Raw genomic sequence first — 57,671 nt, 5'->3', positions numbered from 1 at the left:
CTCATGAGTGGCTGATAAAATGCCAAGTGAAATGTATCAGGAGCATACCAGTCACACCTTAATTGCATATGGTTTGTAAATAACCATTCCAGTATGAAGGATGCTTAGGTAATATTGAATTCAAATTTGCATGAATCGGGTATCCAGAAACTTCAGGGTCCTGCATAAAAAGTTTTTTTTCATCAATACCCCTCCTATTTTTGTTATGGTGTCTCTAAAAACTATATATTGCTTCAAAAACGAAACCATAGGATAATTTTCCAAAGACAAAATCATGTAACAGCCATGAAAAAAGATGCTAAGACACCACGAAATCAACGACCAGGACTGGATAGAAAATTTATGTTTATCTGAAAACAAGGCAGGCCCTCGAAGCCCATCCATGATGCTAGATGGAGTGCCTTGGAAAGTTAAAACAGGTGCTCCTCGAGTTATTTGTCAAAGTAACGAAAATAGGCAAAACCTACAATTTAGATTTTTTTCATGCTAATTCACTGCCTCTACAAAGTTCACTCAAATCTTTTATCGTTAACATAATTCGAAAAATCCTTTTCAGCACTACCGACATCTTATAATTCTTCTCAATATGGTACTGTTTAAACTCCCAACGCTCCAAGCTTTATCGCCTTTTATTTTCCCGGTCTTACTAACCGTAAATCAAAAAGAATTTAATGGAATGGACAAGCCTTTGCCAACCGGCTTTATGTAGCTTTCTTTTAAAATCCATAGATCATAAAAAAATGATAATCCTTGGTCGATTCACGCAACATTAAATCACGATATTCATCTTTTTGAAAAATATCTTTTAGCAATCTCAAAATCTATAGGTTTAACGTGCTCTATATCTATACCGACTGGATGCTTACTTGTTGCACAAACTACCCAGCTTTCTGCATGTGATATATCAAAGTGAAAATCAGTAACATTTTCCAAAAATGGTTTTCCATATTCATTTGTGCCGAAAACGATATCTTTGTTGAATATATTTAGATCATCGTAAATAATTCTTCGGATTAATACCTCTGCTAACAATGTACGTATAGCATCTTCATGAATTTATTTATCTCATCATTTTTTATATTTATAGCATACACATTGATCATAGCTAAACCTCCTTTGTCTTTGATGCTAGAATAATTTTTAATTAGATTCGATATAAGTGCGCTATCCTCCTTTTTCAAATAAAAGACCAAAGACCCACAAAAATAGCTTCTTTCTTCTTAATCTCTGTTCTTACGGTCTTATGTAAATTGTGTTAATTGAATCAATTGAAGAAAAACCGGAGGTCTTACCGCGGGGTGCTGTCTATAAGATTAATCGAATATTTGAATTTTATTCAGGAGTGTCAAAACACTCTTTATATCAAAGTAATATATATGTTCAGAGTTTTTAAGTAATCCCGTTGCAAATTCTTTATATCATAAAATACTTGTATAAAATTAGAATTCTTCCAGTTATGAAATGATGGATGCAACCCAAGGATAGATAATGCGAATGTTGGAAGCATTTCATTTATAGCCGGCAGTGAAAGCGGTAACATTATTAATAATGATTATCGTTTCTTCGTTATTTTAATAAAAATTTCGTCAACATATCGTCAACAAAGTCAAAAAATATCTTTAACATCAGTTTCTTTAATGAAAACAAAAAAAGCAAAAAAAACCTTGAATCATCAAGGTTTTTTTGCTTTTTTGAATGTTATGCGGTAGAGAGGACTCGAACCTCCACGGGTATACACCCACTACCCCCTCAAGATAGCGTGTCTGCCATTCCACCACTACCGCGCGGTGTGTACTTTAACTAAAGCATTGTTTGAGGCCAACACTCAATATTATAAATTGATTCTTACGAAAAGTAAAGCTACCGTGATTAAGAATTTTCTTCCGTTCCTTTTTGCTTGCGGTATTGGGTGAAGGCGATATATTCCTTAATGAAATTCTGCTCTTCAGGCAACAGTTCATTGCTTTGGCAATTCAATTGCCGAATTTGTCCAAAAAAATATTCCTCCGAACCTTCACGCACCATTTCAGGTGATTTTTTGCCTAAGATTAGCCAATCCAGGCTCACATGAAAAAAAGCCCCGATTTCGATCAGCTTATGCGTCCCGGGCGTTGACTTGCCCCTCTTCCAGTCTCCCATATTTCCTGTACTTATATTCAACTGTTCGCAGAACGATTTCTTGGTGATCCCCTTCTGCTTAATCAAGTATTCAATTCGTTCGTATATGGACTGCATATGCCAACCGCCTTCCACTATATTTAAAAAAACTTAATTGCGTAATTATTATTGTAAAATGACGTAAAAAAGTATATAATTAACTATTATTATGTCTTATCCCATTATATCATACGGCTGGATAGTCGATAAGAGGTGAGCCCCTTTTGAACAGCAAACGTCCCATAACCCCCTACGGCTGGGCAATCAAACAGCGGCTGACAGAGCTGCATCTGGACCAGAAAAAATTCTGCGAGATTTATAATATCCCACCTTATCGCCTGTCCAACCTGATCCATGGCACGCGTAGAGCCGAACGCTACCGGCGCCAGATTTCGGAGCTTTTGGGCCTGCCCCCATCTTAGCTTTTTCCTGCCGTGGGACCAGCCTGTCTCTATACAAAAAAGACCGCTCCAATCAGACGTAGTATCTGATTCAGGAGCGGTCTATTGTGACTGTATGCGGTAGAGAGGACTCGAACCTCCACGGGTATACACCCACTACCCCCTCAAGATAGCGTGTCTGCCATTCCACCACTACCGCATATGGTGACTCGTATGGGATTCGAACCCATGTTACCTCCGTGAAAGGGAGGTGTCTTAACCCCTTGACCAACGAGCCATGATTGATAACTTATGTGTTTGTCACAACAAAAATGAGTATATCAAATACTGCGGATTTTGACAAGAAGTTTTTTTGAATCAAATAGCGGGGAGCTGCATCCGTCTGAAATCTGTCCTCCCCGCTACTTTCACTTCCCGCCAAAAAGATATCGACCTGAGCCTTCGCACTTAGTTTCGACCTCCGGCAGCGGCCAGCACCTCTATGCCATTAGCGGCTTCATAGCCCAGACTTTGCGCTACGGCCAGATTGGTCACATACCCGGCAGCCACGTTAATTCCACTGGCCAAGGCAGCATTGTTCAATGCAGCAACATGAATGCCCAGATTAGCGATCTGCAAGGCATAGGGGATCGTCACATTCGTAAGCGCCAGTGTCGAGGTCCGTGCCACAGCGCCCGGCATATTAGCCACAGCATAATGGACAACTCCGTGCTTCACATAGGTCGGATTCTCATGGGTTGTGATCCGGTCAATCGTTTCAATTGAACCGCCCTGATCGACTGCAACATCCACAATGACAGAACCTTCCGCCATTTGCTGCACCATGTACTCTTTCACCAGCTTGGGTGCCCGGGCACCCGGAATGAGCACAGCCCCAATAAGCAGATCGGCTTTACGGACAGCTTGTTCAATATGATAAGAATCAGACATGAGGGTAACCAGACGCCCGCCAAAAATATCATCGAGAACCCGGAGCCGGGTCGCATTCACATCCAGCACGGTAACCCTTGCTCCCAAGCCGAGCGCAACCTTGGCTGCATTGGTACCCACAATGCCTCCACCTACAATCACCACCTCACCAGGCTGAACACCTGGAACGCCGCTAAGCAGCACACCTTTGCCGCCATGCGGCTTCTCCAGCAACCCCGCTCCAATCTGAACCGCCATCCGTCCGGCTACTTCGCTCATGGGAATGAGCAGCGGCAAGGAGCCATCCTCCAGTTGGACCGTCTCATACCCAACCGCTGTTACGCCACTCTCCACAAGGGCAGCAGTCAATCCGGCTTCCGGAGCCAGATGCAGATAGGTGAACAGGATCAACCCCTTACGGAAATAACCGTACTCTTCGGGGAGCGGTTCCTTCACTTTTATAATCATATCTGCCTTGCTCCACACTTCAGCCGCGGATTCCACAATTCTTGCGCCCTTATCCAGATACTCACTGTCTTCAAAGCCACTGCCCGATCCCGCACATTGCTCAACGAACACCTCATGGCCTGCTCTGCGGAGAGCATCAACTCCAGCCGGAGTGATAGCAACACGATTCTCGTTGTTCTTGATTTCTTTGGGTACGCCGACAATCATTTTATAGCCTCCTTAGATGTTATGAGAGTATAAGCCTACAGTGTATTAGGATGCGAAAAGAAAGGCCCACTTATGAGCCTTTCTTTTCAGCAGTCAGGTTTATTTTATCATATGCGCAAGGTCAGTTTAAGGATTAACCTTCGTTTCAAATGTTTGCTTACCGTCAACGAATTTCAGAACAACTGCTGCTTTTACCGGATCATGTGGTTCGTTCAGCGTAATGTGTGTACTGTTTTTTCTCCATAATGTCCGGGAAGCCACGCAGCGGCTTGTAGTCCAGCCGTTCAATCGTTATATCCGATGGATTGCATCAACAGGTTATTTATCGGAGGAGAGGGAAATGCCAAGAATTCTGTCAGAAGGCTAAAGACAAAAAAAAGAACCTCCGCCGGGAAGTTCTTTTGCATGAAATGTATTCAGAACGGAGAGAGAGGGATTCGAACCCTCGCACCGCTTACGCAGTCTAACCCCTTAGCAGAGGGTCCCCTTATAGCCACTTGGGTATCTCTCCAAGAAAATGGCTCCCCGAACAGGACTCGAACCTGTGACAACTCGATTAACAGTCGAGTGCTCTACCAACTGAGCTATCAGGGAACATTCACATGAACAAGGAATAATTTATCATGATTTTGTAGTCTAGTCAAGCTTATCGCACTATTTTGATATCGTTTTCAGGAGCGGGATCAACACCACTCCCCATCTCCCGGGATCTTGACTCGATCCAGCAGTCCCTCCTGCTCCAGCCGGGCTGTAAGTTGTTCACGGGTAACCAGGCAATGGTTGATGGCCTCCATATGCACAGCAATCACAGATGCTGCAGGCGAATAGTTGCATAGATCCACAATATCCTTCTCATTCATCGTAATATGACCTCCGGTCAGAAATTGCGCTCCTCCCCCATTGACGACAATCACCTCCGGTTTATGTTCATCCAGAGCCTGTTTTACTTCATCGCACCAAATCGTGTCACCGGCTACATATAAGACTGGCTCGCCTTCGGCTCGGAACACAAAACCTGATACCTTACCCATAAGCTCACCAATTTCTCCTATGCCATGCCGGCCTCCGGTCCGCATCAGCGTCACGTTCTGAAAGTTCATCCCCTCATTGTTCCCAATCACAGATACATGTTCAAAACCCTGCTCCGCGAAAGTCTCTCCATCCCCATCCTGGCACAGAACCGGAAGCTCGTGTGGCAATAGAGACACTGCGGCTCCGTCCCAATGATCCCGGTGCAGATGTGTGACCAGCACAGCATCAGGTGTAAGCCACTGCTGAACCGGCCCCGGCAAAGGCACCAAGGGATTATTGCGTGGATTTGCGGTATTCGGAATAGGCGGATTCGCCCCTTTTTCACTAAGCATAGGATCAACCAGAAAAGAAACACCACCGTATTCCAGCCATAGGGCTGCGTTGCGGATAAGCTGAATTTTCATCATAAACCCTCTTTCATCCATTCTGTCTTCTGCTACAATCTAAGTATAGACGCGACTTCGATCAGAATACATTGTGCGGCGAAAGAGATTCACCAGATCTGCTTTCACCCGGAAAGGATTCTCGTATAAATGGATAACTACTCAATAGATGATATAGACTACAGAATCCTACAGTATATAATAGAAGATTCCCGGTTAACCCAGAAGGAAATTGGGGAGAAAATTCACATGACCGGGCAGGCTGTTGGCGCCCGAATCCGCAGAATGCGGGAGCTGGAGATTATCGAGGGCTATACGGTGCGATGGAATCCGCAGAAGCTTGGACAGAACATCCACGCTTTTATAACTGTGTTCCTCAGCTCCAACAAAGTGCATCCGCCTTTTCAAAAATTCGCCCAGGAACATGTAAATGTGGCCGAGCTGCACCGGGTTAGCGGTGAAGGCTGCTACTGGATGCGAGTATACGCCAAAGATCAAGAGGAACTGTCAACTTTTCTTGACCTGCTGCTGGAGTTCGGCAACTATCGGGTTAATCTGGGAATGGGCAAGCTGAAGTAGCACATCATATAATAATTACATGGAGGCAAAGATGAAAAACAAGATTGATCCACCCCAAATTAACGACCGAGATTCCCTACAGTCACAGCAAATACATACTCTCACATCAAAGGAAGAAATCAGCCAATGCCTCATCAGCGACTGTCTGATTGAAGATCAGGAAGCGGCCAGGGTCTCGTTCGATAAAGTGATTTTCCGGAATGTAACGATTGCTGAATCTACACTGAACGCCATTGAACTGACGGATGTTATATTTGAAAATTGTGATCTGTCGAATGTGAATTTCAGTGACGCTTTTGTGCACCGGACAGAGTTTCGGAATTGTAAACTGACCGGAACCGATTTCAGCAGGGGACGGTTTCAGAATGTCCGGATGGTGGATTGTATCGGGGATTTCGCCAGCTTTCGCTTCGGTAAATTTAAGGGGACGGCTTTTGCGAACTGCCGGTTGGTCAGCAGCGATTATTACCAGGCGAACCTGAATCATGTAGAATTCTCGGAATGCGAAATCGATCAGGCCACCCTGGCGGGCTGTAAATTAAAAGAAATCGATCTTAGCGATTGCAGCTTCTCCGGTCTGAATGTCGACATTGAAGATCTTGCAGGCTGTATCATTTCCGCAGAACAGGCAGCTTCTTTTGTTGGACTTATGGGCCTGATCATCAAGACCGACCCCGAACTCTAAAATTTCCCTATTTAGCTCTCCCTTGGCCTTCTTCCAGGGCAATCAGCTTGAGCTTGCCGGCACAATTGCCGCAGCGGTAGCGCTTCGGATCAGCCTTGCGTTTGCGCGGGTATTCAGTCGAACAGGCAGTGCAGACAAGCTTATACCGGTAAGGCAGCACCTTACGCCCCTTGGCTCCAGGCAGGGTCTGGCAAAACCGGCTTCCGCCGACCATGGCGAGCAGTTTTTTGAAATCGGCGTCCCGGTGCATATATCCCCGTTTTGCCAGGTGAAGATGATAATGGCACAGCTCATGCTTGATAATGCGCTCGGTCTCTTCACGCCCGAACATTTCCAGCTGCATCGGGTTGATCTCAATATTATGGCTCTTGGTAAAATATCTTCCTCCCGTTGTGCTCAGCCGGCTGTTAAAGCTGGCCGAGTGCCGGAAAGGGACACCAAAGCTGTCCTGTGACACCTGCTCGATCCACTGCTGCAACTCTTCATTGGTCATTCTAGTCATCGTTTCTCTCACAAGTCCTCTCCACAGGAAAATTACGATCTCTACTTGAATTGTAACTTGCCCATAGGCTACACTGTCAAGAAGGAAGACAAGTTCGGAGGGAGAATGACTTATGCCGAAAATGCGGTATGTAATGTTGCAGCAGAAGCAGGAATTGCAGTTCGTGGAGATGCCGGAGGAGTATGCGTATCAGCTGAGCGCCCTCAATCTTCGCCTCAATAAAGAGATCGACAAGCTGACCGCGGTTAATGTCCCGGATCTGCCGCTTGCTATTGCGGAGTGTGATTCCCTGGAGCTGCTGCGCGAGGAGCACTCACTGGAATCCGGGCTGGCCTATATCAACCGGCTGGAGAGCGCTTTTTCATCCATTCAGGAGAGCAACTATCCGCTGATCTCGCTGTTGACCGAAATCCGCGCGCTTCAAGCCCAGCTTGAGCAGTGGTACGAAGAGGAAGAAGAAGGCGTACACTAGGGGCCGGTGAAATCCGGCATGCCGCTGCACCTTTGGGCGACTTCTCCCATATGCTATCTTACGTTAGCATGCAGAGGAGGGGTACTCTTGCCGCAGTGGCTCTGCCATCAGCTCATGAAGGCTTATTATAAAAAAGACCGGCGTCAGATTAAGCTGCTGAACGAATGCTGGTTTTTTTACCGCAATTCCGCCGAATCCCGTGACTCCATTCAGCGTGGAATATAAGGATCATTTATAGCGTAAAACATATGAGTTCTTATATTTCAAACAAAACCCATCCCGAGGAATCCAGGATGGGTTTTTGCATTTTTGACTGCTCACTGAAATCACCTAGAACATCGGGAAGACGTATACGCTCCACTTCAACACTTCTGTCCTTGGTATTCGGCTCCATCATCAATCTCTCCTTTCGAATCTCTTGTTGATAGCATCCATTACCCCGCCCCTTTCCTGCTTGAAACAAACAGCCGCACCCCCGGTTCTCTCTCCATAGCAACGGAGAGCCGGAGTTGCGGCTCATAAAAGCACCTGACAGGTTTAGTTAAAACTGCGGTTCGTAGGCCAGGAGCCCTGCAGCTTGCGGACCAGCACAATCTGACCGGTGTGATAGGAATCATGCAGAATCAGACTCATCACTTCTTCACCTGGAGCATGCCCGGAACCCCCCCAGTCATATGCGCCTTCCTCCAGCGCCTCAATTACTTCCCGCAGCGAAGCATGGATGTACTTCAGTTTGGCCACCGCTTGCTCCCAAGCTTCTTCCCCGCTGCCTGCTACACTAAAAGTAGCATCATTGCTCTCCACGTCAGGCAGCTTCGGCAATCCTTTGAGCTTGTTCAGCAGACGTTCCTTGTAATAGGTTAAATGGTTGACCGTCTCCCAGATGGAATTACCTGCTACTCCTTGCGGCTTCCAGATTGCCTGCTCGCTGGTGACACCTTCCAGTGCTGCGCTAAGCGGCGGTGCCCAATCCTCGATATCCATAACATAATCCCAGTTTTCCAGCAAAACATCACTGATCTTATTCTGCATGTTTTACCTCCTAGAGCATCCGTATAGTTTTTGTAGAACATGGCTTTCCTGAGCATCATCCGAAAATCGGTAACGACTTAAAGACATGGTTACCAAGTGGAAACGGCTACGCCGTCCTTATAAGGGCGGCATCCGTTTCAGCGAGAAAGAGAAAGATAATTTGTAACGTGAAACATATAAATTCTTATCTTTTTAGAAAATGTAGCATATTCTCCGCCACGGTTCAAGTAACTAGCAAATTTATATTTTAACTGTTACAATCATTGAAAAGGTCTGGGCCTGGAAGGAGGGATGTACGGTGCTATGGGACGATTTCTTGAACAGTTATTGGCGGGATTGGCGGACAAGCAACCGTGGCGGTGACAAGGACAAACTGATGGATCCGGAATGGCTGGCCTCTTGGCTGAAGCTTCATTCACTTCAAGCAGAGTTGCCGCTTAAGCCCGCAGAACTGGATCAATTGCAGCAGCTCCGGAGCTTGATGTGGGCAGAGGTGCAGATGCTAGTCCAGGTACATACAGTAAACCGGGCTACGCTGGAACAGCTAAACAGATATATGGATAAAGGGCCGGCCATTCGGCAGATCGTCTGGAATGACGCTGGCCTGGCGGAAATCTCCCTTTTGCCGCAGCGCGCCGATTGGACACAGGTGATGGCGGAGATTGCGTCTTCTTTTGCCGCTGCGCTTGTGGAGAAGGACACCTCCCGCTTCCGCATATGCGAGAATCCGGACTGCCTATGGGTCTATTACGATGATACCCGCAACCGCTCGAAACGTTATTGCGACGATAAAATGTGCGGCAATCTGATGAAGGTCCGGCGTTTCCGGGCGCGCAAGAAGGCGGACACCGAATGACGTATCATTTGAACTCTTAAAACTGTGCCGTCCCAGATCATTTCTCCGGGAATTGGCGTTATGTAAATACCATGGATGAACCCGGGGTCATCACTTTGTTTTTGCCCGAGTGTTTCGCCGCATAGAGCAGTGTGTCCACTTCCTCAAACAGCTTCTCCTTGGTGGTTCCTTGCATGTAGCTCTCAAGTCCGATACTTACGGTGACCACCGCCCCGTCCATCTCTTCATGCGGAGTATCAGAGAGCCGCAGGCGAATCTTCTCCGCGATCTCCGCTGCCTGTTCAAAGGACTTCTCAAAAAGAAGTATGGCAAACTCCTCTCCGCCATAACGGGAGGCAATATCCGCCGGTGAGATAAGCTCCCGGATGACTTTGGCAACTCTCGCCAGAATAATATCCCCTGTACGGTGTCCGTATTTGTCATTGACCATTTTGAAATCATCGATATCAATCAGGGCCAGATGAAAGGGTGCACCTTGATCTCCGTACTCTAGTGCCTTGTCATAGAACTCATGGAAAGAAATATGATTGTACAGATCCGTTAACGCATCCGTTGTCGACAGCTTGCGCATGATCGCATTCTCGATTAACAGATCCTGCTTCGCCGTCAACGTTGCCTCCAGATCGCTAGCCAGCTCACGTCCGTTAATAATCATGATAATAGCTACCAGGGTACCCACCATGAGAAAAATCGGGATCGCAATCAGATCAAACGAACTTAGAAAATACTTAAACCAAAAATCCCATCGATAGAGCACAAAAAAGGCAACGGCCTGAAGTGCTGATGTAAATAATGTTAAGTCAAGCCTGTAAAAAATCGCCGAAGCGAAAATAGGCAGCAGCATAAGTGCTCCAATAATACGGATATCCATGTTCAGATGGATGATGATCATGGCAATAATCGTGCCAGCCATAAAAAGAGAGTAAAACGAATACTTAGAGGCGCTGTAATCAATCAATTGGGCTATGATCACCACCGCTGCCATCAGCAGAGTCGGATACAGCAGTACCTCAAAATAAAACTCATGCGCCCCTCTCTCATACGGCAGAAACCAAAATGCCCCTAGCTGGGCCAAAAAATGCAGGGAAATCACAAGCCAATAAGTCTGCAAAAAACGTTTGATCCACTTCGCCTGCCGATAGGCCGAGGAATCGGAAGGGTTCATGAATTCTCGTAATCTCAACACGGTCACCTGCTAATTCAGATTGGACTGTTGCTGTACTAGTCATAGTATTTTACCATGATGTGCGGTATTTTTGATACTTGGCCGGTGAAAATCAAAGTTCAGTGCTATATACGATGTTTCAATCCACGCTCCTACGTAAGGAGCGACCTTGGATAATGCGAGTTTCTTGAGCTCTTTTAAATTTCAATCCACGCTCCTACGTAAGGAGCGACGAGCTGACCCCTGGCAACCCCCAGTCCTTGTGCGAATTTCAATCCACGCTCCTACGTAAGGAGCGACCGGGCTTAACACCTATGACGCTTACTCGATATCTATTTCAATCCACGCTCCTACGTAAGGAGCGACAGGAAAAGATCCGGCGCACACAGAGCCAGCTCCAATTTCAATCCAAGCTCCTACGTAAGGAGCGACCTCCAACACCTGGGGAGATATATCATGCTTGCATATTTCAATCCACGCTCCTACGTAAGGAGCGACGAGGATACGGTAAAGTATCTGGCGATATGATCAAATTTCAATCCACGCTCCTACGTAAGGAGCGACATCGAAAAGCCTGTCGATATCAGTAAAGAGGACCTATTTTAATCCACGCTCCTACGTAAGGAGCGACGTAGTAATGGTTGGCATCCTCATATCCATTTATTATTTCAATCCACGCTCCTACGTAAGGAGCGACTACTATACGGAAAACCCGCAGAATACTGCGGTGGGCATTTCAATCCACGCTCCTACGTAAGGAGCGACTTCAAGCGAGCTAAAATTAAAGCTTTGGAGGCGGAATTTCAATCCACGCTCCTACGTAAGGAGCGACACACTGACGGGTAATGCCGCCGTATCGTTTGCGGGATTTCAATCCACGCTCCTACGTAAGGAGCGACGGCCTGTATAGGTCGCATACTCCCCCACAGGCACGATTTCAATCCACGCTCCTACGTAAGGAGCGACGGGCAGAGCATGCGCCTTGTGATGACTGCAACATTTCAATCCACGCTCCTACGTAAGGAGCGACCGCACGGCGGCGGCGGAATGACGGTACCTTTCCAGTATTTCAATCCACGCTCCTACGTAAGGAGCGACTGATACAGCCGGACGTATGTCTGGGGCAGTTACAATTTCAATCCACGCTCCTACGTAAGGAGCGACGGCGAAGACCCGGCGAAAGCGATATTCGATCCGGAATTTCAATCCACGCTCCTACGTAAGGAGCGACTTTTAGGCGGATAGTAAATCTGTCCATATTGATAATTTCAATCCACGCTCCTACGTAAGGAGCGACCTCCTACTGTGCCACTGACGAGTACTTTCTTTTATTTCAATCCACGCTCCTACGTAAGGAGCGACATAAAAAACGGTAATACAGTAGATTACTATACGATTTCAATCCACGCTCCTACGTAAGGAGCGACGCTCATCAAATAAAAGTCCTCATCGTTACCCAAAAAATTTCAATCCACGCTCCTACGTAAGGAGCGACCGTTCTGGGTATGGGCAGCAACTTCGGGTCCACATTTCAATCCACGCTCCTACGTAAGGAGCGACATGCGCCGGGGGTGAAGGTTATACCTGGAGATCCATTTCAATCCACGCTCCTACGTAAGGAGCGACAACCTTGAAGTGTGGAAGCCGCCACAGCGCAAGAAAATTTCAATCCACGCTCCTACGTAAGGAGCGACATATTCTCTTGTTTTTTTACCTTTTTTAAATATATTTCAATCCACGCTCCTACGTAAGGAGCGACGTTCGCAACTTGCGACCTCAGCGGTGGCGGCTATATTTCAATCCACGCTCCTACATAAGGAGCGACCGATTTTTACGTTGCCTGTGATATCAATATGAAGATTTCAATCCACGCTCCTACGTAAGGAGCGACGTAAATATTCCAGATAGTCGCCGCCTTGATCGGAATTTCAATCCACGCTCCTACGTAAGGAGCGACATCTGTAACGGGTACGGTAACGGCTACGATTTCGGATTTCAATCCACGCTCCTACGTAAGGAGCGACATAACAAAGTGAGTGACGTAACCAGTGGCTGGTGGATTTCAATCCACGCTCCTACGTAAGGAGCGACGCCGTCTTCCTTCACAGTCTTAACGCTGTGACAGATTTCAATCCACGCTCCTACGTAAGGAGCGACAGGGACAGCCTGACTTACGATGTTGTGCCGAAGGGAATTTCAATCCACGCTCCTACGTAAGGAGCGACTTTTATCTGATTGTCAAAGGTGACAGCATGATCATTTCAATCCACGCTCCTACGTAAGGAGCGACACGCATGGACTTTCGTAAATGGTACAGCAAATCAATTTCAATCCACGCTCCTACGTAAGGAGCGACAGCGATTTCAGCCCAAATAAAGGATGAAAATACTTTTATTTCGTTAAAAACTGCTTAAATCTCAAAAAAATAAGCAATTAATTAGGATTCGGCTTATTTTTTAGAAAATAATGTAATAAAATCAGTGCGAAGGACCCGGGGATTTCATGTGCACTATACATTCGCACTACAAAATCAGTGGACCTTCCAGGTCAATGGATTTTTTTATACCCACATGTTCAACTTTATTCTTATGATTATTGCCGAGTTGGTAAAACCTTAGGCTATCTTCATCTTGATCAATGATGGCCTTTAACTTTATTTTCAACTCGGCAAATTGTGTTGCATCCACAATACATTCAAAAACAGAATTTTGGACCCGCTGCCCATAATTTTGGCATGTTTTAGATACCTTGCGCAACCGGCTCTGACCTGCACTACTTAAGGTACTAACATCGTAAGTAATCAGCACCAACACCTTATACACCTACTTCCATAAGAATGGAGGATACTCATCCAGGTCATTGCGTAAATGACGGGCCAATAGCAAAGCTTGAGCGTGTGGAACTAACCCCCATGAGATTTTCTCACCCAGATACGGATGCGTTATCATTTCTTGCTTTCTGTTCTGCCAGGCCGTCAAAAATTTCTTTCTGGCCTCATCGGTCATAATCACTGCCCCGTTTTCTTTTTTCAGAAAATCCGATTGATTTACCAGCCTTTTATTGATCAAGGATAAGACAAACTTATCTGCAAAAACACCCCGTAATTCCTCCATAACATCCAGCGCCAGAGAAACTCGCCCAGGCCGGTCCCGATGCAGAAAACCAACATACGCATCCAATCCAACAGCCTCCAAAGCGGAGGCTGTATCATGTGCCAACAACGTGTACGCAAAGGATAACATAGCATTTACATTATCTAGCGGCGGTCTGCGGGAACGAGAGCGGAAATAAAAATCCTCTTTTTGCTGCAAAATCATCTGATCAAACATTCTGTTATACGATATAGCAGCTTGCCCTTCCAGCCCTCTTAATCTATCTAATTGCTCACAAGTTCTTACCTCAAGGATTAAGGACGACAACTGTTGCGAGGTTTCTTTGAAATCCTCTACATTTACCCTGAGCGGGTAATCTCTTGTCATTCTTTCCAGCATCCATTTATGATTATAGATTTTCCCGATAATAAAATTGCGGGCTATCTTAGCTGAACAAATCTCATCTTCAGATAAGTTATATTGCTTCTTGCGAAGCACCACATTCCCCCGGCTCTGCCCGGTCACTCTTGCCAGACATTAGTTTATATCTATAACATCTCTAGCAAATTCACTCCACTTGGAACATCATCCTTATTTACAGTAATCGTATAGTGACTATAAGCTCTTGGTGGTTTAGTAGGATCTTTCAGTTCTGCATGTATCAATTCAAAAAGTTCTGCAGATGGTGCATTGCCCAATTCCGAATCATGTTTAAACACAATCAGCTTCCGTGCAGACATTTTCCCTCTAGCAGCAGAATGATCGTGCTCAAACATTTGTTTAAGCGCTTCGAAAAAAATTGAAAGATCATCCTCCGTGAATCCAGTCTTCTGCGCAAACTTCGCTGATACAAATCCCTCCAGCCGATATAAACCATAAGGAACTATATATTTGCGTCCCATAGTTCTATTCTCTGAAGCATTCTCTTTTTCCGTTGTAGAAGCCATACGAGTAATCGTTAATTCCTGAGGAAAAATCACATCTGTACTTTTAGAGAAGCACAGTTGAATCGGTCCACGCACTTGTCCGCACTTAAAATCCCCTGTATCCATAACCGCCCCAAAGGTTCGCACATCATAGAATCGGTTACACATATAGGCCTGAGCAGTTAGCTTATCGTTCTTGTTATCCTTGGTTGTAATATTAGAATCCACATAAGCTTCCTTCTGTTTGTTATTAAGGACTGCACCTTCGGTAACATATATATCAAAACGGTCATTTCCTTCATGAGCGTATTCAATATAATTTCGTACTTTACGTTTCATACATACGTCACTTACAATACCCACACCCGTTTGCGGATCAATTCGTGGCATATTGCCTGCATCAGGGTCACCATTGGGATTTCCATTCTCCACGTCAAAATAAAGAACAAATTCATAACGATTTTTCAGTAATTCACTCATTTAAATAACCTCCTCATGATTTTCATCAGAATTTTTGGATATTCCCTCATCTTGTTTTAAGTCTAATTTATCCTTCTTGGTATAAATGTCTTGTTGCTGATGATAATAACCCACCAAAAACTTACCCTGATCTTCCGTATTTAGCGTTTTCGGGTAACCATCCGAGGGAACATCCTCCATAATTTCACGGATACGCATCTTAATGTTATACTTTTTACTTTTTGAGAAATGCTTTTCTGCATTCAAAAGTAGTGATGGAAATACCTGCTGCGGACTGGCAAGTGCTGCGTTCAAGTACTTGTCCACCACTGAGGCGTTCACATTTCCCAAAGCGTCAGATTGAGCCTTCTCTAAAAGGGCAAATATTCGACCAAGTAAATAGCTGATCGATTTTTCATCTTTATTCAAAGCCACAGTCATCAACTCCTCCTTGTTATTTAGTAGTCGTGATATTCGGTTCAGGTACCCTTTGATTACACCAATTCGAGTACGGTTTATAGCAGTCTTCGCATTTGCAGCTGCTTCCGCACGAATCCTTCCTAGCATTGCCATATACAAACTGTTTGGGTACACTCCTCCGCTCAAAATACTGCGAATCAATGCCGAACGGTGTGGAGTCGGGACATTTTCACTTTTATGAAGCACTGCCGTTTCTATAAGAATTTTATTTACAGATGGATGTTCAGGCTCCCATGCCGGACCTACAATATGTATATCTTGATGATGAAGTTGCAGGTGAGTAACCAATTGATCAAAAGTATTTACGTAAAAGTAACGTATTACCACTCTTGTCTTATTCGCAGCTAGTCCAAGAAGATAAAACTTCACGTGCGGATCAAGTCCCAGTTCCCCAGGAGACTTACCTTTATAAAGTGAATCCAGAATTGAAGCTATCTCGCGATTCCTCACTTCATCCAGCATTTTATCAGGTTGCGAAGTACCTCCTTCCATAAGCCCAACAATGGCTTGTTCCTCCAACGGTGCTTCGCGTTCAGCCCAAAAAAGAAGCTTATCGCCATGCATATGAACACAATGATTCCGGTCACTTATAAGCATGTTAAGTGCTGTAACATACTTAAAGGCCGCAGTTTCAGAGACAGGCGCATTTTCACCCTTTTCTTTCCGATAAGAAACAAAGCTATCTTGATTAAAGCCTACAACGGTTGGCTTATCCTGCCCAAATCCTCCGAGGTTGCCATGAATACGTGCAATTGGCAGTACTTCTCCGGTTACTAAACATTGCCCAATCGAAGCTTCTGTAGAGCGTTGAGCTAAATAACGGTTCCAGGCAGCTTGAATTTTCGGGCGATTGTGAATGAAATCTAATTCTCCGTCCAATAAAAAAACTATGTTTCCCCCATCATCGAGGTAGCTTGTGTTTACCCCTTCATATTGATATGATCCTTGCTTCCTAACATTATAAAAAGCTAATATCGCTTGTGCTCCCTCATCATCTATATCCATCAAAATCTTCTCATGGATGTCTCTGCTTGCTGCAAACCTGTAATCTGCTCCTGCACGATCCTTATAAATCCCAAAAATAAAATTAGCATTTTCACATAAAAATGCCGGTTCAGGGCGGCTTCCAGCCCGTTTAGGCTGTTGAGGCGTAATAATTCTCCTCGGCTGCCGCTTTTTTTCCTTCTTACCTTTGATTCCCGTCACTTCAATTTCATCGATCATATCAATAACATCACAAACATTTCCTTCTTTATCGAGAACAATACAACATGCAACCGTGTTCAATTCATATCCGGGCTGGGCTACCTTACTATCGCTTGCTTCCGCAAGCCGATCATAGTATCCGCATAAAGCTTGAAGTATCATAAATCCACTTCCTTTGGAACCTCTATCACACCATGCCTCATGTACGCCCGAAAAAATTTTGGAGTGAACGAGTATTCAGTTTTTTTCTTATTCATCTCTTCTTTATATTCAATGTCCCATAACATCCATCCCAAATCGATTTCATCATCATTCCTGTAATGACTCTCAGGCACTCTATCCTCTTCAATTAGCTTAAAATGGGCGGCAAATTCACGACATCCTAAGTAGGGTGTATGAAAACATTGCCCCTGACGAGCTCTTCTTAGAAACATATTATAAAATTTTTCCGGAGTGTCTGTTTCGCCAGACTTCTCTTTATTCATCACAAAATGAGCTTCAATAATATACGCCACATCAGTAAGCAATAACGTAGCTCGCTGCTGCCTGTCTTCTGTGATATATTGATGCAAGTCTTTTCCTCCTCTCATGGCTGCTGTAACGTTATTTGGGGGTATCTTGGAACCCAATTCATTGCGCCTAATCGAATCGAAAACTATAGGATTCAGTACTGAAATCCTATCAACTACCCAGTGGATAGCTGGCTTCCACAGTATTGCCTCCAACACGCCTCTTGCAGCCGATGGTGTTATAACATCATAGCTGACCCGTTCAGACTTGAATTCTGGACGGGTATAACAGGCGTAGTCTCCTCTAACTAATAAACGAATGCCATATCCCATTTCACTACCACTCCTTATCAGGGTTAATAGATAGACCAAACCTACCATTGTACAGCCCATTCCCCTCCCCATCTTCCATTAAATAGTAAATCTTTTTATCTATAATCCCTAGCTTCCCGAGAGCTCGAATCTGCTCTAATTCCCTAGGAGTAATAGAAACACTATATCGTTGAAATTTTTGACTATAACTGCAAGGATAATGGGAGCTTTGTGCCTCCTTTACTAGTTCCCTGCACTTCTCGTCGAAAGGAATTATTATGGGTACTGTATCAGAATTTATGAACTTGAATTTCTCAGCAACCTCTCGAAATTGAAAGGAAAGTTGGTTCGCTCCAGCGTTAAGATTTTCTAGTATATTATACTCATCCAGGTTTGTATCAAGCTCATAGCACAATTGGAAGAAGTATGAAACCGCATCCGGCATTAAAGGATCGGGATAGCGATTTAGAACCATGCGAGTGAATCCTGCCATTCTTGAAAACCAGCCTCTTGGAAGTGCATAATCCGTTGATTCAAAAATAAATACTTGGCCTACATTTACCGTACCTTCCCGATTACATCGGCCAGAAGCCTGGGCTATACTGTCAATTCCAGCGATCTCACGATAAACTTGCGGAAAATCTATATCCACTCCTGCCTCTAGTAAGCTGGTCGAAATAACGACACAAGGTTGCTTATTTTTCAGTCTTATTTTTATTTCATCTATGATCTTCGTTCGATGTACAGGACACATGAGTGCGCTTAAATGATAGTTTCCATCTTGCTGTGCCAATCTTCTAAATAATGCTTGAGCATGTTTGCGAGTATTGACAATACATAGAGCTTGATGCTGGGAAGATATCATCTTATTGAGTTCAGCGTCACTTTGCGAACCAATAAACTCTACGCGTACTCTTTTCAAATCTGAGTACAGCTTCATCGGATTGTCCATAATCTCTACTGGCGTAATACCATCCAGCCAATCGGGATGTATTGCAGGCTGAGTAGCTGTACACAATACTACAGTTACTCCATAATCGGCACTGAGACACTTTAGGGCAGCTAATGAAGGGCGCAGCAATTCACTCGGGAGCATTTGAGCTTCATCCAAAATAATGATGCTTCCTGCAAGATTATGCAGTTTACGCGCACGGGAAGGCTTTGCCGCAAAAAGACTCTCAAAAAGTTCAACGTTAGTGGTAACAACCAAATTTGCTTCCCAGTTTTCGCTGGCTAATCTATTAATATCAATCTCATCATCTTGAGAGGCTGCAATATTACTATGGTGCTCTAGCACTGCTCCTTTACCAAGTGCGGAACGAAACACATTTGCATTTTGTTCAATAATAGAAGTGAATGGTAACCCATAAATAATCCGGCGCATATTGTTCTGTGTAGCGTGTGAGAGAGCAAATGCCAGTGAAGAGTAGGTTTTACCACCTCCTGTAGGTACGGTAAGTGTAAAGATTCCGGTGGGCATTTGTGCTGCTTCGAGACAACACTTTAAGACCTGATTTCTTGACTTTGCGAGTGTGCTGTTCAGGGGTTTGGCCAAAAGATCAGTGAGTGTAGTGGAGAATGTCGCGCTCATTTCATCGATCGTTGGGAACTTATTACGGAGTGATGCTTTCTCAGGAGAAAAATATTTCTCTGTATCCAAGTAATCCGCATCAACTAGTGAAGAATAAAGCATGCGAATTAATAGCGAAAAAGAAATTCCGGGGTTACTGCTCTTTATACGCTTGGGAATAGACTCTACTACTAATGGAGGAATCGTAGGATAGAAGTTATTGATAATGGAAAATTTATTGTTCTTGAGTGCTTCGTCAAGTCCAACTGAAGAGCCTCTTGAGATGTGGTCAGGCAATCCTCCGTGGTGACCATACACAGCGTAAGCAAGCAATCTTCCATATAGAGAAGGATAATGCTGAGTGACTAGTACTGCTCCTGCAGTCTTGTGATCAACATATTGATTGGAGCCTTCCAACCGCTTTAAAAATGCCGGATCCGCTTTGCCATAATCATGGGCATACCCTAGAATACGACCAAGCTCAGCACAGTTAAAGTACCCAGCGTGTTTGGCAGCTTTTTTGGCGGTCTCCTCCAGATGTTCTGTGAGAAGATGCCATTCTTCCTTAGGCAAAAGTTCTTTTGTAATCGGATCACGTTTGGAATGAGCATACAACAAGACAAAACCTCCAATCTTGTGATACCATTTAATGGTACAATTAAGAGGGCGCTGTGACTGCTCTTAATAGTAGAAATTGACGGAGAGATTACTTTTTATTTCAGAGATTTATTTATCTAAAATCCCACTCTGATAATTTCAGGATATCCCCCCAACCCATCTATTGTCAATCTATTCCACGTATTTGGAAATCTTCTTGTGTCGAACTGTTTAAAGTTCGAGGATTGAAACAGAGATTTATTAATCTAGGCAGCAAAAATCGGTACAGCAATTTAGGTTGCTGTACCGATTTTTTGCCTGCTTAAATTCTGCTCCACAGTTGTAAAGAAGTCTACTCTCAGATATCATGATTAATAAAATCCTGTAGGTATGAATGATGTGAAATAATCGCATTCCCTACAACTTCGGCCAGAATCATTTTATTCATATGGTCCTGTTTGTTGGATAGATCTTTCGGAAGACTATGATATTGTTCAAATAGCAGTTTCCCACCTGCAGTTGAGTGATCTACACTGCCTCTTTTTGGCGGAGCCTCAGGATGGTAAACGGCTTGCAATATGTAATTTCTAAATTCTTCTGTATATTTGCCCATGTCATGAAGCATACCTGCGAGTCCGGCAATATGGCTAACTCCTAGCTTTTCACCGTACCCCTCTGCTAAGACTTGTACTCCTAATAAATGCTCAGTGACGGTCTGGACTTTCCTGTCATTTTCCCGAATATGAGCAATGTAATCCATAACTCTCCTCCTTTATAATCAACTGATTCAAACGACAGCTTATTTGTTATGGGACGCATAACTTTACATTTTAGAAACTCTATTTCCCTCATCATATCATCCCCTCATGGAAAAATACGACATTTTTTGAAACACTTCTGAACATTACTTTACAAATTTCGGCAAAGCCAACAAAACGTCTAAAAGCCCACACCTTATCAGTAAGTTGTGGGCTTTTAAACGTTTTGGGGTTTTGGGGTTTACATATATACTGGTTTTATTTAATGTTCAACCCACGCTCCAACATGAGGAGCGACGATACTGGTACTGGAGATACCGTTAACTGATGTGAATCCACGCTCCTACGTGAGGAGCGACAACGATGGCTATGTGTTCATCATGTAACCACAAATTTCAATCCACGCTCCTACGTGAGGAGCGACCTTTGCGCTTACCTTTCTTAACTTTTCGGCCATATTTCAATCCACGCTCCTACGTGAGGAGCGACCCAGGTCCTCCGCTTTTCTGGCGGTGTAATTCCATTTCAATCCACGCTCCTACGTGAGGAGCGACGATCAATGGGACAAGTTCTCTTTATTCCGAATTTATTTCAATCCACGATCCTACGTGAGGAGCGACGACCTAAACGATTCTGAAACGCGTTGGAGGTTGCAATTTCAATCCACGCTCCTACGTGAGGAGCGACGATGCAATTAACAAAAGACTGCTTGATGCTTTCATTTCAATCCACGCTCCTACGTGAGGAGCGACGTTTACATCTCCTGTCACGAACACATTCCGCATCATATTTCAATCCACGCTCCTACGTGAGGAGCGACAGTAACTTTACCTACGAATCCAAACCCAAACCGATATTTCAATCCACGCTCCTACGTGAGGAGCGACGGAATACTCATTGACGCTATCCATCATTTCACCACTATTTCAATCCACGCTCCTACGTGAGGAGCGACGGAATACTCATTGACGCTATCCATCATTTCACCACTATTTCAATCCACGCTCCTACGTGAGGAGCGACCTGCACGTGGGATAATGGTCCCTTCCTTGAAAAATATTTCAATCCACGCTCCTACGTGAGGAGCGACAGCCTACGGGCTCATAAGCATCATGGTGGGTGTGATTTCAATCCACGCTCCTACGTGAGGAGCGACTATTTACTCCCCCGGCGTTGGCACCTCCACGTTAATTTCAATCCACGCTCCTACGTGAGGAGCGACAATCATCCAACGGAACATAAGCCATTTCTGGTGAATTTCAATCCACGCTCCTACGTGAGGAGCGACCCCCGGACAGTCCTGCCTCTACTATCGAATTTCCTATTTCAATCCACGCTCCTACGTGAGGAGCGACCATAAAAAAAGCTTTAGAATACCGTGCTTTGATATTTCAATCCACGCTCCTACGTGAGGAGCGACAAGTTCAAGAAACTACAGGCGCTGGCAAAGAAGAATTTCAATCCACGCTCCTACGTGAGGAGCGACAAAGCGCAATTGCAAGTAGATAAGTTGCAAAAAATTTCAATCCACGCTCCTACGTGAGGAGCGACGTCAGTCAGTCCCGTTGCTGCCATTAGGTATTTGTATTTCAATCCACGCTCCTACGTGAGGAGCGACACGACACTGACAACGTTAGGGAGTGCACCGTCCGATTTCAATCCACGCTCCTACGTGAGGAGCGACGACATTTACATGGGTCAATGCAGATATTCCAGAGATTTCAATCCACGCTCCTACGTGAGGAGCGACACCATCTGACCTGTATGTGTGGACAGACTACGGTAATTTCAATCCACGCTCCTACGTGAGGAGCGACCGTTATTCCATATGACATATTTGGAGCCAAGGGATTTCAATCCACGCTCCTACGTGAGGAGCGACCACATGCGCGGCGCATATGGGATCGGGCTACGACTATTTCAATCCACGCTCCTACGTGAGGAGCGACAGCGATTTTCGCCTAAAAAAAGGATAAAAGACCATTAATAAAGCCTAAAAATCACTTAACTCTTAAATTAATCGCTAAACTCATCCATAAATCATACAAATAATGTAATAAATCCGGTGCGAAGAACCCGGGGATTTCATGGGTACTATACATTCGCACCACAGGCTACGCATTCATTTTCAAAATTAACTATACATCGTCTATTGTACGCCATTTCTCATCGAGTACGCAGACCTTTTTGCTAATTACTACACTTTTTATCCCTTAACTCACCGTTTTTCAATGATCCTTCAAAAGTTCACGCTCCAGCTCCGCCTCTATCTCTTCATTGCTCAGGCCCGTTTCACCTTCATCCGTGATTCCGAGCTTTTCCTTGATGATTTGGAGATCAGAATGAATCTCTTTGGTCCTGACATACGTGCTCGTCACCATGCCAAAAGCGACTGCGAGCAGCACTAGAATACCGTAAGACCCAAGAAATATCGATAAAACTACACCAGCTGCTATCGCAAAAAGTGTTGCCCAAATGATCATCTGTACCCCTCCGCTTGTTCAGGTAACCCATTATATAGATGAATTCCGAAGATCATTCCAGCGTGCTTTTCAAAAAAAGAATCCGTAAGACTAAACCGTCATTACAGATTCTTTGTACAGATTACCATGCACCAGGGGCAACCTCCGCCTCTACCCTTCCAGTGCTTTGCGCACGCTCAGAATATATCTGGCCTGGTCAAGCGGGTTCACGCCCCGGCGGGTGCGCTCGGCCCTAACATCCGGGGGGCATTCCTCGTAGCCGGCAAAAAAAGAAGTGAACGTACTCCGCCCCTTCGTGTAGGAGCTTAGGCTGACGGGATATTCGAGCGACGTTGCCAGCGGCAGCCGTCCTTCGATAATCATCCGCTCACCCTGGAGAACCGGAGGCTCAAACGTGCCGCGCATCTGCACGAGATCGTTCATGACGCGGCCGCCGTTCTCTTCGGGAACGACGATGCGGACCTGGAGAACCGGTTCCAGCAGCCTGGTGCCGGTCCGGTTCAGCCCATCCATAATAGCCATGGGCGTTGCCACCGCAAAATCCAGCGGATGGGTATGCCACACATGATGCTGCCCCTCGGTCAGCGTCACCTTCAGGTCGGTAACCTCCCAGCCGCAGAGTCCCTGCATCAGCGCCTCCGGGACACGGCGGGCCGTTTCATTCTGATACTGCGGCAGCAGATCGGAGCTGCGGACAAGCGATTCATATTGAAGACCGCTGCCCGGCAGCCCCGGTTCAATCTTGAACCGCAGGATAGCCCAGCACGGCTTCGGCATCAGGTAGGCGACATAACCTTCACCCGCCTGGCTTGGAGTTTCCTTGTAGATGACGGACGGCTGGCCGAAGGTGACCTTCAGGCCGTAACGGCTTTCCAGCACACTGTCCAGAATTTCCAGTTGAATCGGACCCATAACCTTGATGTGCAGCTCCCGCTCATCCTGCAGCCACTGGGTATCGAGCAGCGGATCTTCATCAGCCAGCTCCTGAAATGCCCCGATGACTTGATGTTCATCTATATCGGCCTCCCAGTGCACCCTCACCGTCAGCAGCGGTACAGCCAGCTTCGCTTCCTGCGGAATAGCATCCGGGAGACCCAGCACATCGCCGATTCTGACCCCGGTCAGCCCGTAGACTACGGCGATATCCCCGGCCTCCAGCGTGCCGACATCCTCCGTCCGTCCGCCCTCCACCTTACGGATCTGCGTTACCTTGCCCTGAAGCTCCTGCGAGTAATTCATCACTGTGTCCCGGTTGCGGATGGTGCCTTGGTAGAGACGGACGAAGGCCATACGGCCCATGCTTTTGTCACGCTGAATGTTGTACACAATGCCGGACACCGGCAATTCCGGATTTCCCCCGGTACGGGGAAAATAATCAGTCATCGCGTCCAGCAGCTGTGTAATGCCAAGACCTTTGGCAGCTACACCGTAGACGAGCGGGAACATCGTACCCGAGGCTGTTTTGGCGATCAGCTGTTTTTTCCAGTCTGCCACAGCAAGCGGAGCACCCGACATATATACCTCCAGCAACGCCTCGTCCCGCTCAGCCATTGCTTCCAGCAGCTCCGTCCGCGCCGCAGGGTCGGCCCCATCTGCCCATAAGTCCACGGCTCCGGCATAATCCTGCTCTTGACCGAGAGCCTGCTGAACCGGAAGGATATCACCGGATAGATACGTTCGCGCCTGGGCCAGCACAGCTTCGGGATCTGCGCCGACCCGGTCCATTTTGTTCATAAAAATCAGCGTCGGAATCCCCAGCTTGCGCAGCGCATTCCAGATCATCTCGCTCTGGGCCTGTACGCCTTCAACCGCAGACAGAATAAGCACTGCACAGTCCATCACCCGCAGGCTTCGCTCCACCTCGGACAGGAAATCGACATGCCCCGGTGTGTCGACCAGATTCACCTGCACACCCCGCCATTCGAACGACGCCAAGGCTGCACGCACGGAAATCCCCCGCTGGCGCTCTACCTCCATGGAATCGGTTACAGCTGTTCCGCTATCTACACTCCCCACCGCCTTAATGCGGCCGCTCTCATAGAGCATATGCTCCGTAGTTGTTGTCTTCCCCGCATCGACATGGGCAAAAACCCCCACATTAATCCGTTCGATCCCCTGCTGCTGAATCATCTATGTTCTCCATTCTCAAGTTCCTCTGATATAACGCTATCATCCCTAAGTGTACAGCGAAGTGGCGCTATTGTTCAATCCTGAACCGGCGGGTCCACTTTCGGTGCAACAGGCTGGTTCATACCGGAGGCATAGGGTATTAGTTACTGAAGCATGCTAGCAATCATTGAAGATGCAATACCTGGAGATCATATTGGTAAAAGTGATTGATTGGGAGAAAGTAAGATCCACGCTACGGCAGATCAGGAGGATGAATTTCATTTATTTGGAGTGTGCCTGCAACATTTCTCGCATTTCTGCCATCTAAGAGGATAAGAGGTGAGGCATAATGAACAAACAAACTTTCCAGATGAGCGCGAAAAAAATGACTATTGCGTGCGGCATTCTGGCGGCAAGCGTGTCTTTTGGAGCATCTGCTTTTGCTTTTTCCGATTTAAAAGGTGATCCCGCTGAGTCCAAAATCAACGCACTGCATCACAAAGGAGTTGTGAATGGAGTGACCACGGACAGATTTGCGCCAAAATCGAAGGTTACCTTTGCCCAAGGCATCCAGTTTATCGTAAATGGCCTGCAGTTGTCCCCGCAAACCGGCAGCAGTACAGTTACGGCTAGTACTTACTTTGACAAAGTAAAAGATAAGGCTTGGTATGCCTCAGCTTTTCTGATTGCGAAGCAAAACGGCCTAACCCTGGACCCCACGGTTGATCCGAACGCCGCGATGACCCGCATCCAGTTCGCCCATTTGCTGACTCAGGCTTTGCAGAGCAAAGGGAATTTCCCCGTCACAATGATGTATGCCGATATCTCAGATGGCGGCAAGCTGTCTAATGCAGAAATGAATAGCCTGCAGATTCTGGTGAATACCCATCTGGTGACATTAGATAAGAACAATACTTTCCGTCCCAACGATGCCGTGACCCGTTCGGAAGCCGCTGTCTGGATCTATGACGCTGCTGAGTTTGCCCGAACGGTAATTGCTCCGGATGACGGTACTGCGGCTCCTTCCCAGATGATGTATGAAGGCTCGGTAACCCTGGAAAAAGCCGGTGATGGCGTGAACAAGGCCACGATAACCGTGAGCGATCTGCCCAACCCTGGGTATGGGCTGACCATTAACCGGATTGAATTCGGCAAGGACAAAACGGCTGTCATCTATTTCAGCATCACCAAACCGGCACCAGGCAGAATGTACCCGATGGTTATCTCGAAGGGCACTGCAGTAACCTATCTGCCGGAAGGCTATACTGCAACTGCCCAGTCGCTGACCGCTAGTCCTTTCTCCTCCGGCTCCAGTGTAAGGTAAGCTGTTATTCAGAGTATATGCCCGGTTCACCGGCTCAACAGCAGTGGGCTGAATAAGCTTCAAAAGTCCGCATTCCCTTCATCAGGGAAATGCGGACTTTTTATATTACACTCGTGGGGAATTATTCCTGCCGGCTTACTTCCGATGAGCTGGTATAATTCCCTACTTTTTCACAGACGTATTCTGCCTTCTTCCCGTCAGGGTGTCCATTGATCATGGACAATGCCTACCAGCGCGTGATCCTCTCCGATCTTCTCGAAGACCAGGCGCAGGCTGCGCCAGTCCATCCCTTCATTTGCCGGATCAACGCCGGCAATGTAATATTCGACGAAGTCGTATTTATCCTTAGGATAAACTTCGTTAATATTATTCAGTGTCGTTCCCTGCCCCAACCCTTTGTTGAGCGCGGTTTTGGCATCATTCAGGAAGTCGGCGTCATATACAAACCGCTTGAAGTATTCCGCGAAGGTCAGCTTCATAATCTCCCCGGACCCGGCGAATTCACGCCATACATACGGCTTGGGGTCCTTCATCAGACCCTTCAGCTTATCCCGGGTAAATACCAGATCAGTTGCTGTATCGACATAAGCGTAAGGTGAGAAACGGACACCTTTGTCCGGGTGTGCCCAGGACGCAAGGGTCTCCATATCGCCTGCCTTTAATGCTCTTAGTACCGTAGTGGCTGCTTCCTCAGCGGTTGGCGGCATTCCTTCCTCCGGAGCAGCCGAAGCCTGTGGCTGCTGACTTTCTGCCGGTTCCGAAGGGAGCGGTGATGCGGTCGGCGATACGGTCGGTGATGCAGTCGGTGATGCAGTCGGCGATGGGGATACCTGAGTCTGCTCCGGTGCCAGTGTAGCTTTCGGCTCGGCTTCAGGCGCTGCATTGCACCCTGCTAGAACCAGCAGAACAGCGGCCAGCGCTGAACGCCCAACTATTTTCATAGTATTCATGAAATCCCTCCTAATGTTATTCCCCTTCTTTTTATTAAGACGTACGCAGATGGATTATGTTGCAAGTGGCAGGTCTGTCCGTATGATCAAGTGCCCCTGACAAATGCAGAAAAAGTCAGCTATACTTTCCCTGAAGAAAATAAATTCTCCAGAGCCTCTGCTTATGCTATTCGCTTAATTTCAGAATTCTCGCAATATTCTCACAGGTCCGCTCTACGTTCTGCGGCCCCGCGGCCAGCAGCTTCTCCAGCCCGCTGGCCCCGGGAACAATGCCGAAGATCGCGGTAAAACCCTCCTCATACAGGGACTCAATGCCCTCGCCAATGTAACCGGCAATAGCAATGACTTGTATGCCTCTGGCTTTGGCAGTGCGGGCGACACCGTAGGGTGTCTTTCCAAACTTCGTCTGGAAGTCAATGCCCCCTTCCCCTGTGAACACAATATCGGCACCCGCCAGCTTGTCCTTCAAACCGGTATATTCTATAACAATTTCGATCCCCTTTTGGAGTACCGCTTGGGTAAAGATCATCAGCCCCGCCCCCAATCCTCCGGCAGCACCTGCTCCCGGCAGATCACATACATCCTTGTGAAGCTGTCGCTTCACAATCGCAGCATAATGGGCCAGATTCGCGTCCAGCTTCTGTACCCTCTCCGGGTCAGCTCCCTTTTGCGGGCCAAATACCCGGGAAGCGCCCTGCTCCCCGCAGAGCGGATTCGTCACATCACACGCTACAATCAATTGTACGTGCTGCAGGCGTTCGTCCAGCGCTGTAATATCTATACTTGCCAGTCTTCCCAGACTGCCACCCCCGCGGGGAAGCTCTGCTCCCGACTCATCCAGGAATCTGGCCCCGAGCGCCTCAGCCATGCCTGTACCGCCGTCATTCGTCGCACTGCCTCCGATACCGATAATGATTTTGCGGATGCCCCGGTCCAGACACTCCCGGATCAACTCCCCGGTACCGTAAGTAGTGGTGATCATAGGATTCCGGGTTTCCTGCGACACCAGATGTATACCACTCGCGGAGGCCATTTCAATCGCCGCAGTCTGTCCTCCGCCAAGAATTCCATATTGGGCGATAACCTTCTGGCCGAGAGGTCCAGTGACCTCTTTATAATGGATTTCCCCGCCCGAAGCATCGACCAGTGACTGTACGGTACCTTCCCCGCCGTCAGCCATCGGCACATGAATGTAATGAGCAGCCGGATAGATCTTCCGGAGCCCCTTTTCCATTGCGACACATACTTCCTTGGCGCTCATGCTCTCTTTGAAGGAGTCCGGTGCCAGTACAAATGTTTTCTCTTTCTCTCCCATATCCTCACCTCATGCCATATATTAAAATCTGTGCCTTTTAAAAAGAAACGGATAATAACGTTGCCACATACCCGCCGTCTGAATCAGGCTGACGATCTGGACGGACAAGTCGGAAGCGGCAATCAGTCCGGCAATCCCGCCGGCACCGATCAGGATCAGCACCGTCGCTGTCATTTTATTCAGACCGGAGGAGGTGTACACCAGAATTCGGTCCCCTGGCCCATGGCCAGCAGACCAATGATTCCGGCAATCGGCAGAATGTACAGCGTAGCAACCTTAATACTGGACAGCACGTCAATACCCGTAATCGAACCGATAGGAGATCATCAGCAGGATGACCGCAACGAGCGGTGCCACGACAGCCTTACGAAGAGGCGGATATTTGGAGTTGTCTGCTTCGTTGTACACTGCTTCCTCATCCAGCACCTTTACACCTTTATTTTTCAGAAGCGATGCTACAATAACGGTTACGATCAGGCCGCAGACTGCCGGAATGAAGCCAGCCAGCAGCACATGGCTCAGATCCAGGCCGAACCCCCGTGCAGCGGCAATCGTATTGGGATTGGGCGAGAGGATGTTCCCTACCGACAAAGCAATCGGTGCCACTATCAGTTCAGCTACAGGTATAAATACACCCGCCGCTGTAATGATCATCGTCGCCAAGGCAAGAGCAAGAATGGCCTTGCTGCCGCCAAATTTTTTCACGATGGCCTGCGCTATCATCTCTGCCGCCCCAGATTCCATCATCCCCCCTGCCAGCACCCCACCAGCAAGCACGCGAAGTATTGTACCCATCGCACTTTGTATACCGCTTACAAGTACAGGCTGCCCTATATAAAAAAATATTGATGATCGGACAAATGTATTGTGCAGTTGACCAAAAGAAAACCTCTAGTAAGTCACAGTCAATAGCTGTGGTTACAGGAGGTTCTGATCCATAGTGAAATATATCGCGCTATATACTGCTGCCAGCCGGTGATCCTTATAGCTCTATGTAATATCTGGTTTCTTCGCTCTCCGTATGAAAACCAACAGAATGATAAAGAGCCTGGGCGGAATGGTTGTCCGTTCCGGTAACTAGTGAGGCGGTTTCAAGCCCATGCCCCTGCAAATATATCAAGGCTTCGCTCAATAAAAATCGGGCTATACCGCGTCTTCTCCAGGTCTCCCTGACAAACACATCCTCAACAACGCCACCCTCGTCTTCTTGCCAGACCATTACACTGCCAACAATCGTTCCTGCTTCGCGTGCAATGATGGCGGTCCACAGCGGATGACTGCGATATTCGCCAAGCCGTTTTGCTCCAATTGGAGCATCCGGCCACACTTCAGCTTCCAGCTGCATATACTGTTCCTGCTCCTCAGGGGTCTCCATATGCCATTGTATGAAGTCCACACTTTCAGGGAGCGGCAGCTCCGCAACAGGCTCATTCAAGTCACGTTTCAGACTATATAAGCTGTGTAAATACTGATACCCCTGCTGCTGCTGAAAATAACGGTGGTAGCTCTCTTCCGCCAAGTAGTTCCCCACACACAGTATAGTTCCATGACTGTCCGGCAGCGTCGCTTTGATCTCACGGGCCCGAGCCAGCAGGCGCTTATACACAGAATTCAGCAGTTCCACATCCTCTTCCCTACCCGGGAAAGCCTTCAGATTAAGGAAAATCTTGTGCTTGCTCTCCGTCTCACATTCAGGTGCAATGATATTGAATACGGCAACCTGCCCTTTGGCGACCATCTGTTGTCCTTCAAAAGCGCAAAACACATTCGAATAGTTCTCTTCTTCGCCTACCCACCAAAAAATCACAGGATCACCTGCGGTCACCGCCTGATAAAATTCACCCAGTCCCGGCATGTCCTCCTGCTTAAAATTCCGAATCACGAGTTCATTCAATAACGTCTCCACCTTTTCCTATATTATTCCAAATAATATCATGATGGAAAATAGTGCGGCTAGCTAATAAATGAATATATCTATTCAGTACTATTCAGTACCTTAAGCCAATAAGAGTTACAATGTGCAGCTTATATTATTGTAGTGGTTCCCGAAGGAACGCCTCCGTTTTGACAAGGAACCCACTCCCCTAACGGGTGAATCCAGCATCTCATTGCCGCAGGTAACGGCATTGTTCCCCAATCAAGAGTATTCCTACCTCTCATTCTGCCTGCTAGCCCGTTTACGGTGGGATCAGAGGTATTTCCTCTTAGGCCATCAAAAATAATATTGAATCACTTTATCGACTTGGTTGTTTATTCTATTTCGTTTCCTCCGGTCTGTTTCTTCACGTTTATCCCTCTCACTTTTCAATCGGAGTGATCCACCGTTTTTTTCACAGTATAATTTCCTCTACAACAAAAAAGCCATCTGCTTCGACTTCCGATGCAGATGGCTGGCTTAATATTTTACTTCGCGCCTCCGGCATTATCACGCGGCGGGCGCATGGTCAGGCTGACACGGCCTTTCTTCAGGTCGACACCCATCACCCATACGGTAACGTTGTCTCCCACGGAGACCACGTCCATCGGATGCTTCACAAAGCTCCCGCTTAGCTGGGAAATATGCACCAGCCCGTCGTTCTTGATGCCGATATCGACAAAGGCTCCGAAATCAATTACGTTGCGTACCGTTCCCTGCATCTCCATACCGGGAACCAGGTCCTCGATCTTCAGCACATCCGTGCGGAAGATCGGCAGCGGCAGCTCCTCACGCGGATCGCGGCCCGGACGCTGCAGGCTTTCCAGGATGTCACGCAGTGTAGGCACGCCGACTTCCAGCTTCACGGCCAGCTCAGCGGCATCCTGTGCCTCAAGCTGTGAGGCGACTTCCTTGCTGCCGAGCGAGGATACATCCAGCCCCAGCTCCCGGAACAGACGGTCCACCACCGGATAGGATTCCGGGTGGATAGGCGTCCGGTCCAGCGTGTTGTCGCCGCCGGGAATGCGCAGGAAACCGATACACTGCTCGTAGGATTTGGCACCCAGGCGCGGGACCTTCTGCAGCTGCTTGCGCGTGGTGAACTTGCCGTTCTCCTCGCGGAACTTCACAATATTCTTGGCAATGGTCGCATTGACCCCGGCGACATAGGACAGCAGGGAAGCGGAGGCCGTGTTCACGTCAACACCCACATGGTTAACCGCCGATTCTACAACACCTTTAAGACTCTCCTCCAGATGCTTCTGGGAAACGTCATGCTGGTACTGCCCGACACCGATCGCCTTCGGATCGATCTTCACCAGCTCCGCGAGCGGGTCCTGCACGCGGCGGGCGATGGAGGCGGCGCTGCGCTCCGCCACATCCAGATCAGGGAACTCCTCCTGCGCCAGCTTGGAGGCAGAATACACACTGGCTCCGGCCTCATTGACAATGAGGTACGCCAGCCCAGGATCGCCGATCTCTGCGATGACCTCGGCGGTGAACTGCTCCGTCTCCCGCGAGCCGGTGCCGTTGCCGATCACTATGAGCTGTATGCCATATTTGGCAATCAGCTCTTTGAACTTCGCCGCCGCCTCTTTCTTCTTGTTGTTCGGCGGCGTTGGATAGGTGACCGCCACCTCCAGCAGCTTGCCGGTGTCGTCCACCACGGCCAGCTTGCAGCCGGTGCGGTAGGCCGGGTCGACGCCAAGAACGCTTCGACCCTTCACCGGCGGCTGCAGCAGCAGGCTGCGCAGATTTCCGGAGAAGATGGAAATCGCTTGCGTTTCACCTTTTTCCGTCATCTCCCCGCGCACCTCGCGCTCCACGGAAGGTGCGATCAGCCGCTTGTAGGCGTCCTCGGTCACGGCTTCCAGCAGGTCTTTGACCGGGGACGGCCCCTTAATCAGCTTCCGCTGGATAAAAGCATGAATCTTGTCGGCAGTCACCTCGATGCCGACCTTCAGCACGTTCTCCCGCTCGCCGCGGTTGATGGCGAGAATGCGGTGCGGCGGCATTTTATGTACCGGTTCACGGTAATTATAGTAATTCTCGTAGACGCTCTCCTGCTCTGCATCCTTCGCTTCCGAGACCAGCACACCTTGGCTGGCTGTATACTGGCGGACCCAGGAACGGATCGCGGGATCGTCGGCAATGTTCTCCGCGATGATGTCCATCGCACCTTGAAGCGCCAGCTCGGCGCTTTCCACACCTTTGTCCACATCTATATATTTCGCGGCTTCCTCCAGCGGGTTGCCCTGACGGCGTTGCTCCATGACCCAGTCTGCCAGCGGTTCCAGCCCTTTTTCCTTAGCCACACTTGCTCTTGTCTTGCGCTTCTGCTTGAACGGACGGTACAAATCCTCCACTTCCTGCAGCTTGACCGCCTTCATAATCTGCTGATGCAGCTCCGGTGTCAGCTTACCCTGCTCCTCGATGCTGCGGAGTACATCCTTCTTGCGGTCCCCCAGATTGCGCAGATAGCCCAGCCGCTCTTCAATATCACGCAGCACGTTCTCGTCCAGCTCGCCGGTCATTTCCTTACGGTAGCGGGCGATAAAAGGAATCGTATTCCCCTCATCCAGCAGCCCTACCGTCGTCCGCACCTGCTTCACACTGATGCCAAGCTCCTTGGCAATCGCCTGTGTGATCGTTTCCTGCTCCTGGCGGGCCAGCGCTTCTTCAGCCGCCAGACCCCCTTGATTTGTATCCACTGTCAATGAAATCCCTCTTTCCGTACACGGTCTGTGTTCATATGATCTCTACCTGAAATAGTATCACAGATTAGCTCCGCGCCAAAATCCGGGAGCAGCAGCAGACCATTACTTCACTTGCCGGCCGGGGCGGCTCATCCGTTTTCGTGAACCGAGCGACAGCACAAAACAGAGCACGAGTACAAGCGCAGCCACAGCATATGGAAAGTTAATATCCAGGTCAAACAGGACGCCTGCGACAATAGGTCCGGCAATATTCCCGAGACTTGTATAGGCAGAATTCATGCCCATCACGAAGCCCTGCTGTGATTCCACGGCCATTTTGGAGAGCTGTGTGCCGACAGCAGGACGCAGAATATCCATGGCAAGAAACACAATGAAGGTCACAGCGACGATCGCCCAATAGCCCTTTACAAATAAGGTCAAAAGGATAAATAAGCCAGCAGCAAGCAGAGAGGCCGAAATGACCTTATTTTCGCCAAAACGGTTCAAAATCCAGCTGAACGCCGTAACCTGAATCACAGCTCCCGAAATCGAACCAAAGGTCAGGACAAAGGCGATATCCTTGGGCGTGAACCCAAACTTGTGATCCACAAACAATCCGAATACCGTCTCATAATTAGCAAGCCCGAAGGAAAGCACGAAAACGATCAGCAAGCCGAAAAAGTAGGGTTCCCGGTAGGAACGCACCAGTTGGGAGATAAGGCGGTCTTTACTCCCCTCCTTGGACCCGGCTGCGGCAAGCTGCTCCCGGGAACGGGACTCCGGCAGTACAAAGAAGGTCACCACGCCAACAAATGCTGCAGCACCCGCAGCCGCGAAGAAAGGCACACGAATGCCAAGCTCAGCCAGATAGCCCCCCAGCCCCGGTCCAATGATAAACCCGGTAGTAATGGCAGCATTAATCAGTCCCATGCCTTTAGCCCGTTCCTCCATAGAGGTCGTATCCGCTACATAGGCCATGACCGCAGGCATAATCAGGGCTGCTCCGGCACCTCCCAGCATTCTCGACACAAACAGCAGCCAGCTTGATTCGGCAAGACCAAACAACAGCTCCGACACTGCAAAGACAACCAATCCGCAGACAATGATTTTTTTGCGCCCCACTCTATCGGACAGTCCGCCGGCCCAAGGGGAGAGAATCAGCTGGGTCAGTGAGAAGGCGGCCACCAGCAATCCAACTATACTGCCTCCAATGTGCAGCTCATTCATGTAAGTGGGCATAATTGGAACAACCAGACCAATCCCTGTAAAGGCCAGGAATATATTCAGCATCAGGAGCAGCATCGCGCCCCGGTTTCTAAGTAATAATTTCATTTGAAGTAACCTCCGTATTCCCAGAACACAATGTTCATATCTTCGGTGTTCCCGTTAGTTATTAATATATTCCGCACAAGACCGACCACCCGGTCTAATTACACATGATAAGAAAATCACCCAACGGGTACATACCGCGTGGTAATTTAACTCTTTCCGCCATATTGCCCGTTCGCGGCGATTTCAAAGGTACATTTACCTCTAATCTTGCCATATTGGAAATTTGCCACGTTCCCTTACCGCGCACGTATACCCTGCAGCAGCAGCGCTATCGCTTCCCGGTAAAATTTCATGATATCATTCGGCGCATGGACAACGGCCATGATCTCGCTAACTCTGCCGACACCCTCCAGCAGTCCGCTCACAACGATTACATAATTGTCCAGATCGCCTTTGACCAGATATCCAGAGTCCATCCCCTCTTGCAGAAGATTGCGGCAGGCTTCTGAGCCGGACTCGTAGAGCCGTGCAAGACGCTCTTGAACCTCATTGGAAAGGGCACGGGATCTGGCATATTCCTCAAGTGCCCGGATCAGCGGGTTCTGGTAATCGTTCGCATAATGCTCACCAAGTGCATAGAACCGCTCTTCGAAACCGCTGATGCTGCTCTTCTTCTGTGTCCACTGGAGCAGCCATTGCTCTGTATCATCTTCCACAATGTACAGGAACAGCTCATCCTTGCTGGGAAAATGATGATACAGGCTCCCTTTGCTGACCTTGGCCGCTGAACACACCTCGTTCATGGTTACCGCTCCGTATCCTTTTTGCACAAACAGCTGTGCTGCCTTCTGCACTATGCGTTTCTTTGTCTCTTCTCCGTCAGAACGTCCTTTAATCCTGACCACCTCCTTCTAGACCGACCGTACGGTCTAATTATAGCACAGGGTTTTCTCAAAGTGAAATGGATACCGTCTGCCCGGCATAGCGTTCATATAGAGTTAAAAAAGACGCACCGGGTTATCCCGAGTGCGCCTTTCCATACATTACCATGCGATCTATAGTCTGCCTGATTCAAAAATCAATCAGTCCCAGGCTGATTTGCAGCGAATCGTCCACCAGTTTCATCGTTTCATCATCCAGGTGGGTGATCTTATCGGTTAAGCGTTGTTTGTCAATTGTCCGAACCTGCTCCAGTAATATGACGGAATCCCGGTCAAAGCCGTGAGCAGCCGCATCAATTTCTACATGCGTCGGCAGTTTAGCCTTCTGAATCTGGGCAGTGATGGCTGCCACAATGACTGTCGGGCTGAAGCGATTGCCAATATCGTTCTGAATGACCAGTACCGGCCGTACTCCGCCTTGTTCTGAACCCACCACCGGCGAAAGGTCGGCAAAAAAAACGTCGCCGCGTTTAACGATCAATATCTACACCCCGCTTACTAAGCGGCCAAGAGTACTGTCTGCATCTTCCTCCGCGAGAAACGCCTCGCACGCCATGGTCAAATTGATTTTAGCCATTTCCATATAGCCACGCTGCATCGAATCGCGTATGGTCCGTTTCCTCCGTTCGCTTAGATACAGCTTCATGGCCTGCCTGATCAATTCACTCCGGTTGGAGTTCTCCAATTGGACGATCCCATCCACTTCCTGCAAGAGATGATCGGGCAAGCTGATCATGATTCTTTTGGTGTTCTGCAAATTGGCCACCTTCTCTTCCACCCCCACAAACCTTCTGCCCTTGTGTTCCAGTGTTACAATATACAAGGAATTTTATACAAGGAATATATGCCGCCAGTATATCAAGTATGCTGCATTCCATTATAAACTACAATTGGCGGTTCGTATAGACCATAAGTCATACTAGTCTACACGGCATAATCCTTCTATTCAGTTCCTGCATGAGTAGCACGGCAATGACATTAGGTCTGCAGCAAGGGGTTGACCAGGTTCGGAGCAGTGCCTTCGCGTACATACACACGCGGCACCCGGTGGGCCAGCATACAGATTACCTCGTAGTGAATCGTTCCAAGATGGAGTGCCAGTTCATCCGCCGTAATGGACACGGCGCCCTGGCGGCCGATGAGAACAACCTCTTCGCCAGCTTTGATTTGTTCCGCTTCTTCAGCGAAAGATTTGAGCGTTACCATACACTGGTCCATGCAGATCGTTCCGACGACAGGAACGCGGCGTCCTCGTATTAGCACCTCCGCTTTGCCTGTTAGCATGCGGGAATATCCGTCAGCGTACCCCACAGGAAGCGTTGCAATGATCTCTTCGCTGTCTGTGAAATACCGGGTGCCGTAGCTGATTCCCCAATCCGGCGGCAAGGTCTTTACATATACCGCCTGCGTTTTCAGCGTCATTACCGGGTGTAAAGCCACAAGCTCGTGGTTCACCTCTGTGGAGGGATAGAGACCGTACAAGCTTATGCCTACACGCACCATGTTTCGGGATAGAAGAGGTGTATCAATGGCCGTAGCGCTATTGCCCGTATGTATGATCGGGATGTGAATGTTTCTGTCCCGAAGCGTTTCGGCCACGCTCATGAACCGTCGGTGCTGCAACAGTGTATAGCTTTTGTCTTCTTCGTCTGCTTTGGCAAAATGTGTGAACATTCCCTCCAGCTCCGCCTGCGCTACAGAATGCACTTCAGCGATGAACTCAGGCGCGTCAGCCGGTAAAAGCCCCAGCCTTCCCATCCCGCTGTCAATCTTGATGTGCACCTTCAGCCGGTGCTCCGGTAGGTCAGGAAGCTGTCTTACCGCCTCAAGCACCTCCGGTGTGAACAGTGTTACGGTTACATGGTTCTTCCAGGCAACGGCTATTCCTTCCGGTGAGGTGTAGCCGAGTACGAGAATAGGAAGTAGTATTCCCGCTTCACGCAGCTCCAATGCCTCATCCAGAAAAGCTACACTTACATAGTCCGCTCCGAGCCGTTCCAGCTCCCGGGTCACTTCCACAGCCCCATGGCCGTACGCATTACCTTTGACGCATCCCATGAATTTGGTCTCCACTGGAAGAACCTTACGGAAGGCCTCATAATTGGTACGCAGATCATCGAGATTAATCTCGGCTACTGTAGGTCGATAGCTTGCTTGCACTTCAGGGTCACCTTCTAACATTGTAGTAAAACATCTCCTGCAGCATCTCATTGATTTAAGTCTTACTGTCAATGGTAATGCTAATGGAAGGCGGCTGTCAATGTAAGCGGGAACTATCTTTTTGCAGAACTACCACCGGGCCTGTCCTCGTCAAGAAGATAAAAAAAACGGACACTGCATGTAGAGGAATGACTCCCACAATACGCAGTATCCGCCTACTGATATTTACTTACCCGTTTGTTCCTCCATAGAAGCGGCGATTTGCATCATTTCATTAACCGGGAGATTTGCGCTGGTAATCCGGTACTCCACACCATCACTCATCCAGGTAAGTGTCTGCTGTTCGTCACCGCTGAGGAGACCTACCGTGAAGCCCAGATCAATCACACTACCCGGAGCGAGCGAGACGGCACGGTCCAGCGGACGCGATTCCATAATCGTATACTGGTAGGTCCCGTCATAACGGATCAGTACAGAATGATCTTTACTGTCCTCAATTTTGTTGGAGTCCTTAAGCTTCACACCGGCAGGAATATAGCCTGGTTCGATGATTCCGAAATCACCGAGCTCAGCGGTTACCGGCTTCTCTGACGGTTTACTGTTCTCCGGTGCAGTCACCGGGTTGCCGTTCTCGTCAACTTCCGCCATCGTGCTTTCGGATGCTTTGCCGGTAGCCATATTCTTTTGCATATCAAAAGAATCCTTCGTGAATTCCGGATCGAACTTGAAGCTGTCGAACTTCACATTCACCACAACCTTGGCTTCGGAGTCAGAGACCTGCACCTGCTTAGGCTCATAGGTCTTCTTGGCTAGCCAGATCTTCTGGCGGACCAGTGCGCTGCTCTGATAATTGGCCGCTACCTCGAACACGTAGTTGTCTCCGTCCTCCACAAACTGGCGGTTGTTATCGGAGACAATTCCCCGGACCAGTGTTTGATACAGATAGACCTGGCCTTGATTGTCCGGCCAGTCGCTCTGGAAGCGAAAGCTTTTGCCAAGGCTAGGTGTCAGTACGAATACGCCCTCATCATTGCGCAGCACGATTTGCGTCACATCCTTCTGGACGTTCGACAGGCTGATCCGGTAGTAGGAAGGATTCTTGTACCAGACCTCCACCTTATACTCCTGTGGCTGCTCGCCGGTGTACAGCGTCATTGTGCCTGAACCCTGGTAAGCCCCCTGCTTGCTCTCCAATTTATCAGACACATTGTTCAAATCCTTGACCACGGAAGCGGCATCCTTCTTCCCGCACCCCGCAAGCACCAGGGTCACGCTCATAATGATAGCGAGTACCCATGTTATCCGGCGCATGACATCATCCCCTTAACCTGTTTTGAAAAGCATTGATTAGTACATGTCTATGAGGGACTTGCCTGCAATATGCAGACGGGCATGACAAGCAAGAAGGATATTCACGGGTGGCCGCCCGGCCGCACCAAAAAGCCCGTGCAGGTGCACGGACTTGCTGAACTGATGTGTCATTTGAACGGAATGAGCTGATCGTTATAGACGGTGAAAAACCTGCCCTGGCTGAAGAAAATATCATCAAAATAGATTGCCGGCTGTTCTCCAACTTTGAGCGGGTAAGCGAATGAATACAGCGTTTTGTAGCTTTTCCGGTCCAGCACGGTAAGCGCAGTTTTCGTCTCAATTCTGCTATCGGACGTAATAGAGATGTACTTGTCATCCAGCCGTAATCTGTAGGCTATTCCTTTGACAGGTATGGGAGCAAGCGGGGTATGATTCAGCTGTTCGCCGCTGCCATTCAGTACATAGAACCCTTTATTATTGGCGAATAAGAGTTTGCCGTCCACGACATATAGTCTGTTTGTTGTCGGATCAATTCCCTTTGTCCATTTCACTTTTCCGTCTGTTCCTATAGCAGCCAGCAGCGTCAAGCTCTCGGATTTCTTTATTTTGAGGATATATATATCATTGTTAAGCTTGAGCGCTTGCTCTACTGTACTGTTCGCGTTTAGCGGATAGCTTATTTTTTTCTTGAAATTCCAGTCCAGGACGTCAAAAGATGCTTCTATATGCTGCGAATTATATTTGAGCGTCAACATTTCATTCAAGGCGACCCCGCTAAGAAAATGGGAAGGCTGCATTTTTTCCCTTTCGAAACTTTTACTCCAGGCCACTGTACCGTTCAGATTCACTGCGTAGACCGAGGAGTTGTCATGCACAAACAATTTATTGTTGATCAGACTGTCAATCTCAAGCGGTCTGGGAAAGATAACCTCCCAATTCATTGTCCCCTTGGGACTAATGGAATAGAGAAATGTTTCATTAGAGAATTGCTTCAGCCCCGCGCCAACTAGACTATACAAATTACCTGCCTTGTCAAAAAAAGCACGATCACCGAACTTGAATCCCCCATAAATCGAAAGCTCCCACTCCACCTTATTCGTCTTGGGATTGATTGTCACGACATACTCCTGAAGCATCTGCCCCTTGGTATTACGCGGATTCTTGCTCAAAAGCGGCTCCTTGAAGTACAAGAGTCCGTTCGCCGTTCCCAAGTACTTATATCCATAAGTAGAAACAGGGAAGTTAATCGGGTCTTGCTGCTCTAGTTGCGGCTCCGTACCGGTACCGGGATTCACTGCTTCTGCAGCAGCAGGCATAGGACTCAGCAATACAAGTACAGACATCAGCATAATTAGTAGACTTGGAATCCTTTTCATAACTACTCTCCTCAGATCAGCCGCGCGATCTTCTCAATCTCTACGGCAGATGCGGCCATTTGCTGCATGGAGGCGGTAATTTCCTCCGTCGCTGCCGCCTGACGTTCGCTTTGAGCCATACAATCCATCAGCGTTGCATCCATCTCGTTAATGTTCTTCTTGATCATCTGCAGGATGCCGGCGATATCCTTCGCAGACGATGCGCTGGATACGGACATCTTCCGGATCTCCTGCGCGACAATGCCGAATCCACGCCCATGCTCAGCCGCATGTGCAGCCTCGATAGCGGCATTAAGGCCCAGCAGGTTGGAGTTATCCGCCACTTTCCGGATGAAATCCAGAATCTCATCTGTCTTGTGAAGCTCCTCTACAACCCTCTGGCCCAGCACCTTCAGATCGCTTACGGTGTTGGCTAATTCAGAGGCTGTCCCGGCAATCTCCTCCGAAGTGGAACTGATCTCTTCCGAAGTCACCGCCAGTGAGTTCGCCGCATAGCTCAGGGTCTCCTGATTGCTGAGGCTGATTCCTATCGTGAACACGCCCGCAACCGCCCCGTTCTTGTCCTTAATCGGGATGGAGGAGGATTTGAAAGGCCATCCGTAGATTTCCTTCGGTATGTTTGCACTGGCCGCTTCCCCTGTTTCCAGCGCTAACCGTAATCCTCCGCTTTGCGGAACCGGAGTGCCTTCTTGTATCCGGATATCCAGCTCCTTCCCTGGAAGATAATAGATGAACTTTTCCACATCCGCCAACGCGAACATTACATCAAGTGGAAATAGTTGCTGCACCAGCGGTAATGATATTTTCAAAGATTCTAGCAATTGCCCGATGTCTGTTTCACTTTGGTTTTCCATGCCTGTAACAGCTCCTACGATAACATTTTTGATTATTATAGCACATGAAAAACTATAGCAATATTAGATATCTTACCCTGAAGACCACAGAGCTGGTTTCATATTATCCTCTATGCGGAGAACCAAATATTCTTATATTTCTATCATTTTTTTTACACAAATACTTGCTACAACTAGGTTACAGTAACCAACGATTTATCCAGAAAAGCAGAAAGGGAGAATGTAAGATTTTCTCATTCAATTAACGCGATTTTATTACCGATAATGTAACGTAGCCATTTACAGATTACTTTAAAAACAGAGGAGAATGAACATATGGGGAACGTAAACAAAGCAACCAAAAAAATAGGGAACATTTCTTTAAAGGTAAAGCTTCCCTTCTTATTAAGCCTGCTGGTGGCGGTCGTTCTCTTGGCGACTTCGGTAACAGTATATCTATTCTCATCGGATTTGCTGCTCCGGAAAAGTAAGGATGAAATCAACGCAAACGGCGACCGTATAGGGGAGGGATTGTGGACGGCCATGCAGTTGCAGGAGCAGACTTCTTATGTCATTTCTGTTCATAATACTTTTAAAGAACTATTGAAGCTTAGAGCAGAAGGCTCTATTCCAGACAAAGAGTTCTTTTCATCGAAAAACCCGTATTTTGACAAAGCTAATACAATACTGATGGATAGTATAAAAGGAACACGGGGAACAGATGCCATGCTGGTTCTGGATACTAATGGAACTATTGTTGCCGGCACAAAACCTGACACGATTAGCCAGTCCAGATCCGACCGGGAATACTTTACCGAAGCGCTAAAAGGAGCCCCATTCATCAGTGATGCGATTACGTCTAAAAGCAGTAAAAAGCTAATCATTGCTTTTGCCCAGCCTATCAAAGACTTGGACGGCAAGGTATTAGGTGTGTTCGCCATGACCGAGGACAGCAGCTTCTTCACCGATAAATTGGGTAAAATCAGAATTAATGACCAAGGGACTATAGTTATTTCGAGCCGGAGCGGAATTATCCTGTACAACTCAAAGAATCCCTCCCAAACCGGGCAAAGCATTGGCGATAACCCCGGGACCAAAGCCTTCCTGGAGGATCGGGCAGCCGGAGAGATAAAGGCTAGTTCTACCGAAACGGAAGATAGTTATATCCGATTGAGCAAAATTCCGGGGGCGGATCTGATGATTACTGTATCCGATCCCCTCGACGACATTCAACAGCCTATACGCGATATGTTCCTCAAAATGTTGATCGTAACTGTTTTAGCCCTGATCATAGCCATTGGTTTCGGATTAATATTATCCCGCTGGATAACCAAACCCATTATCACATTGTCCAGACTGTTCAAACAGTTGGCTACAGGCGACTTAACCGTGGCAGCTAACGGCCGGTATGACAGTGAGTTCAAGGACTTGGCAGACAGCTTCAATGGCATGGTCCGGCAAAATAAAGAGCTCATCACCAATATGAACCATTCGATTGCAGTACTCAATACAAGCACCAATGAGCTTGAGGAGACCTCCAAGCAGACTGCTCGTTCGATTAATGAAACCTCCGTAACCTCAATGGGAATTGCCCAGGCGATGGAGCTTCAGTCCAATGACACTGAACATATCGTCGATAAGTTCTCTGGATTCAGCAAGAAAGTGGCTGTGATGAACGATAATGCGCAATCGGTCAGACAGAGAGCTGAAGAAATCGTCGAAGTCTTCCATATCAGCAATCAGGTTGTCGAGGGTCTGATCCAGATCAGTGACAAGAATGAGCAGGAGGTCCAGAAAATCTCTGCCATCACCGTTAAGCTTCAGGACAGCTCCAACAGCATCAGCAATATCACAGGAGCCATTAACCAGATTGCCACTCAAACCAATCTGCTCGCGCTAAATGCATCGATTGAAGCCGCAAGAGCCGGAGAGCACGGCAGAGGTTTTGCAGTAGTGGCTTCCGAGATCCGCAAGCTCGCTGAGCAGAGCTCGAAGCAATCGAACGATATCTATGAGATCATCCAACAAAACCTTGCCTTCGTAGCAGAAAACAATCATAGCGTGATTGAAATCAACAATATTTCCTCTGAGCAGGATGAGCTCGTAGGGCAAACCCAAAAAGCATTCCAGACCATTCTGGACAAAGTCACAGACATAACGGTTCAAATTAAAACCATGGCTGATGAAATGACTCATATGCAAAAGGACAAGGATGACGTTCTCGATTCGGCTCAAAGTCTCTCAGCTACCGGAGAAGAAGTCTCGGCATCGGTACAGGAAGTTACAGCTACTATGATGGAACAATCCCATACCGTTGAACAGCTGGCAGAGATGGTGGGAACGATTGACCAGCTCACAAAGAACCTGGCAGAAGCAGCCTCTAAATTCCGGGTAGAGTAAACCCGGGCAAGCAGAGCTTCTCTAAATCAGAGACCCACAAGAAGGCCCCTTTGAACAAGGTGATCCTCTTGTGGGTCTTTTGTTGGTAGAGCGCAGTCTGGAAGCCGCTGCAATTTCTTCCACGCTGGCTAATTGTTCCTCAGCAGAAGCCGAGACACTCTTGATCTGTTCGTTGATTTTCTCCGATTTCTTTGGAGCTTTCGCCTAAGGTACTTATGACCGTCGATACATCAACCACATTTGCGTTATTCTCGTCTCCGTTGACGAGATAGCTGTCTATTTGGCGCTCTCCATAAAAAAGAGACCGATCTCTAGCACTGGCTTGATCCAGCTTAGAGAGCAGTCCGCTATAACAACACCTGTATTGTCCTTGTTAACTTATGCTTGTTTTTTTTCCGTCAAGTAGTACAAGAAGGCCAGGACCGGCAGCGCCAGCCCGATCAGTGTGGTTAATCCCCAGCCGCCATAGGCATAGGACCAGCCCCCGAGCGAGGAGCCAATAGCTCCACCTATGAAGAAAATCGCCATAAACAATCCGTTCAAGCGTCCTCTCGCTTCGCTGCCAAGGGAATATATCGCCCGCTGCCCAAGCACCAGATTCCCCGATACCCCCATATCCAATATAATCGCTCCAACCACCAGCAGTCCCAGCGTTACTTTGGAATCACCCTGAAACAGGTAAGCCAGCAGAAAGGCAGCGGCCGCAAGTCCAAAAGCAAGACCAGTCAACGGCCTTGTCCATCCCCTGTCAGCCCATCTTCCTGCAATTGGAGCAGCAACCGCACCCGCCACACCCGCCAGAGCAAACAAAGCGATCCCTTGTTGAGTCAGGTGATAGGTATCAGCCAGCCGCAATGAAACGGTCGTCCAGAAGAGGCTGAAGGTTCCGAAAAGACTGGCCTGATACATCGCCCGGCGTCGCAGCACAGGTGTATTCTTCAAAAGCGTACCCAGGGAACGGATCAGTCCGCCGTAGTTCATTGAAGGTACAGGCTGGCGCTCTGGAAGAACACGGGATAACAGAATCGTCAATAGAGTGATCACTACAGCAGATATGGCAAAGATCGCATGCCAGCCCCAGAGGCCGGAGATGAAGCTGGCCAGCGGACGGGCAAACATAATCCCCAGCAGCAGCCCGCTCATCACATTTCCCACGACCCGGCCGCGGTGTTCTTCAGTTGCCAGATAGGAAGCATACGGTACCAGAATTTGAGCAGCTACAGAGCCGAGGCCAATAAATAGTGAGGCGCCCAGAAACAAAGATGCATTCGAAGCGAAGGCGGCCGCAACCAGAGCAACCACCACTACGGTAAGGGAGATCACGGTTAGACGGCGGTTTTCAATAATATCGCTAAGAGGCACTACGAACAGCAGACCTATAACATAACCAATCTGGGTTAGTGTCACAATCAGACCAGCAGCTCCTGATGAGAGATGAGTAGCTTCGCTGATCGGTCCGACCAGCGTTTGGGCATAATACAGATTGGCTACAATCAGCCCGCAGGATGCCGCCAGCAGAAAAGTGATCCAACCGGGGACTGCCTTACTTCCCTGTCCTTCTTGTGCATGTTTCACGTTCAACGCTCGAGTTGCCTGCTTTACCTGGTTCATGTGAATACCACCCTCCATTTAAATACTAAACGTATAGTTCATTAATTATGTTTTTATAATATACTGAACGTATAGTTTTGTAAATAGGCAATTAAAAGTTTTGTCTGTAAACTTATTCATTTGATTCATCCTTAGTCGGGCTGGCTAACTTCATGTATCCTTTTGTATAATGAACGTATAGTTTCCCCAAGTGAACCGGAATATGGCTAGGGTATATTGAAATCAGGAGGATTGGATTATGGATAAAAAAAGAGGACGTCCGCGCAACAACGAGGCTGAGGCTTCCATTCTTGCCGCATCCTATGATTTGCTGCTGGAGGCGGGGTTTGGCGCGGTAACTGTTGAGAAAATTGCGGAACGGGCGAAAGTCAGCAAAGCGACAATCTATAAATGGTGGCCCAATAAAGCGGCCGTGGTGCTTGATGGATATCTGTCCGCGGCATCTGCCAGGCTTCCCGTGCCGGACACGGGCTCCGTACAGGAGGATATTCGAATTCATGCGACGAATCTGGCTGTTTTTCTATGCAGCCGTGAGGGAAGGGTTATTACCGAGTTGATTGGAGAGGCGCAATTCGATGCAGGCCTGGCTGAGGCTAACCGAACCAGATTCTTTGCACCACGCCGCCAGGAAGCCAGGGAGCTGCTGGAGCGTGGAGTAGCCCGGGGTGAACTTAAAAAGGATTTGGATGTGAATTACAGTATTGATCTTATGTATGGACCGATATTCTACCGTCTGCTGATTACAGGGGACATGCTGAATGGGGAATTTGTAGAAAAGCTGCTGGCGTTAGCCTTCGAGGGGATTCGCGCGTAGTGATTCTTTGTCTTCTCTTGTATATTCATTAATTAATTCATCCAGCTTCATGGATTGCTTAATTACTTTCGGATGCAGCAGTCCATAGGTTGTTTCGATCTCATTCAGCTTCCTGCGCTCCGCTTCGATGCGCTGCTGAATGGCTTCCAGCTTCTTCATATACATAACCTCCCTTAGGTATTTTAGAGGGTTATGTGAAATTATAGGATGTAAGGCAAAATGCAGCATTGAATGAAAAACCGCCGGAATGCAAGGTTATACCTTCCGGCGGTTTTTGCTGTGCTATGGATTTACGGCGAGGGTGCCGCCTCTAGCCGGGCAGCCTTAAGCCTATTACTGGATTGGCTTGAGCATGATACCCAGCTTCTTCAGATAAGGGTTCAGCTCCTCGGTCAACCGGGACTGATTGTTCAGGTCAGCCTTGGTAAACCGTTCCGGATGAGTACTGCCATCCGGGTCCGTTGCTTTGGCATTAAGGAGGTTAAATTCACTGATTAATTGCTGGAACTTGGCCAGCTCTTTACCGCTGAAGGTCTGCTTCGCCTTGGCAAGCTGCTGTTCCCAGAACGTATCGGAGTCCATCTGCTTCAGCGGTTGCTGCGGTGCCCCGGTATTTACCAATTTGCTGAAATAGGGCTCAAGCTCTGCCGCCAGCTTGTGATACCGCTCCTGATCCGCAGCACTCAGCTTCTCGGGATGAAGTACTCCTGCCGCATCGGTAATCTGCAGATTGAAGCCGCCAATCTCATGCAGCAAACGGGTCAGACTTTGGAAATCCTCCTTACTCAGGCTCTGCTTCGCCTGCTGGAGCTTGGCTTCAAGCTGGTCATACTGCTCAAGGGTGCCGCCGTTTTGAATATAGTTGTCCTGTGAACCATATACGGAATCAGCCAAGTAATTGTATCCGGCATAGACTCCGGTCGGGATGATCAGCGATGCCGCTATTATCGTAGCTACGAGCCATTTCTTCATGCGTCTGCCCCCTTGTCCGGGTGAAATCCCATTCAGAATCTTCCCCTTCAGTTCCGGTGGGGCGCTCCAGCCTTCGGTTTCTGCTTGCAGCGTCCGCCGCAGGTTCTCTTCAAGACTCATGCATCTCCTCCACCTTCCCTATTCTAATGGTGTCAGCCTTTTGTTTCCGGCGCAGCTTCTGCAATGCAGCATGAATGCGGGATTTGACAGTCCCCAGCGGAATGCCGAGGATTGCTGCGGCCTCTTCCTGGGAATATTCCTGCAAATAGTGCAGAACAATGACCTGCCTCAGCTTGTATGGCAGACTGTTCACCTTATCCATGAGCATATGGCTGGACAGCCTGTCTATGACTTCACCGGCAAAATCAGCATCCGGGATTGAGGCAGTGTGCTCCGCTTTCTTTGTGATCCGGAGCTGTCTCCAGCCTTTCCTCCGATAAGCTTGAACCTGCCGCATCACCAGTCCCATCAGCCAAGGCTTAAACGCCCGGGTCCCATCATACTGCTCCAGCGAGCGGTGCAGCTCGAGATAGATATCCTGCACCACATCGTCCGCATCGGAAGGCTCGGAAACGAGGAAACGCACAGTCCGGTAGACATCGCGAACAGTCGCTTCATACAACTCCCCATAGGCTTCACGGCTGCCGGCCAGCGTGCGCGCTATGAGCTGCGAGTATTCGGTTTGCTCTTCCATCTGTCTTCCCCTCCTTCAGGCTTACACTATGTATTGGAAGGAAACGCTCAGATCGTTCGATTTATTTTTAGGATTCATTATACGGGACCACAACTGAAAACAAATAGGACCCTCCATAAATGGAAGGCCCGACTGCTCTCGTGTATGCCTATTTTCAGGTGATCCATTCGGAAGTTATCACAGCTTAATCTTCTCCAGTAAAGCAAGCAGCTGCTGTTTCTCCTCCGGTACAAACTCCGTATAGACTGCATCAAGAAGCGTTACTGATATTTCTTCGAAGATGGGCTGGAGCTCCCGGCCTTTAGGTGTAAGCGACAGGCGATGTATCCGTCCATCCAACGGGTCTTGTTCCCGTTTCACATAATCAAACCGTACTAATTTGTCAACCAATGCCGTTATCGTAGACTTGTCCTTGTCGATTGAGCAGGATAACTGGTTCATCGTAATGTTTTCCCGGGCAAACAGCTGAAACAAAATATCCCCGTGTGAAGGGGCAATTCCATGAATATTATGTTTTTTGAGCTCCCGTTCAATGAACTTGTTCCCGCGCCGGTGAATTCGGCCGATGGCCGCCAAGATATTATTCTCATTCATTCTCCCATGGTAAGTTTATACAAAAAAAGTGTCAAGCCCCTCCTGTATCCGGCACACCCAAGCGCGAATCCATCGTATCCTTTGCTGCCCACCGCCCAAACGTAACAGTCCTGACTTCTTATTGTTAACGGATCGTGGCCCCCGGGCGGATCATTTACAGTATAATTGAATAGATTGGAACTTTTAGACTCTGGAGGTTATTCTGTGAAAAAAATACTGACCGCTTCCGCCCTCGCCCTGCTAATTGCCGGATGTGCGGCAGCTCCAACTATAGATTCAATATCCGCCGCCGCACCACTCACCCTGTCTGTAGACGGCCAACCTGTTCTGCCCAAGCTTCATCCGTTTCATTCCGGGGAGATCCTGTATGTTCCCGCAAGAGTGCTGCTGGAATATTATCCGGTTGAATTGAAATGGGATAATACACGTAAAAAGCTCACCCTAACCGATAACAGCTCCCGTACGATTCTTTCACCCGGCCGTTCAGCCATGCAGGTTCAATATACGCAGACTGACGGCGGTTATGAAGACAGCCTTGAAGGGCCTGTCCTTCTGAAGGAGGGGCATGTGTATATTTCTGCTGGTGCGGTGTCTTCATTAACTGGGGCCGAAGCCAAGCTAACAGCCTCTGGTAGTGCAGTATCCATTACGTCTGGAGATGTCAGTACATCCGTGCGGGTTCCCGCTGAACCATTGGCGGTCGCAGCTGGCACTTCCGGCAAGGTCAAGCTGTATGCGGCCCGGAAGGATGGCAGTACCTATAAAGGGTTTATCCTCGAGGTGAATGGCAGAAAGCACAGTTTCAAATGGGAAGCTCCCAGACTTGGGTCTTACCCTCCGGTGCTTTACTATGCCGATGTGGATAACGACGGAAAACCGGAAGCTACAGTGGTATTCAGCCTTGGCACAGGAACCGGAATTTCCCTGGAGGGGGTCCATGTGGTCAAGCCGGAAGAGTGGAAGGAGCTTGCGGTACCGGCAGCAGAAAAGGTTGCTTCGGCAGCTGTCACCTCCAAGATCTTGCTCGACAATGGCGATGTTGTGGTCCGGCTTGAGCTTGCCGGCCCTGCTCCATCGAAGGTGACCTTGAGGCTTCCCGGCCGTGCCGGGGATGGCGGTCTGAACCATTTTGGCACACAGGTTGGGATCGGGGCAGTTACTCATTATCAAGTGGCAAATGGTAAGCTGAAGGCAGAAACCAGTGTAAATGCTGGAATTGAGGAGAGTATGGGGACATTGATGCTGGATTACAAAGCAGGCAGTGGAGGATTGAACCTGGACTCGATCCGTTTTGAACCCTACGATACTACGAAGCAGTATGTGGAAAAGGAGCAGTGAACCAATGATTGATGCCCATATTCACCTTGAGCAATATACAGATTCAGAACTGGAAACCATGCTGCATGGGCTTCCGGAGCATAACCTCCACTCGCTGGTTGCCGTCTCAATGAATCTGGACTCCTGCATCCGCACACAGGATATCGCTACGCGGTATCCGGGCCGGGTGAAACCGGCCTACGGTTTCCATCCCGAGCAGCCGGTACCGGCGGAAGAAGAGCTAGCCGCGCTAATACTGTGGATCAGTCAGCACGCGGAAAATATGGTGGCTATAGGCGAGATCGGGCTTCCCTACTATTCAAGAGCGGAAGCGCTGGAGCGCGGTGAAGCTTTCGAAGTGGAGCCTTATATGCGGCTTCTGGATGAGCAGCTTGCTCTGGCTGCCCGGCTGGACAAGCCGGTAATCCTGCATGCCGTCTATGAGGATGCCGTGACCGCCTGTGATTTGCTGGAGAAGCACGGCATCACGAGAGCTCATTTTCATTGGTTCAAGGGTCCGGAAGAAGCGGTTCTTCGCATGATTGAACGGGGTTACCACATCTCCTTCACACCGGATATTGTATATGAGCCGGAGATTCAGGCACTCGCACGGCGCTATCCGCCGGGGCTGGTCATGGCCGAGACGGATGGTCCTTGGTTGTTCGAAGGCCCTTTTGCCGGACATCCTACCCATCCGGCAATGGTTCATGACGTTGCAGCAGCCTGGGCAACGCTCCATGGATATTCCGCCGATCAGGCGAAGGCGATGCTGACCGCCAATACGGCACGCTTTTATCAGCTGTAGCCTTGGCGGCTCAATGGCCCCCCTTCGACGTTCTCATCAAACCGTCAACAAGATTCATGACAAAATAAAGTCTTCATTCAGCAGCCGCTGCTCCCGCTTCATTTAGACATAAACCAGCGTCCGGGGCAAGGTAGTGGTTGCTGCTGATATTCGTTGAACGGCTTCACAAATTCAGGGAACTGCACTTCAGTCGTTAAGGGGCAGTCTCTCCACATGAGTCAGTAGTCCGTCTATAATTTCCATACAGTAAATATCCGGCTTGGTGGTCTGCATCAAAAAATCCAACCCATATTCTCCGGCAAACTCATTCATCATCAGCGTCATCACCATGCCGTGAGTACCGATAACAATCCGCTCGTCCGGGTGATTCCGCAGAATCGCCTTCAGCGCCTTTACGGCCCGGTCTTTACAGACCCGATTGGACTCTCCGCCACCCTCCAATACAAAATCCGGCTCCTCGAACATCCGCTCCAGATATGGATATAGTTCCGGGTCCTGCAGCGTACGGTCGTCAACCGTCCAGCATTTTTCTTTTAAATCCTCAATCCTATGGACTTCTTGGCCTAGTACCTTAGCCAGTCCGGCAATTGTATCCACTGCTCTGACATAGGGACTGCTGTATAGCGTATGTATGCCTTCGTTCAGCAACCGTTCCGTTACTCTACGCGCATCCTTCTCACCCTGAGGGGACAATACGCGAGATCTTTCATTGCCCGAGGTTTTGAGCGAATCTCCATGCCGAACCATATAAATGTAAGTTGTCATTGGACCCTCCTGTAAATGAGATATGTTAAGAACTATGCTCCACTGCTGTCTGTCCCCGCTCCGGCTTGGCCTCAGGCCAAAGTAACCGGCCAAAGAGGATACCGGCGAGCCCGAGCAGCACTTGAACGACGCCAAAATCCAAGAAGATACGGCCAGGCCCGGCCATTTGGACCAGTAGCCCTCCCAGCAGAGGCGCCGCAATCATCACCACCCCGAGGATGGTGCTCTGAATGCCGAAGATACGGCCGGTCATGTGGGGCGGGGTTTCTTTTTGCAGGCAGTAATTGAAGGTCACGAAAAAGGTTCCATTCCCAATCCCCAGTACGAAGCCGAACAACAACACCCAAAGCGCAGAAGCGCCCGGCTGTAGTAGTCCGAGACCCCCAACCGATCCGCCGATCAGCACATAACCCGTACCCAGTCTCAGACCATAACGTGTTCCCGGTTTCAACTTACCCAGAAGCAGAATGACAGCTACGGCACCTACGCCGGAGGCGGCCACCATCCAGCCCAGCAGGGATTCATTCACCGGTGAGATCACCCGGAACAGGCTGGTGAACTGGAAATCAATGATCTGAATCGCCAGAGCGCCGGCAAGTCCAAATAACATCGTATGCAGCAGCAAGCGGCTGCGCAGCATAAAGCTCCAGCCCTCTTTCCACATCATACCCATTGGAACTCTCTCCGCCTGCGTCTGTGCAGCCGGGAGTTCACCTTCTGTAGGGATGTTTTTGACCGAGAGGAGAAGCAAATAGGAGCCTACCCGAAATACGGCATTCAGCAAAATACACCAATGCGGACTGAGCAGCGTAAGCGCAACACCGCCAAGCAGGGGACCGGCGATTTTGGAGCCCTGGTTCACGATACCGTTCAGAGAGGTGGCCTGAAGCAGCTGATCCTCTCTGACAATACTGCGGGTCATGGACTGCTGAGCCGGAACGTTCAGCGTGGAAATCGAAGATCGCAGCACCAGCAGCGGCAGCAGCCACACCATACCGGGTGCGAACAACACCAGTACGGTCAGGATCGCGGTAAGCAGATCGCACATGCGCATCAGCTTCAGCTTGTTCAGGCGGTCGGCAGCGACCCCGGCCACAGAGCCGAGCAGAACGCTTGGCAGCGCCATGGCTACCGGAATCAGTGCCAGCATTAGCGGACTGGCCTGCCAGCGGTAGCCGACGAGAACCTGAATCGCCAGTGTATCGAACCAGTCACCAAAAGTTGCTGTGGCGAAAGCGCTGTACACGCGCATGTATACTTTGTTGTGCAGCAGGCTGTTCCCCTGCTTCAGAGAAGTTTCCATCTGTCATTCCTCCAGGTTACATTTAGAATCATGGAACAGGATCATTCATGATCTAACTGTAACGGGGAATTGTCAGAGAATAATCAGAGGGATTTGAGCAATTGCTGCATCAGGTGCTCCAAAGGCTTCTCCATCCGGTTTAACCCGGATTGCTCCAGCTCCAGCGCGAACAAGTCTTCATATTTACGCTGCAGTTTTTTGGAGGGCGGGAACATACGGCAGAAATGGACAATCCGGTATAATGCGTAGAGCCTCAGCGGAACGAATTCTGACATCTCCAGTACCTGCAAGCCCTCATCCAGCAGATTCTCAGATTCCTGCCAATGTTCCAGCCGTAAGCTCCAAAGTCCCTTTACCACTTTATAGCTACCAATCTCCCGTAGAAAGGGCTTCTCCTGAAGGACAGCTGCAATCGCTTCGTCCACCCGGTTAAGCTTGTCATCCCCGGTTCCCGCCACGAGATGCACAAAAAGTTCCGTAATCAAGGTCACGGGAATGAAATTTTCATAACCAAGCTCAGCAATGACCTGATATGAATGTTCCAAACGCTCCACGGCCCGCTCCGGTTGTCCCGCAAGAGTGAACAAGTCCAGAATCGTGAGGATTTCCAGCTCCAGCTGATATTCAGGGTACAGCAGCTGCCGTTCAATGATCTGCTCGCAATACGCAAGTCTCTCCTTGGGATCACCAGAGAAAAAGTGGTACAGCAGCAAATAAAACAGCCGGTCCTTGAGCGGAACTTCTTCCGTGTGCAACAGCCAATCCAAATCTCCCTGTACAAAGTGAATGACCATCGAATATTCCGGGTCCAGCTCAAACCCAAGAATGTCCTGCTGGCGCGCCAATGTCAGCATGGATTTGCCTTGGCCGTATACATGAAACTTGGAGAATACACCGCGCATGGTTTCGCGCAGCTCCAAATCATTCGTTGTGGGATTGATCATTACGCCGGCTGGAGTTCCCGGCAGAGTCAGACTGTACCCGAACCCCCGGACAGTCCGAATGCCCAGGCCGCTCAGGACGGCCAGCTTTTTGCGCAGCCGGTAGATATGGTCATCCACTGTCCGTTCTACCGGGTACTCCAATGGCCATACATGATCCAGCAGCTGCTCCCGGCTGAACGTACGCCCACGGTTGCGGTACAGAAATTGCAGAAGAGCGAATTCCTTGGGCAGCAGCGTGATCGTAATCCCGCCTGCTGTGACGGTGTATTCGCTCCCGTCTAATTCAAGTTGCATAGCCGAACCTCTTTTCCAAGGATAAGTCCATGGAGGTATTATAGCTTATCCGGCCATATTGTTAATCGAATCCTGTTCAGAAAATACAGAAATATGATCCACCGTGCTGGAAGCGTCTGGAATGATGAACTTGAGATCGTATTGCTTGCCTGCCTGGTAAATGTAGATTTTATCGCTGCCATTGACCGTGGTATGATCCGGTGTGCCGAGCACTGCTTCAATCTGCTTCAGTGTCAGCTTCTGCAGATCGGCAGCACTGGAACGGACGTCAAAGATCTTGCTGCCCTTATTGAAGCCGAAGACCACATGCTTCTTACTGTATGTTGAATAGATGCCTTTACCCGCCGACTCCTTCGTATCGGGCTCGCCCCAGGCCGCTTCCACCTCGTCAATTAACCCGGTGTGTGCAGCATATTCCACACCTGGTACTTTGCCTTGCTGTGCCAGCTGTAAAAGCTCTTCAAGCAGCTTGCTGCTGTCCTCTGGTGAAGAGGCTGATTCGCTGCCTCCGCCTGCAGCATTTGGCGAAGCCGCAGACGGTACTTTCGACGGTTCTGTGGAAGGCGCAGGCGAGCTGCTTGCCTCCGGTTGTGAAATTGCCGTAGCTTCCGGGGTGGCGTTAGCTGCGTCATTATTGGAGGAGCTGCAGGCGGAAAGCCCCAATATACCAGTTAGTATTAGGATTCCGGCTGTTGCTTTGAATGAAGTGTTCATGCAGTATCATCTCCTTGGGTTGTCTGTTCTCTCTGAGATCAATCTGTTCATTCTGACGGGTGACAATCCGTAAAGGTTGCAGCGGTGGGTATTGCCGGATGACCCAGTGGAAACGGCTTTGCCGTCCTTGATTTATAGCAAGAAACATATATTCAGGAAAAAAAAGCGCCTCCCGGCTGCTGGGCAGCTCGGGAGGCGCAAGGTGATTTTATCTAGATCAAATTGGACTTTTGCAGCAATCTTTGGATCATAGCAGCAACCTCGGCTCTTGTAACATAAGCTTGAGGAGACAACTGGGAGGCACTGCGTCCGGAGACGATACCTGCCTGAATACTATCCGCAGCACTGTTCACTGCCCACTGCGAGACAATGCCGGCATCCTTGAACGGGCTTAACAGCTCAGTTGCGGTTTGAGCCGGAAGTTTGTCTTTCAATGCGGTGATCTTCATCGCCTTAGCTATGATGGTCATCGCTTGCTCCCGGGTAATCTTGTCTGCCGGACGGAAGCTGCCGTCTTCGAATCCAGTGATTAGATTGTATGCATAGGCGGTTTGGACCACACTACTGTACCAAGCCCCTGCCTTCACATCCGTAAATGGAGCTGTGCTGTTTTCCAGCTTCAGTCCAAGTCCGCGTACGATGATTGCAGCGAATTCAGCGCGTGTGATATCCGCATCGGGAGTAAATATCCCCTCTTCTGTACCGTCAATGATCTTCCGTGAACCCATGTTATTGACGATATCTTTAGCCCAGTGTCCGGCCATATCCTTGAATTCCAGTGGATTCCAGATAATGGAATAGGTACTGTTGGTTAAGCTGTTCACCTTGGCAAAATACTTTTGGTCAATCGTTGTGACCTTAGTAGGTACGTGTCTCACCGATCCATCCGGCTCAACCACGATGGCTGTTGTAATCTTCTTCGGATCCACACCCTCCGGAAGAGCCATTTCCCGTTCTACATAGGCGTTAAATTTGGAGATTTCAATGGTTTTACCATCATACTCTGCCCGCACCACAAAATTGAGCGGAGGTGCAACTAACGTGAATCCGCCTTGAACAGCCGAATTCCCTACTATTCTTAATGTATCCGCTGCAGGAGTAGCAATTTCAATTTTGATTTTAATATCCTCAAGAGCAACTGTAGTTCCGAGCTGACTTGAGATTGCATCAATATTGATTTGCCCAGCAGGCAGGGTATAGGTTGCCGTTCCACTCTTCAACTCTAATACCGCTTGCTTATTCTCCATATTCTTAATCATTTGACCATTCAACTCGCCAATAACAATATCCGATTTCAGGTTTACCGGAATTGTAATTACAGCACCCTGCCCTTCCACCGCGAGTTTCTCTTCCAGCTTGACCTGATCAATGGCTACGGTCAAGGCCGTCTGTCCATTTACTGTGGCAGTGGATACTGTTCCGGCGCTCTCCACCTTGCCATTTACAAGAATGTCAAAACCGGTGGGGGCTGGTGCCGCTGTTGGTATTGACATTGATGTTGGTGTTGGTGTTGGCGTTGGTGTTGGTGTTGGTACAGCAGGCGAAGGGTCTCCCCCTCCGCTGGATGGAGCGATTGGCATTACGGCATTCGATAAGGCTGAGGCCGTGCTGCTGCCTGCGCTGTTGACCGCTTTTACCGTAAAAGTATAAGTCGTTCCATTGGTAAGTCCCGTGACTGTAATGGGACTTGCAGTTCCATTAGCTACAATATTCCCCGGCGAGGAGGTAATCTCATACCCTGTAATCGGGCTGCCTCCGTTTGTCTCAGGCGCCGTGAAGGAAATGATCGCTTGCCCACTACCGGATACTGCTGTTACATTGGCCGGAGCCCCTGGAACTGTTTTTGGAGTGGCGCTCCGTTCGTTGGAGGCCGCACTGTCACCTTCCGCATTGGTTGCTTTGACCACAAAATAATAGGTCGTTCCATTTAATAGATTCACCGCATTATAGCCGTAGACTGAACCGCTGACGGTATCGACTTCACTGCCATATGCCGAATCAGCCAGTCTTTGGAAAATCTTGTACCCTGATGCACCCTCTACCGGCGTCCAGATCAATTGCACCTGAGCATTACCGAAAACTGCGGATTGCAGTAAAGGTACACCGGGTACAGGAACCGTTGTATCGGTTACTGTAATTTCTAAATTCTGAACTGCGCCTGCGCTAAATCTGAAGGTTAAGTTCGTTGTACCTGTAGCCATAGCAGCAAGGTATTCCTTGGCAATCGTTACCGTACTGCCGGACAGCGTGTAATCCGTTCCCAAAGTAAGGTTGGCTATCCCGTTGGAGATTCCGGTGAACGTATTGCCATTCAGAGTCAGTTCAACGGCCAGATCGGCCTGTTGGGTCTGTTTTTTGTCAAAAGCGGCACTGACCGGACTAATTATGCTGTTCGGTGCTGCCGAAATCGTATACACTTCGCTCATTACCGCACTGTCGGTCATCCCCGCTTTCACGGCGATGGCCTTAATCGTCACCGCGCCCGTCACCGGGATCGCGCCGCTATACACCGCGCTGGCACTGGTCGGCGTGCTGCCATCCAGCGTGTAATGGATCGCTGCTCCACTCGTTGTGGTGCTCAGCGCCACTGTCGTTCCTGACGCTACTGCGCCTCCCGCCGGATTGGCGGATGGTGCAGCCGCTTGCGCCATAATCGTGTACGCTTCGCTCATTACCGCACTGTCCGTCATCCCCGCCTTCACGGCGATGGCCTTAATCGTCACCGCGCCCGTCACCGGGATCGCGCCGCTATATACCGCGCTGGCACTGGTCGGCGTGCTGCCATCCAGCGTGTAATGGATCGCTGCTCCACTCGTTGTGGTGCTCAGCGCCACTGTCGTGCCTGACGCTACTGCGCCTCCCGCCGGATTGGCGGATGGTGCAGCCGCTTGCGCCATAATCGTGTAAGCTTCGCTCATTACCGCACTGTCTGTCATCCCCGCTTTCACGGCGATGGCCTTAATCGTCACCGCGCCCGTCACCGGGATCGCGCCGCTATATAC

At 48.8% G+C, this 57,671-nt stretch carries 49 protein-coding genes, 5 tRNA genes, 3 pseudogenes and 2 CRISPR repeat arrays; of the genes and pseudogenes, 12 read left to right on the top strand and 45 right to left on the bottom strand.

What is annotated here, in order from left to right; translation table 11 throughout:
* Positions 1-783: 783 nt before the first annotated feature.
* The 3 genes from A3844_RS32410 to A3844_RS21340 form a co-directional block, all read right to left on the bottom strand.
* A complete protein-coding gene (locus tag A3844_RS32410) occupies positions 784-1,041 on the bottom strand; it encodes a 4'-phosphopantetheinyl transferase family protein (protein WP_425270618.1) in 258 nt (85 codons plus the stop codon).
* 660 nt (positions 1,042-1,701) lie between these two features.
* Positions 1,702-1,784 (bottom strand) — tRNA-Leu (locus A3844_RS21345).
* 85 nt (positions 1,785-1,869) lie between these two features.
* Complete coding sequence (locus tag A3844_RS21340; protein WP_074083251.1) at positions 1,870-2,235, bottom strand: helix-turn-helix domain-containing protein; 366 nt, start codon at positions 2,233-2,235, stop codon at positions 1,870-1,872.
* Between the two features lie 146 nt (positions 2,236-2,381).
* Here A3844_RS21340 and A3844_RS21335 point away from each other — a divergent pair, with 146 nt between their 5' ends.
* Complete coding sequence (locus A3844_RS21335) at positions 2,382-2,579, top strand: Rha family transcriptional regulator (protein WP_074108399.1); 198 nt, start codon at positions 2,382-2,384, stop codon at positions 2,577-2,579.
* 95 nt (positions 2,580-2,674) lie between these two features.
* Here A3844_RS21335 and A3844_RS21330 read toward each other — a convergent pair.
* From A3844_RS21330 to A3844_RS21305, 6 genes are all read right to left on the bottom strand, one after another.
* A tRNA-Leu gene (locus tag A3844_RS21330) sits at positions 2,675-2,757 on the bottom strand.
* 3 nt (positions 2,758-2,760) lie between these two features.
* Positions 2,761-2,835 (bottom strand) — tRNA-Glu (locus A3844_RS21325).
* Positions 2,836-3,005: 170 nt separating this feature from the next.
* Positions 3,006-4,142 carry an alanine dehydrogenase gene (ald, locus tag A3844_RS21320; RefSeq protein WP_074108398.1) on the bottom strand — a complete coding sequence of 379 codons (1,137 nt, stop codon included), beginning with the start codon at positions 4,140-4,142 and terminating at the stop codon, positions 3,006-3,008.
* A 422-nt stretch (positions 4,143-4,564) separates the two neighbouring features.
* Positions 4,565-4,653 (bottom strand) — tRNA-Ser (locus A3844_RS21315).
* A 7-nt stretch (positions 4,654-4,660) separates the two neighbouring features.
* Positions 4,661-4,736, bottom strand: a tRNA-Asn gene (locus A3844_RS21310).
* An 89-nt stretch (positions 4,737-4,825) separates the two neighbouring features.
* Entirely contained in the window at positions 4,826-5,578 is a 753-nt protein-coding gene (locus A3844_RS21305) for an MBL fold metallo-hydrolase (protein ID WP_074108397.1), read from the bottom strand.
* 129 nt (positions 5,579-5,707) lie between these two features.
* On the opposite strand from A3844_RS21305, the gene A3844_RS21300 reads away from it, so the two are divergent.
* Positions 5,708-6,136, top strand: coding sequence for an Lrp/AsnC family transcriptional regulator (locus A3844_RS21300; protein WP_074108396.1), 429 nt, complete (start codon positions 5,708-5,710; stop codon positions 6,134-6,136).
* Positions 6,137-6,167: 31 nt separating this feature from the next.
* Positions 6,168-6,821 (top strand): pentapeptide repeat-containing protein, encoded by a 654-nt coding sequence (locus A3844_RS21295; RefSeq protein WP_074108395.1) that lies wholly within the window; start codon positions 6,168-6,170, stop codon positions 6,819-6,821.
* Positions 6,822-6,828: 7 nt separating this feature from the next.
* Here the strand turns inward: A3844_RS21295 and A3844_RS21290 are convergent, their stop codons facing one another.
* A complete protein-coding gene (locus tag A3844_RS21290) occupies positions 6,829-7,314 on the bottom strand; it encodes a SprT family protein (protein ID WP_074083245.1) in 486 nt (161 codons plus the stop codon).
* A gap of 121 nt (positions 7,315-7,435) precedes the next feature.
* Between A3844_RS21290 and A3844_RS21285 the strand changes: the two genes are divergently transcribed.
* Positions 7,436-7,795: a hydrolase/acyltransferase gene (locus tag A3844_RS21285; RefSeq protein ID WP_074083244.1), complete on the top strand. Its 360-nt coding sequence runs from the start codon at positions 7,436-7,438 to the stop codon at positions 7,793-7,795.
* An 87-nt stretch (positions 7,796-7,882) separates the two neighbouring features.
* On the top strand, positions 7,883-8,020 hold the full coding sequence (gene cmpA, locus A3844_RS32405) for a cortex morphogenetic protein CmpA (RefSeq protein WP_143186262.1): 138 nt from the start codon (positions 7,883-7,885) through the stop codon (positions 8,018-8,020).
* Between the two features lie 31 nt (positions 8,021-8,051).
* Here cmpA and A3844_RS33160 read toward each other — a convergent pair whose 3' ends face one another.
* Positions 8,052-8,192 (bottom strand): hypothetical protein, encoded by a 141-nt coding sequence (locus tag A3844_RS33160; protein WP_208619446.1) that lies wholly within the window; start codon positions 8,190-8,192, stop codon positions 8,052-8,054.
* Between the two features lie 140 nt (positions 8,193-8,332).
* Positions 8,333-8,827, bottom strand: a complete 495-nt coding sequence (locus tag A3844_RS21280; protein ID WP_074108394.1) for a DinB family protein — start codon at positions 8,825-8,827, stop codon at positions 8,333-8,335.
* A gap of 298 nt (positions 8,828-9,125) precedes the next feature.
* Here A3844_RS21280 and A3844_RS21275 point away from each other — a divergent pair, with 298 nt between their 5' ends.
* Positions 9,126-9,683, top strand: a complete 558-nt coding sequence (locus A3844_RS21275) for a CGNR zinc finger domain-containing protein (protein WP_074108393.1) — start codon at positions 9,126-9,128, stop codon at positions 9,681-9,683.
* Between the two features lie 58 nt (positions 9,684-9,741).
* Here the strand turns inward: A3844_RS21275 and A3844_RS21270 are convergent, their stop codons facing one another.
* The 10 genes and pseudogenes from A3844_RS21270 to A3844_RS21225 form a co-directional block, all read right to left on the bottom strand.
* Positions 9,742-10,866 (bottom strand): GGDEF domain-containing protein, encoded by a 1,125-nt coding sequence (locus tag A3844_RS21270; RefSeq protein WP_244169818.1) that lies wholly within the window; start codon positions 10,864-10,866, stop codon positions 9,742-9,744.
* 118 nt (positions 10,867-10,984) lie between these two features.
* Positions 10,985-13,204: a CRISPR direct-repeat array (repeat unit 32 nt; unit sequence ATTTCAATCCACGCTCCTACGTAAGGAGCGAC).
* A 166-nt stretch (positions 13,205-13,370) separates the two neighbouring features.
* The gene (cas2, locus tag A3844_RS21265) at positions 13,371-13,661 is read right to left on the bottom strand and encodes a CRISPR-associated endonuclease Cas2 (protein ID WP_074101643.1); all 291 of its coding nucleotides are present in this window, start codon (positions 13,659-13,661) and stop codon (positions 13,371-13,373) included.
* Between the two features lie 9 nt (positions 13,662-13,670).
* Positions 13,671-14,474, bottom strand: a pseudogene (gene cas1c / locus A3844_RS21260) (type I-C CRISPR-associated endonuclease Cas1c); the annotation flags it as partial.
* Between the two features lie 14 nt (positions 14,475-14,488).
* Positions 14,489-15,346, bottom strand: coding sequence for a type I-C CRISPR-associated protein Cas7/Csd2 (gene cas7c / locus A3844_RS21255; protein ID WP_074101634.1), 858 nt, complete (start codon positions 15,344-15,346; stop codon positions 14,489-14,491).
* A complete protein-coding gene (gene cas8c, locus A3844_RS21250; RefSeq protein ID WP_074108392.1) occupies positions 15,347-17,173 on the bottom strand; it encodes a type I-C CRISPR-associated protein Cas8c/Csd1 in 1,827 nt (608 codons plus the stop codon).
* On the bottom strand, positions 17,170-17,853 hold the full coding sequence (cas5c, locus tag A3844_RS21245) for a type I-C CRISPR-associated protein Cas5c (protein WP_074101636.1): 684 nt from the start codon (positions 17,851-17,853) through the stop codon (positions 17,170-17,172). The genes cas8c and cas5c overlap by 4 nt, the downstream gene beginning before the upstream one ends.
* Positions 17,854-17,857: 4 nt before the next feature.
* Positions 17,858-20,020, bottom strand: a complete 2,163-nt coding sequence (locus A3844_RS21240) for a CRISPR-associated helicase/endonuclease Cas3 (protein WP_074101637.1) — start codon at positions 20,018-20,020, stop codon at positions 17,858-17,860.
* A 340-nt stretch (positions 20,021-20,360) separates the two neighbouring features.
* Positions 20,361-20,759, bottom strand: a pseudogene (locus A3844_RS21235) (CRISPR-associated endonuclease Cas3''); the annotation flags it as partial.
* Positions 20,760-21,023: 264 nt separating this feature from the next.
* Positions 21,024-22,706: a CRISPR direct-repeat array (repeat unit 32 nt; unit sequence ATTTCAATCCACGCTCCTACGTGAGGAGCGAC).
* Positions 22,707-22,985: 279 nt separating this feature from the next.
* The gene (locus tag A3844_RS21230; protein ID WP_074101169.1) at positions 22,986-23,240 is read right to left on the bottom strand and encodes a hypothetical protein; all 255 of its coding nucleotides are present in this window, start codon (positions 23,238-23,240) and stop codon (positions 22,986-22,988) included.
* 150 nt (positions 23,241-23,390) lie between these two features.
* On the bottom strand, positions 23,391-25,370 hold the full coding sequence (locus tag A3844_RS21225) for a GTP-binding protein (RefSeq protein ID WP_074108390.1): 1,980 nt from the start codon (positions 25,368-25,370) through the stop codon (positions 23,391-23,393).
* Between the two features lie 328 nt (positions 25,371-25,698).
* Between A3844_RS21225 and A3844_RS21220 the strand changes: the two genes are divergently transcribed.
* Positions 25,699-26,673, top strand: a complete 975-nt coding sequence (locus tag A3844_RS21220; protein ID WP_074108389.1) for an S-layer homology domain-containing protein — start codon at positions 25,699-25,701, stop codon at positions 26,671-26,673.
* 197 nt (positions 26,674-26,870) lie between these two features.
* On the opposite strand, the gene A3844_RS21215 is transcribed toward A3844_RS21220, so the two are convergent.
* The 13 genes and pseudogenes from A3844_RS21215 to A3844_RS21155 all read right to left on the bottom strand — a co-directional run bounded on the left by A3844_RS21215 (position 26,871) and on the right by A3844_RS21155 (position 41,463).
* Positions 26,871-27,623, bottom strand: coding sequence for a hypothetical protein (locus A3844_RS21215; RefSeq protein ID WP_074108388.1), 753 nt, complete (start codon positions 27,621-27,623; stop codon positions 26,871-26,873).
* A 166-nt stretch (positions 27,624-27,789) separates the two neighbouring features.
* Positions 27,790-28,938, bottom strand: coding sequence for a glycerate kinase family protein (locus A3844_RS21210; protein ID WP_074083229.1), 1,149 nt, complete (start codon positions 28,936-28,938; stop codon positions 27,790-27,792).
* A gap of 66 nt (positions 28,939-29,004) precedes the next feature.
* A pseudogene (locus A3844_RS21205) lies at positions 29,005-29,760 on the bottom strand (GntT/GntP/DsdX family permease); the annotation flags it as partial.
* A gap of 160 nt (positions 29,761-29,920) precedes the next feature.
* Positions 29,921-30,832 carry a GNAT family N-acetyltransferase gene (locus A3844_RS21200; protein WP_244169817.1) on the bottom strand — a complete coding sequence of 304 codons (912 nt, stop codon included), beginning with the start codon at positions 30,830-30,832 and terminating at the stop codon, positions 29,921-29,923.
* Positions 30,833-31,341: 509 nt separating this feature from the next.
* On the bottom strand, positions 31,342-33,543 hold the full coding sequence (locus A3844_RS21195; RefSeq protein ID WP_178382321.1) for a Tex family protein: 2,202 nt from the start codon (positions 33,541-33,543) through the stop codon (positions 31,342-31,344).
* Between the two features lie 129 nt (positions 33,544-33,672).
* Entirely contained in the window at positions 33,673-34,881 is a 1,209-nt protein-coding gene (locus A3844_RS21190; RefSeq protein WP_074108387.1) for an MFS transporter, read from the bottom strand.
* A gap of 236 nt (positions 34,882-35,117) precedes the next feature.
* Positions 35,118-35,675: a TetR/AcrR family transcriptional regulator gene (locus A3844_RS21185; RefSeq protein ID WP_178381875.1), complete on the bottom strand. Its 558-nt coding sequence runs from the start codon at positions 35,673-35,675 to the stop codon at positions 35,118-35,120.
* A gap of 217 nt (positions 35,676-35,892) precedes the next feature.
* Positions 35,893-36,243, bottom strand: coding sequence for a type II toxin-antitoxin system PemK/MazF family toxin (locus tag A3844_RS21180; protein ID WP_019913013.1), 351 nt, complete (start codon positions 36,241-36,243; stop codon positions 35,893-35,895).
* 3 nt (positions 36,244-36,246) lie between these two features.
* Positions 36,247-36,528 (bottom strand): CopG family ribbon-helix-helix protein, encoded by a 282-nt coding sequence (locus tag A3844_RS21175; protein ID WP_025708964.1) that lies wholly within the window; start codon positions 36,526-36,528, stop codon positions 36,247-36,249.
* Between the two features lie 212 nt (positions 36,529-36,740).
* Entirely contained in the window at positions 36,741-37,922 is a 1,182-nt protein-coding gene (gene alr / locus A3844_RS21170) for an alanine racemase (RefSeq protein ID WP_074083339.1), read from the bottom strand.
* A 225-nt stretch (positions 37,923-38,147) separates the two neighbouring features.
* Positions 38,148-39,233 carry a LolA family protein gene (locus tag A3844_RS21165; RefSeq protein ID WP_074101163.1) on the bottom strand — a complete coding sequence of 362 codons (1,086 nt, stop codon included), beginning with the start codon at positions 39,231-39,233 and terminating at the stop codon, positions 38,148-38,150.
* 167 nt (positions 39,234-39,400) lie between these two features.
* Positions 39,401-40,609 (bottom strand): hypothetical protein, encoded by a 1,209-nt coding sequence (locus tag A3844_RS21160; RefSeq protein ID WP_074108386.1) that lies wholly within the window; start codon positions 40,607-40,609, stop codon positions 39,401-39,403.
* Positions 40,610-40,620: 11 nt separating this feature from the next.
* Positions 40,621-41,463 (bottom strand): methyl-accepting chemotaxis protein, encoded by an 843-nt coding sequence (locus A3844_RS21155; protein WP_074083223.1) that lies wholly within the window; start codon positions 41,461-41,463, stop codon positions 40,621-40,623.
* 315 nt (positions 41,464-41,778) lie between these two features.
* Here A3844_RS21155 and A3844_RS21150 point away from each other — a divergent pair, with 315 nt between their 5' ends.
* On the top strand, positions 41,779-43,842 hold the full coding sequence (locus A3844_RS21150; protein WP_074108385.1) for a methyl-accepting chemotaxis protein: 2,064 nt from the start codon (positions 41,779-41,781) through the stop codon (positions 43,840-43,842).
* A 70-nt stretch (positions 43,843-43,912) separates the two neighbouring features.
* Entirely contained in the window at positions 43,913-44,050 is a 138-nt protein-coding gene (locus A3844_RS32835) for a hypothetical protein (RefSeq protein WP_167374716.1), read from the top strand.
* A gap of 170 nt (positions 44,051-44,220) precedes the next feature.
* Here the strand turns inward: A3844_RS32835 and A3844_RS21145 are convergent, their stop codons facing one another.
* A complete protein-coding gene (locus A3844_RS21145; RefSeq protein WP_083606954.1) occupies positions 44,221-45,453 on the bottom strand; it encodes an MFS transporter in 1,233 nt (410 codons plus the stop codon).
* A gap of 238 nt (positions 45,454-45,691) precedes the next feature.
* Between A3844_RS21145 and A3844_RS21140 the strand changes: the two genes are divergently transcribed.
* Complete coding sequence (locus A3844_RS21140; protein ID WP_074083221.1) at positions 45,692-46,267, top strand: TetR/AcrR family transcriptional regulator; 576 nt, start codon at positions 45,692-45,694, stop codon at positions 46,265-46,267.
* On the opposite strand, the gene A3844_RS21135 is transcribed toward A3844_RS21140, so the two are convergent.
* From A3844_RS21135 to A3844_RS21120, 4 genes are all read right to left on the bottom strand, one after another.
* Positions 46,241-46,426, bottom strand: coding sequence for an aspartyl-phosphate phosphatase Spo0E family protein (locus A3844_RS21135; protein ID WP_074083220.1), 186 nt, complete (start codon positions 46,424-46,426; stop codon positions 46,241-46,243). The two genes, A3844_RS21140 and A3844_RS21135, sit on opposite strands and share 27 nt — an antisense overlap.
* Positions 46,427-46,600: 174 nt before the next feature.
* The gene (locus A3844_RS21130; RefSeq protein WP_074083219.1) at positions 46,601-47,359 is read right to left on the bottom strand and encodes a DUF3600 domain-containing protein; all 759 of its coding nucleotides are present in this window, start codon (positions 47,357-47,359) and stop codon (positions 46,601-46,603) included.
* Positions 47,349-47,933: a sigma-70 family RNA polymerase sigma factor gene (locus A3844_RS21125; protein WP_074083218.1), complete on the bottom strand. Its 585-nt coding sequence runs from the start codon at positions 47,931-47,933 to the stop codon at positions 47,349-47,351. The genes A3844_RS21130 and A3844_RS21125 overlap by 11 nt, the downstream gene beginning before the upstream one ends.
* A gap of 177 nt (positions 47,934-48,110) precedes the next feature.
* The gene (locus A3844_RS21120) at positions 48,111-48,527 is read right to left on the bottom strand and encodes a MarR family winged helix-turn-helix transcriptional regulator (protein ID WP_074083217.1); all 417 of its coding nucleotides are present in this window, start codon (positions 48,525-48,527) and stop codon (positions 48,111-48,113) included.
* A gap of 204 nt (positions 48,528-48,731) precedes the next feature.
* Here A3844_RS21120 and A3844_RS21115 point away from each other — a divergent pair, with 204 nt between their 5' ends.
* Both A3844_RS21115 and A3844_RS21110 read left to right on the top strand, forming a co-directional pair.
* Positions 48,732-49,865, top strand: a complete 1,134-nt coding sequence (locus tag A3844_RS21115; protein WP_074083216.1) for a stalk domain-containing protein — start codon at positions 48,732-48,734, stop codon at positions 49,863-49,865.
* A 4-nt stretch (positions 49,866-49,869) separates the two neighbouring features.
* Positions 49,870-50,649 (top strand): TatD family hydrolase, encoded by a 780-nt coding sequence (locus tag A3844_RS21110; protein ID WP_083606951.1) that lies wholly within the window; start codon positions 49,870-49,872, stop codon positions 50,647-50,649.
* Between the two features lie 186 nt (positions 50,650-50,835).
* Here A3844_RS21110 and A3844_RS21105 read toward each other — a convergent pair whose 3' ends face one another.
* The 5 genes from A3844_RS21105 to A3844_RS21085 all read right to left on the bottom strand — a co-directional run.
* Entirely contained in the window at positions 50,836-51,414 is a 579-nt protein-coding gene (locus A3844_RS21105) for a histidine phosphatase family protein (RefSeq protein ID WP_074083214.1), read from the bottom strand.
* Positions 51,415-51,439: 25 nt separating this feature from the next.
* Positions 51,440-52,717, bottom strand: coding sequence for an MFS transporter (locus A3844_RS21100; protein WP_074083213.1), 1,278 nt, complete (start codon positions 52,715-52,717; stop codon positions 51,440-51,442).
* Between the two features lie 83 nt (positions 52,718-52,800).
* Entirely contained in the window at positions 52,801-53,955 is a 1,155-nt protein-coding gene (locus A3844_RS33780; RefSeq protein ID WP_074083212.1) for a winged helix-turn-helix domain-containing protein, read from the bottom strand.
* 45 nt (positions 53,956-54,000) lie between these two features.
* The gene (locus A3844_RS21090; RefSeq protein WP_074083211.1) at positions 54,001-54,669 is read right to left on the bottom strand and encodes a YjgB family protein; all 669 of its coding nucleotides are present in this window, start codon (positions 54,667-54,669) and stop codon (positions 54,001-54,003) included.
* Positions 54,670-54,881: 212 nt separating this feature from the next.
* Positions 54,882-57,671 (bottom strand): chitobiase/beta-hexosaminidase C-terminal domain-containing protein (locus tag A3844_RS21085; RefSeq protein WP_074108384.1); only part of this gene is annotated, 2,790 nt, incomplete at its 5' end.

The organism is Paenibacillus helianthi (genome assembly GCF_001909055.1).
Taxonomy (GTDB): domain Bacteria; phylum Bacillota; class Bacilli; order Paenibacillales; family Paenibacillaceae; genus Paenibacillus_AQ; species Paenibacillus_AQ helianthi.
The sequence above is the reverse complement of the archived record's forward strand: the minus strand, read 5'-3'. Positions and strand labels throughout refer to the sequence as shown.

Coding starts and splice junctions, on each gene's coding strand:
- A3844_RS21285 (WP_074083244.1), top strand. CDS start 7,436: ATGCCGAAAATGCGGTATGTAATGTTGCAGCAGAAGCAGGAATTGCAG.
- A3844_RS21220 (WP_074108389.1), top strand. CDS start 25,699: ATGAACAAACAAACTTTCCAGATGAGCGCGAAAAAAATGACTATTGCG.
- A3844_RS33780 (WP_074083212.1), bottom strand. CDS start 53,955: ATGCAACTTGAATTAGACGGGAGCGAATACACCGTCACAGCAGGCGGG.
- cas5c (WP_074101636.1), bottom strand. CDS start 17,853: ATGGGATATGGCATTCGTTTATTAGTTAGAGGAGACTACGCCTGTTAT.
- A3844_RS21215 (WP_074108388.1), bottom strand. CDS start 27,623: ATGAATACTATGAAAATAGTTGGGCGTTCAGCGCTGGCCGCTGTTCTG.
- A3844_RS21120 (WP_074083217.1), bottom strand. CDS start 48,527: ATGAATGAGAATAATATCTTGGCGGCCATCGGCCGAATTCACCGGCGC.
- A3844_RS21100 (WP_074083213.1), bottom strand. CDS start 52,717: ATGGAAACTTCTCTGAAGCAGGGGAACAGCCTGCTGCACAACAAAGTA.
- A3844_RS21295 (WP_074108395.1), top strand. CDS start 6,168: ATGAAAAACAAGATTGATCCACCCCAAATTAACGACCGAGATTCCCTA.
- A3844_RS21125 (WP_074083218.1), bottom strand. CDS start 47,933: ATGGAAGAGCAAACCGAATACTCGCAGCTCATAGCGCGCACGCTGGCC.
- A3844_RS21305 (WP_074108397.1), bottom strand. CDS start 5,578: ATGAAAATTCAGCTTATCCGCAACGCAGCCCTATGGCTGGAATACGGT.
- A3844_RS21155 (WP_074083223.1), bottom strand. CDS start 41,463: ATGGAAAACCAAAGTGAAACAGACATCGGGCAATTGCTAGAATCTTTG.
- cas7c (WP_074101634.1), bottom strand. CDS start 15,346: ATGAGTGAATTACTGAAAAATCGTTATGAATTTGTTCTTTATTTTGAC.
- A3844_RS21340 (WP_074083251.1), bottom strand. CDS start 2,235: ATGCAGTCCATATACGAACGAATTGAATACTTGATTAAGCAGAAGGGG.
- A3844_RS21300 (WP_074108396.1), top strand. CDS start 5,708: ATGGATAACTACTCAATAGATGATATAGACTACAGAATCCTACAGTAT.
- A3844_RS21110 (WP_083606951.1), top strand. CDS start 49,870: ATGATTGATGCCCATATTCACCTTGAGCAATATACAGATTCAGAACTG.
- A3844_RS21165 (WP_074101163.1), bottom strand. CDS start 39,233: ATGCGCCGGATAACATGGGTACTCGCTATCATTATGAGCGTGACCCTG.
- A3844_RS21210 (WP_074083229.1), bottom strand. CDS start 28,938: ATGGGAGAGAAAGAGAAAACATTTGTACTGGCACCGGACTCCTTCAAA.
- A3844_RS21145 (WP_083606954.1), bottom strand. CDS start 45,453: ATGAACCAGGTAAAGCAGGCAACTCGAGCGTTGAACGTGAAACATGCA.
- A3844_RS21225 (WP_074108390.1), bottom strand. CDS start 25,370: ATGATTCAGCAGCAGGGGATCGAACGGATTAATGTGGGGGTTTTTGCC.
- A3844_RS33160 (WP_208619446.1), bottom strand. CDS start 8,192: ATGATGGAGCCGAATACCAAGGACAGAAGTGTTGAAGTGGAGCGTATA.
- A3844_RS21160 (WP_074108386.1), bottom strand. CDS start 40,609: ATGAAAAGGATTCCAAGTCTACTAATTATGCTGATGTCTGTACTTGTA.
- A3844_RS21230 (WP_074101169.1), bottom strand. CDS start 23,240: ATGATCATTTGGGCAACACTTTTTGCGATAGCAGCTGGTGTAGTTTTA.
- A3844_RS21140 (WP_074083221.1), top strand. CDS start 45,692: ATGGATAAAAAAAGAGGACGTCCGCGCAACAACGAGGCTGAGGCTTCC.
- A3844_RS21290 (WP_074083245.1), bottom strand. CDS start 7,314: ATGACCAATGAAGAGTTGCAGCAGTGGATCGAGCAGGTGTCACAGGAC.
- A3844_RS21105 (WP_074083214.1), bottom strand. CDS start 51,414: ATGACAACTTACATTTATATGGTTCGGCATGGAGATTCGCTCAAAACC.
- A3844_RS21150 (WP_074108385.1), top strand. CDS start 41,779: ATGGGGAACGTAAACAAAGCAACCAAAAAAATAGGGAACATTTCTTTA.
- A3844_RS21130 (WP_074083219.1), bottom strand. CDS start 47,359: ATGAGTCTTGAAGAGAACCTGCGGCGGACGCTGCAAGCAGAAACCGAA.
- A3844_RS21190 (WP_074108387.1), bottom strand. CDS start 34,881: ATGAAATTATTACTTAGAAACCGGGGCGCGATGCTGCTCCTGATGCTG.
- cas8c (WP_074108392.1), bottom strand. CDS start 17,173: ATGATACTTCAAGCTTTATGCGGATACTATGATCGGCTTGCGGAAGCA.
- ald (WP_074108398.1), bottom strand. CDS start 4,142: ATGATTGTCGGCGTACCCAAAGAAATCAAGAACAACGAGAATCGTGTT.
- A3844_RS21090 (WP_074083211.1), bottom strand. CDS start 54,669: ATGAACACTTCATTCAAAGCAACAGCCGGAATCCTAATACTAACTGGT.
- A3844_RS21135 (WP_074083220.1), bottom strand. CDS start 46,426: ATGAAGAAGCTGGAAGCCATTCAGCAGCGCATCGAAGCGGAGCGCAGG.
- A3844_RS21280 (WP_074108394.1), bottom strand. CDS start 8,827: ATGCAGAATAAGATCAGTGATGTTTTGCTGGAAAACTGGGATTATGTT.